Origin of the sequence: Pedobacter nototheniae (genome assembly GCF_004335085.1) — a bacterium.
In the GTDB taxonomy this organism is placed as follows: domain Bacteria; phylum Bacteroidota; class Bacteroidia; order Sphingobacteriales; family Sphingobacteriaceae; genus Pedobacter; species Pedobacter nototheniae.
In genome coordinates this window covers 1-57,671 of record NZ_RQRS01000033.1, presented here as the reverse complement: position 1 = coordinate 57,671, position 57,671 = coordinate 1, and the positions used below count along the sequence as shown (strand labels likewise).

Below are 57,671 nucleotides of genomic sequence, written 5' to 3'. Positions count from 1 at the left end.
GTAGCTTTAGCCTTAGCATCCATTGGTGGAACAGGGGTGCCCAGGTCTTTTAAAACACCTGTAACGGCGAGAGCTTCCGTCAGTTCAAAGCCAGCAAACTCTTTAGCATTTTTATTACTTGCCTTAGTCGCTGCAATCTGGCTCGTAGCCAGGGACAGTTCGGCCGGACCTATAACACCCATTCTAAAGGCTTTTTCGTTCGATGCAGTCGGGTCACCATTCCACTCCGCTTCTGAGGCGTTTGCTTCGGAAATACTGAATAGTGATGCTGCCAGAGAAAGTCCTGTTCCCATAGCAATTGTTCCCGTAATCGACTTTTTTACAAAGTCTCTACGCCCGGATTGTTCGTTGTCCATATTATTATTTTTAAAACGATAACACGGGCTAACCCCACTTGTTTCAGACAATTCCAAATACAACACTTCAAATAGCTCTTAATGAAAGAATGGGTTTCCATAGTTATACAGAATTTAAAATTTTAAAATAAAATAAGATAGAGCGTGCTGATCTCAAAAGCTGAAAAGCCGATCTTTCAATGAGCTTTTTACCAGAAAGCAGTTAATAAGGAAACTTCGAATTTTTTCTTGGCTGATTTGCAGGAATTGGCAAAAGTTGCGGATCATTTTAAAATTTAGAAGCTGTTGAATGGTCAGTTACCGAACTGTTCAATTGGTAAATTGGATTCAACAATTTATTTGACGCCGCTGTGCCAATATTCATTTATTTGTATCGGCATCAATGAACGGATTGTCATAAGAAAAATGCAATTCCCTTTGTTTTTTAACCGAAATGCCTACTTTAAAAGGTAAGAGGGTAATTGTTATTAATGCGCGATGAATTTTTATACTAGAAATGAAATGGCTTATCCTTGTGAACTCTGACGCCCCTAGTGGACTAGGTTAGCTTAGTGTCCAGTCTCAAAAATAACGTTAAAACACGATTCAGGATGAAGAAAAAACTGATATATATTCTTATTAAAAAACCTTTAGCAGGATTAACTTGAAATTGGTGGGTATTATTTCCCAAATGTAAGTATGCCACTTCGTAATTTTTTCATTCTATTTTTTTAAAGTTAAGGGCTACCAAATAGGCTATCACTACATTAAGGATTTTTTTCATATATCGCCTCTGCGTATTTTTGTTACAGTTTCAAAGACCACCTCAATAACCGGAGAAAAAACTGACCTATGTTAATAAATTGAAAGAGGATAGCGTGGTCATTCATTTATCTGGAGGAAAAACTGCCTGGACTGGGGGATTATTCGGAAGTCATGTACGAAAGTGCTTAAAAATCTGACAATTTGCTGATTGCATTTCCTGAATGTCCACCATTAATAGCTGTATTTATAACGCTCTGATAATTCCGCTGACGTAGTTTTGTATAAAATTATCGGGAAAGGGTTGCAAGGGGTTTTGCAATCGATCTCTATAATCAGTTCAAAACAAAAAGCAATGAGTACTCCTAAAAAATCAACAGCTGTAATATTTGTCCTATTTGGTGCCACTGGAGACCTGAACTCCCGTAAGATCCTGCCTGCCATTTACAATCTTTTTCTTAATGGATCCCTCTCCAAAACCTTTGCTATTCTGGCAACAGCGAACCAGAACGTGACTACAACGGAATATAAAAACCGCATGAAGGAAAACCTGAATAAGTTTTCAAGAACCGGTCCAGTACTTCAATACCAATGGGATGAATTCGCGGCAAATATTTCTTATCTCGAATCAGACGCAGATGATTTTGAGGCATACACAAAGATTAGGGAATATATACAAGGAAAGAACCGCCTTTGGAAAACATCTGCTGAAGTCCTATTCTACCTTGCAGTCTCGCCAACACTTTTTCCTGTAATTGCGACCAATATTGCCAATGCCCAGCTCGCATGCGATGTAGCCCACAGCCGTATCTTGATTGAAAAACCATTCGGACGTGATTTAAAAACGGCTGTCGAGCTCAATGGCCTTCTTTCAGATTTATTTCAAGAACGCCAGATTTATCGTATTGACCACTATCTGGGAAAACCAATGGCACAGAACATCATGAAATTTAGGTTTGAAAACAGTATAATGGAACCTGCCTGGAATAACACCTGTATTGAACGCATTGAGATTTCAGTGAGTGAGAAACTTGGCGTCGAGCAAAGAGGTGGGTATTACGATCACTCGGGGGCACTCAGGGATATGGTCCAAAATCATTTGCTCCAGCTTTTATGTCTCGTTGCTATGGAAGCCCCCAGTGCCTCAAGTGCGGATGGCATCCGAGACAGTAAGGTTGAAGTCCTAAAAGCGATCAGGAAGCTTGATGATACAAACCTGCAAAAATCAGTGACAAAGGGACAGTATACCGCGGGTACGGGCACGGACGCTGGGGTTAAGGGATACAGGGAGGAATATAATGTAAGCCCTTCTTCCAATACCGAAACTTTTGTCGCCCTGGAGTTTTTTATCGACAACCCACGTTGGCAGGACGTGCCTTTTTTGTTGACTACCGGCAAAAGGATGGATCAAGGCCTTTCCGCTATCACCGTCTATTTCTACAAAAACTTCAATGAAGTTTTCGGTTTTGGCTTTTCTTCACAGGAACGCTGTAGGCTCACCATCAATATCCAGCCAGATATGGACATTCGCCTGGATTGCGGAGATGGGCGACATGCCAACTATTTTCCCACTATTGAAATGGACGCAACCTTGAGTAAAGCGAACATGGGTCAGGTGCCCGAGGCTTACGAGAACTTGATCCTAGATGCCATCCAAGGAAATCAAAGTTTATTTATGAGGGCTGATCAGATTGAGCTGGCATGGAAAACCGTCATGCCAATTTTAGCATATTGGCAAGCTCAGGGTAATAGGGGTTTGATTGGCTATCCTGCCGGCACCTCAGCAGCTAAAATATTGGAAATGGCAAATCGCGAAAAATTGAAGTGTATCAGTGAATCCGATACGGGAGAGGAAGATATGCCATTAAAAATTCATCAGATTCTGGAATCCTGCTTTACGCAATATGACTGGCATATTTGCTAGCCACGCAATTAGGCTAGGTCAGAAGAGAAATAATGATTTTGCCTAGGTATTCGATATCAAAAGGTTTTTCCAGCAAGGCTTCTGCACCGCATTCCCTGTCTTTCGACAGGAAGAGGCCTGCTGTCATTAAAATAACAGGAATATGCTTCAGGCTGGCATTAGACTTTAGTTTTTGACAGGCTTTACTCCCATCTATACCGCGTAGATTAACATCCAAAATGACCAGGTCTGGCACCAGTTCACGAATGCGCATTTCCAGATCGACGGCACTATGATGGGTATAAACTTTAAAATCCTCCAGGATAAGCGGGATAATTTCCAGAAGACTCGGGTCATCGTCGATAAATAAAATCTTTTTGATGTCGTTTATTTTAGGGTTCAAATTGATGGCAGTGCGGGTTGTGGTGATTCCTATAGTTAAAAATTCTGTGAAAAAGGGACATTAAGTTTATCTCGCGAGCCTGATTCCCGAGAACTGCCATTGGTGGTGTGGATGGAAAAAATTCCGATAGCTCTCCCTGCTATGCCCCTCTGGAGTAGCAATGGACGCGCCCCGAAGAACCATTTGATTGACCATAAATTTTCCATTGTATTCCCCAATGGCACCAATTGCACGTTGGAAGCCTGGGTAGGGAAGATAAGCACTGCCAGTCCATTCCCACCTTGATCCCCAGGATATCTCCTTACTGGCAATTTCCCATTCCTCCTCGGTGGGCAACCGCATACCTTTCCAAGATGCATAGGCCGAAGCCTCGTAATAATTAACATGGCAGACCGGATCAGCAGGAACAAGTTCATTTAAGCCCTGAGCTGTGTAAACGTGCCATTTTCCGTTCACCAGATGCCAATAAAGTGGGGAGGTCGACGCATTGAGCTTAACCCATTCCCAACCCTCGGAGTGCCAGTGCCTGAAATCTGAATAAGCCCCGGATTTCATAAACTCAAGATATTCTGCGTTTGAAACAAGATCCTCCGCGATTTCAAATGTCTGGAGATAAACCTTATGCCGCCCCAGTTCATTGTCAAAACAAAACCCCTCGCCAGTATATCCGATCTCATAAACCCCTTCTGAAAATTCAATGAAGCGATCTGTTTTCGTTGGCCTCTCTTTGGTAAACAGGTCATCATATTTTGGGAAAAGAGGATTATGGCCAAGAATATATTTGATGTCAGTTGCTAAAAGTTCCTGGTGTTGTTGTTCATGCTGAAGCCCAAGTTCTATGAGATCTCGAAGCTCAGGTTCTAGCTTGCCTGTTTTTAACAGCACATTCATATGGTCATCCACGTTATTGCGGTACCGGTAAACTTCAGCTACCGATGGCCTGCTTAAGTTTCCTCGGTCTGTTCTCAGCACCCGTGCCCCAACGGTTTCATAATAACTGTTGAAGACAAAGTTGAAGCTTGGATCATATTCCTGATAACCTGAAACCTGTTCTTTCAGGATAAAGGTCTCAAAGAACCATGTCGTATGCCCTAAATGCCATTTAGGCGGGCTCACATCCGCTACAGGCTGTACGACAAAGTCCTCGGTTTCAAGTGAGGCACAGATCTGCAACGACTGTGTTCTGATTTGCTGGTATCGATCGATATTTCCGCTCATGCTTTTTTCCATAGGTTTAAATTTATGCTACCTGCCAAACAACGTCACTGAACCACTCCCTGGAATCGTTGATGAAATTCCTAACCACAAATCCTGATTGAATCGCGAGTTCATAAATTTCCGAAACCGTAAATTTTCTCGATACTTCCATGAAAATGACCTCGTTCTTCTCGAACCCGATAATGGCGCGGTCGAGTGTCACCTGCTGGGATTTGAGGCTTACCAAAAAACTTTTGTATTCCCCGCTTTGCGGATCATAAGTCTGATAGTGTTCGAAACCTTCAGGGTCAAAATCCGCGTAGAGTTCCCTGTTAATTCTTTTCAAAAGATTAAGATTAAAAGCGGCAGTAATCCCGCTGCCATCATTGTAGGCATCGAGAATTATCCTTGGATTTTTCCTGAGGTCAAATCCGATAAGCACCAGGTCACCAGGCGCAAGATTTTGTCTTAAGGTAGCACAAAACGCCCTTGCCTCTTCCAATCCCATGTTGCCAATGTTGGCACCAAGCATCATCACGACTTTCCGTCGGCTGGACTTTTTGACGGCAACTGTGAGCATGTCAAAATATTCTCCCTCCAAACCTTCGATACTTAAATTGGATATTTTTTCTTTTAAATCCCCCTCTAATACCTGAAGAATATTTGCAGAAATATCGATTGGATAAAAATTGAAATCTACCTGTTTTTCGGATAGGTGTTTGAGCAGATGTACGGATTTTGAGCCGTCTCCTGCACCTAGTTCAATCAAATCAAAGGACTCATCTCCAATTGCATTCGCCACCTCCAGGGTCTTATTCTGGAAAATATCCAGCTCGCACCTGGTCAGGTAATATTCAGGTATCTGCATAATCTCCTGAAATAGTGCATCACCAGTCTTGTCGTAAAGGTATTTTGATGAAAGGTGCTTTTCCTTCGCCGAAAGACCGAGTTTTACATCCATCAAAAATTGCTCAGAGGCAAGGCACCTGATCACCTCATTAAACAATAGGTCCTGTTCGCTATGATTCATTCTTATAAATTCTATTAAGTTACCACGACTATTTTTCCGCCGCCAGAATTGCTTTCCATGAATTGGTGTGCTTCAATGATTTCCCCGAGGTTGAAAACCTTTTTGATTGGTGGAGTAATCTTGCCCTGCTCAGCCTGCGAAATAAAATCCCGGAATATCGAATCCTCAACCCGAAATTGACCGCTATCGTAAACCGTTAAGCTCACTGTCGCCGGGATAAAGCCCATAGGATCAAAATCTTCTATAGACCATTGTTCTGAAAGCATTCCCGTCATGCATACCTTACCAAATGCTGCGCTGCAGGACAGCGAATCTTTTAGGGTTGGTGTACCTACAAGTTCCAATACCTTGTTTACCCTAGGTGTTTTACTGGCGTTGAGTTGCTCCAATAGATAACCATTGTCAATCAGTACCTCATCCGCCCCATTTTCTCTTAACAGTTGTTCTTTGGATTTATCCCTGCTCGTTGCGATTACCTTGAGTCCAGCCGATTTTGCCAGCTGGGCAGCAAGCAGCCCTACAGAAGATGTGCCGCCGCGAATCAGCAGGGTTTCGCCTGCCTCTATTCCAAGAGCAAGATATAGTGAACCATATGCGGTCTGGAACATTTCAGGCAAGGCACCAAGGATTTCCCATGGTAGAGAACTCTGGAATAAAGTCAGGATGTGTCTGGGTAATGCAGCGTATTCAGCGTAACTTCCATCAAATTGCCTCCCCATTCCGCCCATAAAAGCAGCTACTTTTTCGCCTGCCTTCAATAGGCCTAATGGGTCATATGCCACTTCTCCAATGCATTCAATACCCAGTACCCTGGGAAACACAACATCAGGAGAGAGACCTTTTCTGGTCATCAGTTCTGAGCGGTTCAGTCCAAATGCTTTTACACGGACCAATACCTGGTCATTTGCTGACGTTGGAATTTCCCTTTCCTCAATCCTGAAATTACCTGCCTCACCAGCACGATAAAGCACTGCTGCTTTCATATTAGTTTAGAGTAACATTGCTAAAGATGTAGCGGTCGATCTTCCACGAATCGCCAACTTTTTTAAATACAAAAAAATCCCTGCTTGTTTTATTGATCGCTAAGTCTGCACCAAGTCGTTTCTCCGATGTTTTTGCATTGGAAATTACCGTTGCAAGATCACCGTCAATATTGATGTCCAGAATCTCGAATGAAATCTGGAAAGCATTTGCCTGCAGGAACCGCTCTCCACTGGATTGCAGATCCTGCGCATCAATCGTTTTTAACCCTTCGGGCATAAACTTTCCGCCGTCTGTGAACAGACTCGGAAGTTCAGCAGCCTTCGCCGCATTCAGTGTAGCTGCAAATCCATTGAGGGCCTGCCTCAATGCCTGCGTTTGATCTTGGTTATTCATCATGATTGAATTTTAACTGTGTCTACAAGAACCGTGGATTAGTATCCTGGTTTCTTATATAGTCTGTCCAGATTAGGTTTGATTTTAGTGTCATAAACTTTTTCCATCCACTCTTCCTCAGGGATTTCAATGATATCAATTGAGATTGCAGCCTCGTTCTTTCCGGTAATGCTAACAATATCCTTGATGATCGCTTGCGTCAATTCCTGTTTTTGAGCTTCTGTAACGTCCGGATAGGTTTTAATGGTGATGTGTGGCATGTTTCTTAAATTAAGTGTTTACAAATAGCTGGATATGACCAACCTAATTTTCTTTTACAAATCTCCAGATTCTGTTGTTCTCATACCTATGAACCATGACAAGAAATAGTATTGAACTAGTTCAAGGGTAGGTATGAGGATTCTTGGGTATTTTCCAATTCTTGGCAAATCACGATGCAAACCAATCAAATGCCTAATTTCCTATATTTGCAAAATAATATAAGAATTTGTCGAGCTCAGCATTTACCCAATCAGAACATGCATATGGCATGTTGATCAATTTTTTTAATAGCATCTTTCCATTAGATAACGAAGCTGCGGAGGCTGCAAAGCAGGTATTCAGCCGGCGCACCTACAAAAGAAAAGGACTGTTGCTGCAAGAGGGTGATGTCTGCAGGTTTTACACTTTTGTTGTCTCAGGGTGTTTCAAGCTATATGCCGTTGACCACAATGGCATTGAACATAATCTTCAGTTTGCTGTGGAAAACCAATGGATTGCGGATTTTAATAGTTTTTATGAACAAAGTCCAAGTAAACTTTATATTGAGGCCGTAGAACCTGCTACCGTACTTCAGATCGAGCACGATGACTTGCTCCACCTTTATACGCATTATCCACGGTTTGACCGGAATTTCAGGATCGTCATTGAAAGAAAGTTCATTGAACTCCAGGAACGGGTCCTGCAGAGCATTAGCTATACCGCAGAACAAAGATATCAACTCTTCGAACAGGCTTACCCGGAACTTATCCAGCGCTTGCCAGGTACGCAGATTGCATCCTATTTAGGTATAACCTCAGAATTTTTAAGCAAAATCAAAAAGAAGATCGTTAAAGGATAGCCGCTTTTTGTGAGCCTATCGAACGGATACCCACTGAGGATTACTGTGCCCTGGTAACCTTTAGGTTTCTGAAATACCCCTCAGTGCCGATATCGACCCAAAGTCCCAGACCCCCACTTTGACCCGCACCCATCTTCATTTTATTGACGATAAGGCTCGGGTTTTTTGCACCATTAATATAGAGCATTGCATTTTCCCCCTCCACGATAATCTTCATCTTGATCCAGGTATCCGGTGCGATATCTGCATAGGTCTCAAATTCACCGGGGTTGGTCTTCCTGGAGTGGTTGAACTTGAAATCGGGATAAGAAAATATTGTACAGACCTGTTTCTTCGAAGCTGATTGCCCGAGCCGCATTGGTCGGACGCAGGTATATTCCCTCAAATTTTGAATCGTCCTTGTTGATATGAAAGGCGAGACCGATGAAGGCCCTCGCACTATCGGGTGCATCTGGCAGCAATCTCCCCATTACCTCCAGTTCAACCGTACCATCCCCGAAATTTAAATTATTGATTCTGGTATAGGTAGGCTCATCCACTTTTATCACCTCCGGAGACTTTACCACCCGTACCGCATTTGAACCCTGCTTTCCCTCAAAGGTTAGGTGCGTAAGATGTGGGATCAGATTTTTTTTGTCCAGTGTTATTTTCTGGGCTTTCACATTTGTAAAACCCAGCAGGGTGAGAATGATCAGACTAATGAGGTTGTTTTTCATAAGGGTAGGAATTAAATTTCAAATCTGGCTATTCCCTGCGGTACCCGCCAATGACATAGTTTAAATAAAATCATTAAACTAGTTCAATGGTGCATTATAATTTTATCCTGAATAGTAGCTATACAAGCGTGTTCAGATTTGATTCAATGTGCGTCCTTGCCATCTTTTGAAACTCCTCTGGCGTTTGACCTGTCTGTTTCTTAAAAAACCTGCTGAAGTATGGACGATCGCTGAATCCCAGTTCAAAGGCAATTTCCTTGATCGTCACCTCACTATGGATAATCTTTCTCTTCGCCTCCAGGATAATCCGGTCATGGATAATTTGTGTGCCCGTCTTATCAAGTTTTTCCTTTAAAATCTGGTTGAGCCTTTTCGAGCTGATGCCCAGCTTCCCTGCATAAAAATCGATATTGGTAACCGTATGAAAGTTGCTTTCCAACAACATCAAAAATTCGTAAACCCTTTTTTGATGGATGTCATGTCCGGTGAATTCGAGCTCCTTAACTGAAATCAGCTTTAACAACAGCACCTTGAGCAAGGCTTTCATCATTTCATAGTTGTTTCCCTTTTGGTACTCATTTTCCATGATGCTGTAAATATTGCCCAGTTCTTTCGCCGCATGTTCATCCAGTCTCAGACATGAAAATTCTCCCTGCACATTGAAGATCCTGAAAAGATCCAAAAGAAAATCCTTGTCTTCTTCTTCCAGCATCGAGCGCTTGAAAGAAATGAGCTCGCCATTTTTTCCGGCTTTATTGAGCTGATGTACCCTATATGGGGGGATAAGATACACCCAGTCTCCCTTGATCCGGTAAGTCGGGTCCGAGATTCCATGAAGCGGATCTTCGTTTTTCAACCATACAATCTCGAAGAAATCCTTTCTTCCCGGATCGTTTAAGTAGCTCGGCGGACAGTTGTTCAGGTTACGGATGTAAAGCACCGCCTTTTCGAGTCCAAGGGTAGTTTCAGTAATCATTTTACAAAGATATAGGCTTAGATTGATTCCGATTGGACTTATAGATAATTATGGTGGACAATTCGGAAATCCTGATTTTTAGTCCGTTGATTATGACTTTTTGCTTATATAATTTCCAGATAGTCCCACTGATTGGGCTATTTGTGTAAAGGGTAAACCAATCGGCTAGTCTACCTTTGACCAAGAGAAAAATGATATGAAAACAGAGATAAATGAAATCAAACACCTCGATTTTCAGCAGTTAACGTGGGAGTTACAAATGAATCTGGATCTGGTCCTGGAAGAAAACCTAAACCTTGCAAAAAAGATTGACACGGAAAACCTAATTCCATTGGTCAACTCAATCCAGCACTCGGAAAGGATTTTTTTGATCGCAGCGGGTAGATCTGGCTTTGCACTTAGAGGTGCTGCAATGAGGTTGATGCATCTTGGCTTAACCGTTTATTTTGTCGGCGACACCACCACGCCTGCCATAAAAAAAGATGACTTGCTGATCGTTGCCTCTGGATCTGGAACCACCGCTTCGATGGTGAGGGCAGCAGAAAAGGCAGTTTCGGTAGGTGCAAAAGTAGTCGCAATTACTACTGCGCCTGAATCAGAACTCGCAAAACTGGCTTTTCACACTGTGATCATTCCAGCTGCGGGAAAACAGGATTTTGAAGGTGGCAAATCAAAGCAGTATGCAGGTAGTTTGTTTGAGCAGTTTCTGTTTCTGTTAATGGATGTTGTTTTTCAGTCGCTTTGGAAAATGGACGGAACACCGGCAGAAGTGCTTTGGGAGCGACATGCAAACCTTGAATAATAATAAAGTAAATACAAATCATAAATAAATACAATCATGGCAAAATTACAAGTAGCAATAGATTTATTAACAACTGAAGAAGCGTTGGCATTGGCAGCAAAGGTTGCTCCATATGTAGATATCATCGAACTGGGAACCCCATTGATCAAAAACATGGGATCAACAGTAATAACCGCAATGAAAAATGCACATCCGGACAAACTGGTTTTTGCTGATCTAAAAACTGCTGATGCAGGTGAATTGGAAGCAGATATCGCATTCAAGGCAGGAGCAGATTTAGTAACGGTAATGGGCGCAGCTGGAAACGCAACAATCATCGGCGCAGTTAAAGCAGCTAAAGCTCATGGAAAGGGTGTTGTTGTTGACACTATTGGTTATCCTGACCGTGTAAAAAGAGCACAAGAGGTTATTGAGTTAGGTGTTGAATTTGTTGAACTTCATGCAGGACTTGATGAGCAATGGACCGCTGGTTATTCAATTCAGGTTTTGATTGACGAGGCTGCCAGAGCTGGTGTACCGGTTTCAATCGCAGGTGGTGTAAATATCGATAACGTAGCAGCAGTAATTAAAGCTGGAGCTCAGGTTGCGGTAGCTGGAGCAGCAATATATGGTGCTGAAGATCCAGCAGCGGCAGCAAAAGCACTTCGTGAGGCAATCGATGCCGCATAAGGTTTATTATAAGCAATTAAAGAGCTCCATGGAGCTCTTTTTTTTTGGCCAGTTTTAAAATCATTAGGGTTTATTTTAAAGTGATTCGCCTTACTAATACGATTTACCCTTAAACTAGTTTAAGGGTATTTCTTAACCTTGGTCAAATGGGTAGCTACCAATCAATTCTCATCTTTGCTTTCAGTCAAAGGTTGGCCACAAAGGATAGAAATGGTTACCCAGGAGCCTCTGAAAAATATAACTAAAATGATGACAGTGAATAGTAAAAGACTTTTAACGCTTATTTTTGTGACAGTTGCCTTTGGTTTTCACGCCTTTTCTCAAGGAGGGGAACCTTTAAGGGCTTTCATGCAAGCGAAACCCTCGCAAAAAAATGCCGTTCAATATGGTAACAATCCAAAAACCGGCCGGTTTATCCAGTCTGATGACGCCAGGATCTATTATGAAGTGTATGGAAAGGGAAAACCACTGGTTATACTACACAAACAGCTGTTGCGATTCTTAAGAAAAAAGGAATGGAAGTAACTGAAAAACAAGCCAAAGAAATCTTGGATTTACTATATATATTAGCTATTTTGGAAGTGGAACAAGCAATGAACAAGCCATGACAGCAGATTTATACATCAGAGTAAGTACCGAAGAACAAGCCGATAAAGGATATTCTCAACGCAATCAGGAAGAAGTTTTGCAGCGCTATTGCGTAGCAAAAGGAATTAAGGTAAGAAAGGTCATTTTTGAAGATCACTCTGCGAAAACATTTTTAAGGCCGGCCTGGCAAAAGCTGCTCGCGGAGCTGAAGAAAAAAAGAGGACAGGTTGATCTAATTCTTTTTACAAAATGGGATAGGTTTTCAAGAAATGCTGGAGATGCATACATGATGATCAAGATTCTATCAGACATGGAGATAGAGCCTCAGGCGATAGAACAACCTTTGGATATTTCTATTCCGGAAAATAAGATGATGCTGGCTTTTTATCTTGCAGCGCCAGAGGTCGAAAATGATAGAAGGGCTTTAAATACCTTCTTTGGAATGAGGCGCGCAAGAAAAGAAGGACGCTTTATGGGATCTGCACCAATTGGTTACATCAATAAAATTACTGAAGGTGGCAAAAAATATATAAGCCCAGTTGAGCCACAGGCATCAATTATGAGATGGGCATATGAAGAACTTGCAACTGGTAAGTGGTTTATCGATCAGATTTGGAAAGCAGCTCACGAAAAGGGACTTAAGTGTGGGCGCAAAAATTTTTGGCAGATAATCCGTAACCCAGTCTACTGTGGACAGATCCAAGTTTCTAAGTATAAAGAAGAAGAAGCGCACATTGTACCAGGTCAACATGAGCCAATTGTATCTGAAAGTGTTTTCTATACTGTAATGGAAATTCTGGACGGAAGGAAAAAACAAACGAAAAATAAACATTTAGCTCCCGATGAATTGCCTTTAAGAGGTTTTCTGTTATGTCCAAAATGCGGTTACAAATTAACTGGCAGTGCTTCAAAAGGCTACTCAAAATATTATTATTACTACCACTGTTTCTCTGCCTGCAAGGTGAGGTATGGCGCAAATAAAGTAAATGATGCATTTGTAAAGGAACTGGAGAAACATTCTTTAGATCCCAAAGTAAATGAACTTTATAAAATGGTTCTCTCGCAGGTGTATAACTCGATTTCTGGTGGTGAAAAAGATGAAACAGTAACTATCAAGAGTAAAATAGAGGAACTTAATCAAAAGGTGGTTCGTGCAAGGGACAAGATGTTACAAGATGTGATTCTGGACTTTGAATACCGTAAAATCAAAATTGATTGCGAGAGAAGCATCACAATTCTTGAGGGAAAACTTCTCGAGATCTCCCGTGGAAATCTAAATTTAGGTCCAATAATTGCAAAAGCGACTGGAATGCTTACAAACTTGCCTAAAACCTATTTAAACGCAGATTCTGAAGGAAAAAGACGCTTAATCAGTTCGATCTATCCCGAAAATTGGACTTTTGACGGAGAGTTACATCGAACTGTTCGGCTCAATGAAGCAATCCGCGTTCTAGATAGTTTAAAGGGGGTTTTTGAGGGCAAAAAAAAAGGCAAATCAAAGGATAATTTTGATTTGCCTACTATGGTAGGGTCAATCCGCGGAAGTTCGACCCTTTTTGAACATTGTGAAGCAGTAGTGAATTTTGAAAAAGTGGTGAAGCACAAGATTGAGGGGCAGTATAGGAAAAAGAGAAATATTCAACCGAAATAATCATTATTGGATAAACCGGAGTAAATTGACCCCGTCTTACCGGAAAAATATTTGTTGCAAGTTTTTTATTGTCAGTACATACCAAATTGGCAATGAGGGGTCAAATGGATTGGTTTATCTAATAGAGATCCATCGAACTAAAATTGATATTTTAGCATGGATCTATTGAGTATACTGTAGCTTCGGCTTATAAGTTTTCGATTCTTACAAAAGTGTTAAGCGACGGTTAATTTCAATAAAAGGTTAAAAATAACAAGTAAAGACCATATCATTTGAGAAAAATCCTCCATTGTATTCTTATTCTGATAAAGGACTTTGACATGAACAAGTTTAACTGAGTATATCTTTCTGTTTCGAATAGAGACCTGTCAAAATCCAAATGCATAAATTGTATTCATGACCTTCATTAATTTCAAATAGAAACAATTTCTTTTAAGATGGTAAGTTGATGGCTGTTTTTGTAAAAAACTTCAACTTGTCTTTAGATTTGATGTTTATATTGCTTGATGGAATAATAAAAGAAAACATGGAACAGATAATAGAAAGGGCAGTGATTTACGTTAAGAGATTGTTTATGGATCAGTTATCTGACAAGATGTACTTTCATGACCTTCAGCATACCCTTCAAGCCATTAGGATTGCCAGAGAGATTGGAGACCATAGTGGGTTAAGCGAGGTCGAGCTTCTCAAACTAGACCTTGCTGCGTTGTTTCATGATACAGGTTATACACAAAAATATATAGGACATGAAGAACAAAGTATGCGGATTGCAACTGATTTTTTGCGAAATGAAACTGTAGAGCAAGAGATCATTGATGAGATTTGCCGTTGTATTGCTGACACCAGGTTTCCTCAATTCCCAACGGAAAAACTCGGAAAGATCTTGTGCGACGCTGATCTGTATCATTTTTCTCTAGAGGATTATCTTCTTTATTCAGAAAAACTTAGAAAGGAATGGGAAGTGATGTTAAACCTGTTTTATGACACAGCGCAATGGAATTCCTTAAATCTTAAGCTCGTCATCTCCCACGAATATTTTGAGCCCTATTCCAGGTCTGCATTTCAGCCGGGAAAACAGGTTAACATTAAAAGACTTTCAAGTAATTGATTATTTTAAAAGTCATTTCGGTCTTTTTTTGGGAGAACTTCAAGATGTCTTCAGTATCTTAAACCATATTTGTTTTTATGAAGATTCTAATCATTGAAGATGAACTTGGGCTACAGCGTAGCATAGCACAGTATCTGCTCTCCCAGGCATATCTATGTAGTCAGGCTTCAACTTATAGCGAAGCACTTGGCCGCTTGATGTCGTATGATTATGACTGCATTTTGCTAGATCTTACCCTTCCAGATGGAGAAGGACTTCAGATACTGAACTATCTTAAACGGATGAACAGGACAGAAGGGGTGATTATCATTTCAGCAAGAAATTCCATTGATCAAAAAATAGAAGGACTTAGCCTTGGAGCTGATGATTACCTGATCAAGCCATTTCACCTCTCGGAGCTCAATGCCAGGATACTGGCAGTTGTTCGCCGCAAAAGTGCTCACGGCGAAAGGCATATTGAATTTAATGAAATCAGGATAGACCTGGATGCTAAAGAGGTACTTGTAAATGGTAAAGCAGTATACATGACCAAAAAAGAATTTGATCTTTTGCTGTATTTTGTTTCCAATAAAGGCAAGGTAATTTCCAAATCTGCTGCGGTTGAGCACATCTGGGGTGATGATTCAGATATGGCCGACAGTTTTGATTTCATTTATACCCATATCAAGAATATCAGAAAAAAACTTACTGACGCAGGCAGCAGGGATTATTTTCAGTCAGTATATGGCATAGGTTATAAATTCACGGAAGTATGAAGCTATTTACCAGATACAACAGGATACTGATGATCATCAGTCTTTTTGGACTGCTGCTGATCGGATTTCTTTTTTACCGGATGCTCATTTATTATCTTGATCAGCAGATTGACCATGATCTGGTGGAAGAGGTCATGGAGGTAAAAGAGTATTCGGCAGAGGGCAATTTTTATCAGCCGCATGAATTTGAGGACCTTGTTGTTCAGTATAAAAAAATAAAGAAGGCCAGCCCTTCCAGTAGCTACGCGGATACCCTATTCTATAATCCGCTTAAGCACCGGAAGGAAACCGCAAGGTACCTTAAAACCGAACTCGAACTGGTTGGGCAACCTTACCAGGTTCTGGTCATCGCTTCAAAATTTGAACGGCAGGAGCAGATCAGGAACATCTGCCTAATCATCCTCCTTCCGGTGACGATGCTTTTTGGCCTGGTGTTATTGGTGAACAGGATTTTGCTCAGGAAAATCTGGACGCCTTTTGAGCAGCTCTTAAAGAATATTACGGCGTTCAACATCAACCATGATCGGCCATACGAGCCTGTTGAGATGCCCGTTGCAGAATTCAGGCAATTGAACCGGATGTTGTTAGAACTTTCGGGCAAGGTGAAGTCTGATTATAACGAGATTAAGCTTTTTACTGAAAATGCTTCCCACGAAATGATGACGCCTCTTGCGGTAATCAATTCTAAGCTCGATAATATGCTACAGTCAAATGTTCTGGGTAAGGAAGATGGCGAAACCCTGGTTGAATTATATAAGGCCACCTCGCGACTAACCAAGCTGAACCAATCACTGCTACTCCTGGTTAAGATTGATAATAATTTATTGCAGGATGAGGAAAAGGTTAACCTGAAATTGCTTATCGAAGAAAAGCAGGTATACTTCCAGGAACTGATCACCGAGCGGAATATTACTGTTGAAACCACATTGACCGATGTAACGATTTCTGCAAGCCGAAGCTTACTTGAAATACTGATTAACAATCTTTTCAGCAACGTGATCAGGCATAACTATGACGGAGGTAAGATTGAGGTGAGGTTGGATGCAGACCAAATCGCATTTGCAAACACAGGCCACAATAAAGCGCTCGATCCCGGAAAAATATTCGACCGTTTTTATAAGGATAATGCATCAGAAGGCACCGGTCTGGGGCTTGCCATATTAAAGCAGATCTGCAACCGTCAACATTACCAGCTTGATTATTCCTACCATCAAGACCTGCATACTTTTAGCATAACTTTCAACCCTCAATAAAATCATATGGCCATTATCGAACCTACCAACCAAGAAATAGGAGTGAACAGAAAAGGAAAGAAATATGCTTCGTCGACACGTTTCTGGCACTGGGTAAATTTTATTATGATCTCAGGATCCCTGCTCACTGTGCTGATCAACGCTACACTTTTTGACCGTGCGCAGCGCAGCTTTGTGAAAAATGAATTGATCAATGCCGGTGCATCAATAAGTGATAAGCAGGCCGGTGCAGTTACGCATGGCCTGGAAGATCAGGTATGGGGCATACACATCTATTTTGGCTATGTCTTAGCCGCGCTTTTTCTGTTCAGATTAGTTGCAGAGTTTTTTATGCCGCCCTCGCAAAAACTCTTTCCCAAGCTCAAAAAAGCTTACCGGGCTTATTTTATTTTAAAAAAAGAGCGAGAGGCAGCAAAGCACGAACTGGTGGTGAAAGGACTTTATATCATTTTTTATCTCCTGCTTTTGATTATGGTGGTTACAGGCCTCCTGCTCACTTTTGAAGATTATACCGGCATCCCGCAAAACATTAACCACAGCATAAAGGAATTCCATGGGTTCTGTATGTACCTGATTCTGGCTTTTATTGTCATTCACCTTGCAGGGGTATTCCTAGCCGAGCGTAAAGATGGAAAGGGAATTGTTTCGGATATGATCAACGGGGGAGAGAGTTGAAAATGATGAAAATAATTAGGATCTAGGCCATGCTAAAAAGAACTGCTGTACTTCTGTTGTGCTGTTATCTTTTTTCATCTACAGCGCTTTCCCAGTTTCTAAAGGTGCCCGAGCTGATCGGGCATTACCTTGAGCATAAAGAGCAGCAAAAGGATTTATCCCTTTGGAGATTTTTTTATATCCATTACTTTAACGGAGATGTGCGTGATGCAGACTATGATAAGGATATGAAATTGCCCTTTAAGACCTGTGTTCCGTTGAACCATGGGGAATCCTTTGTTCGCCTGGAAGCCGGTCAGATAGTCGTTCCAATCGATCCGGGCATTGAATTGCGACACCTCAAATTATTCTTTTATCAATTTCCCGAAACCCCTACACCCGGAGGCGACATTTGGCAACCACCAAAGTGCTGCCTGAGCACTTATGCGCTATCGATCTGATAAGCATAAGAACAAATTTTATTAATTTTTAAACGTTTATTAAAGATTTTATGCTCAACAGGATAATAGAATTTTCGGTGCGCAATAAGCTCATCATCGGGCTGTTTATTTTTGCGCTCATCGGATATGGATTTTACGAGATCAAAAAACTGCCCATAGACGCAGTTCCCGACATTACCAATAACCAGGTTCAGGTAATCACCATTGCACCCTCTTTCGGTGCGACCGACATCGAAAGACTGGTCACCTTTCCCATCGAACAGGCCAACAGCAATATACCGGGTATGCTCGAGATCAGGAGCTTTTCGAGGTTTGGCCTTTCCCTGGTTACCATTGTTTTTAACGATGATACCGATATTTACTGGGCAAGGCAACAGGTTGCAGAACGTCTGCAACAGGTTCAGACGCAAATTCCGCAGGGAATAGGAAGCCCTGAGCTTGGGCCGGTATCTACCGGTCTGGGGGAAATTTATCAATACGTGGTCCGGCCGGAAAAAGGTTATGAACATAAGTATAAAGAAACCGAGCTCAGGACCATTCAGGACTGGATCGTAAGAAGACAGTTACTTGGCGTCAAAGGGGTAGCAGAGGTAAGCAGCTTCGGTGGCAAGCTTAAGCAATATGAAATTGCCATTAACCCCAACAAGCTTGCATCTTTCGGAATTACCATCAATGATGTGTTCAGTGCGATTGACCGGAATAACCAGAATACCGGCGGTGCTTATATCGAAAAAGGTCCCTCGGTACTCTTCATCCGTACCGAAGGACTGGTATCTACGGTAGAAGATATTGGAAATATCGCCATTAAAACGCCGCAGAACAGACCGCTGTTTATCCGCGATGTAGCTGAGGTCAAGCTTGGCTACGCCACTCGTTACGGTGCAATGTGCTACAACGACCAGGGCGAAGTATCGGGCGCAGTGGTAATGATGCTCAAAGGCGCAAACAGCAGCGAGGTGATCAAAAATGTAAAGGACAGGATTGCCCAGATCCAGAAGACCTTGCCGAAAGGGGTTGTAATCGAACCATTTTTGGATAGAACAAAGATGGTGAATAATGCCATCGGTACGGTAGAGAAAAACCTGATGGAAGGTGCACTGATTGTTGTATTTGTACTCGTTCTTTTTCTGGGTAATTTCAGGGCAGGGCTGATTGTGGCTTCCATTATTCCCCTGGCCATGCTTTTTGCGGTGATTATGATGAATACCTTCGGGGTAAGCGGAAACCTGATGAGCCTTGGCGCACTGGATTTCGGACTGATCGTTGATGGCGCGGTAATTATCGTTGAAGCGGTGATGCACCAGCTTTCCCATCACAAGAAGTTTGCGACGCTCGATAAAATATCACCGCAGGAAATGGACGGACAGGTGGAGCAATCTGCAGGTAAGATGATGAACAGTGCAGTATTCGGGCAGATTATCATTCTCATCGTTTACCTTCCGATTTTTACCTTGCAGGGGATTGAGGGAAAAATGTTCAAGCCAATGGCGCAGACAGTTGCCTTTGCGTTGCTGGGTGCCTTTATCCTCTCGCTCACTTACATACCCATGATGAGTGCGCTGTTTTTGAGCAAAAAAATCAAGCACAAAGCCAATTTTTCTGACCGTATGATGTCCAGACTGGAAAATGCTTACCATAAAATGCTATCGAAAGTTATGGCATTTCCAAAAATGGTATTACTCACTGTATTTTCATTATTTGTACTGGCTGCGATTACCCTCACATTTCTTGGGGGCGAATTTATTCCGGCACTGGAAGAAGGCGATTTTGCTGTAGATACCAGGGTACTCACCGGAAGCAGTATTTCCACGACGATAGAAAGTACACAAAAGGCGGCGCATATCTTGAAGACCCAGTTTCCGGAAGTAGAAAAAGTGGTCACCAAGATTGGAAGCGGCGAGGTGCCGACTGATCCCATGCCAATGGAGGCCAGTGATATGATGGTGATATTGAAGGATAAAAAAGACTGGACCTCGGCAAAAACATTTAATGAGCTTTCTGAAAAAATGGGCAAGGCGCTGGAAGCAGTGCCCGGCATTACCGCAGGATTTCAGTATCCGGTACAAATGCGATTTAATGAGCTGATGACCGGAGCCAGGCAGGATGTGGTTTGCAAGATTTTCGGGGAGAACCTGGATACCCTAGCGATATTTGCCAAACAACTGGGTTCGGTGATTTCTTCTGTAAACGGCGCCCGGGATCTCTTCATTGAACCGGTCACCGGAATGCCGCAGGTGGTGATTTCTTACAACAGGGCATTAATCGCTCAATATAACCTGGATATTACGGACGTGAACCGGATCGTGAATACCGCATTTGCCGGCCAGAGTGCAGGTCTTATTTTTGAAGGGGAGAAGCGTTTTCAACTTGTCGTTCGGCTTGATGGGGAGCAGCGCAAAAACTTAGGAGACATTCAAAATCTTTTAATACCAACGCCTGCAGGGACGCAGATACCCTTATCTCAACTTGCAAGCGTCGAAATCAAAAACGGCCCCAACCAGATTCAGCGTGAGGATGCCAAAAGGAGATTGGTTGTCGGTTTCAATGTAAGGGGAAGAGATGTGCAGACCATTGTTAATGAACTGCAGGAAAAGGTGAATGCCAAGATCAAATTTCCCCCGGGCTATTACGTCACTTATGGTGGTGCATTTGAGAATTTGAATGCGGCCAAGAAAAGGCTGATGGTTGCAGTGCCCGTATCCTTGGTACTGATATTTATCCTGCTGTTTTTTGCTTTCGGCTCGGTTAAACAGGGGCTGCTTATCTATTCAGCCATTCCGCTGTCTGCAATAGGCGGGATCTTCTTTCTGGCGCTTCGTGGAATGCCTTTCAGTATCAGTGCAGGGGTTGGCTTTATCGCGCTGTTTGGTGTGGCTGTACTCAATGGAATTGTGCTTATTGCGGAATTTAACAGACTTAAAAAAGAGGGCATGACGAATTTAAGAGAAATAGTACTTAAGGGAACCAGTTTGAGATTAAGACCGGTCATGATGACCGCTTTTGTGGCATCCTTAGGTTTTCTGCCGATGGCCCTGAGCAATGGAGCAGGTGCCGAAGTGCAGCGTCCTTTGGCAACAGTTGTGATAGGAGGCCTTATGGTTGCAACTTTTTTAACACTTTTTGTATTACCGGTGCTTTATATTTTGTTTGAAAAAGGAATTGGATTTTCTTTTGGTCGTAAAAGGCTTACCATAGTTGGTATTGTACTTTCCATTGGTATAGGTAAGGTAAATGCCCAGCAGCCTATCACGCTTTCAGCAGCTATAGATACCGCCATGAAAAATAGTTTGACGGTTAAAAACCAGGCACTACTTATCAAATACCGGCAGCAACTCGTCAAAACATCTGGCGCCAGGCCCATGGCCAATCTAACAGGAGAGATTGGACAGCTAAACAGTGCTTTTACCGATAACCGGATCGGAATTTCCCAGTCTTTCAGTTTCCCGTCCGTATATGCAAAACAGCGAAATCTGCTTACTTTGGAAGCCGAGCAGGCAACCTTGAGCGCTACCCTAAAAGCAGCCGAGCTTCGCAGGACAATAGCAGAAGTGTTTGATCATTTTTTATATTTAAAAGAAAAGGAAAAACTCATCCTGAAAAGCGATTCGCTTTACAGCCGGTTTTTGGATAAGGCAAAAATCCGTTTTAAGGTTGGAGAAAGCAATATCATGGAAAAGGCTACAGCCGAAACCCAGAAAGCAGCAGTGGCTTTTCAGTTAAGCCAGCTCCGCCAGGAAATGGAAACGGTATTGCTGCATTTCGGGGTGTTACTCAATAGTGAAAATAGGTTTTATCCTGAGGGCAAAATAGAAAAGAAAAAATTGCCTGAAAATGTGGCGGCTTTTGAAGTGGATAAAAATTATACCTTGAAGATCTATGAGCAGCAAAAGCTCATCAGTAAGGCACTCACCAAGGTAGAACAGTCGAAACTGCTACCGGAAATCAGCCTCGGCTACTTTAATACCTCCATGAAGGGAACCGGCGCTGATGACCGTTACTATAATGGTAACAAACGTTTCCAGGCCGCGCAGTTAGGGATCGGTATCCCGATTTTTAGTGCTGCCCAGAAAGCCAGGATATCGGCAGCCAGAATTAATGAGGACATTGCCATTTCCGGTCTCGAGCAGCAAAGACAGCAACTGAACCTACAGTTAATGACCCTCAGAAAGCAATACCAATATGGGCTGGAAAATGTAGAGCAGTATGAAAAAACGGTACTCAAAAATGCGGACCTCATTATAACCACAGCCAATAAGCAGTTTGTAAATGGTGAAATCAATTATCTCGAATGGGGGATGCTGATCAACCAGTCTGTTACGATACGAAGCAATTACCTTGACCTTGTTAAAAGCCTGAATCAGGCAGTCATTCAGTTTAATTACTTAAACGCAGGAACAGAATGAAAAAATCCCGTATCTCACCTGAGCAACATTCAGTGAACACAGACTCAGCACTGTCATCACCAATAAAAATTAACCAAGGCCATCGTGAGTTTCACGCCAATAAAATGGATTGGATCAAAACTCAGGATCGCTTCATCGCCAATAAAAAATAAACCCTATAAGGATGAAAAATATAATTCCAATCTTCGTCATATTGCTTTTTACAGCCTGCAGCCAAAAGAAAGCAGCACCTGAAAAGGCAGCAGATCACACCGATCAAACTGATGTAGTCGCACTGACTTCACCCCAGTTAAAAAATGCGGGAATCAAAACCGGTCAGATAGAAAACCAAGATATTGCGGAAGTGATCAGGGTAAACGGGAGCATAGATGTGCCGCCCCAGAATATGGTTTCTATAAGTATGCCACTTGGTGGCTATCTGCGTTCTACCAAGCTTTTGCCGGGTATGCGCGTGGTCAAGGGGGAGGCCATCGCAGAAATGGAAGATCAGCAGTATATCCAGATGCAGCAGGATTACCTGACGATAAAGGCTAAACTCGAATTTGCCCAGCGGGAGTACCTTCGTCAGAAAGAACTGAACCAGAGCCAGGCCAGCAGCAACAAGGTGTTTCAACAGGCAGAGGCAGACTATAAAACCCTGCGCATCAGTTTGGGTGCACTGGATGAAAAACTGGGCCTGATCAATATCAATGCCCCCAGGCTTACCGAGCGGAATATTTCCAGAAGAATAAATTTATATTCTCCCATTACCGGCTTTGTATCGAAGGTGAACGTGAATATCGGTAAATATGTAAACCCTTCTGATGTGCTTTTTGAGCTGGTGAACCCGGCCGATATACACCTTAACCTTAAGGTTTTTGAAAAGGATCTGCCAAAGCTGGTCATTGGCCAAAAACTCAAAGCCTACAGCAACAATAATCCCGGGAAAAAGTATGATTGCGAGATTATTTTGATCAGCAAAGATCTATCGGCAGACCACCTGGCGGAGGTTCACTGCCATTTTGAAAACTATGATAAGGCGCTGATCCCTGGTATGTATATGAATGCAGATATCCGGGCCACCAATAATAACTCATCCACGCTCCCCGATGAGGCGCTGGTTGATTTCGAAGGCAATCAATACATCTTTGTGGCAATCGCCCCTGATAAGTTCAAAATGACTCCAGTCGAAAGCGGTAAAAGCGAGTCAGCAAGGACCGAAATCAAAGATGCGGAGACCTTAAAAGGAAAACCGATTGTGATCAGGGGCGCTTACACACTGCTCATGAAACTTAAAAATAAAGCTGATGAATAATCCACATGATGAAAAGCATTTAAAAAGCTCAGCATTCATTTCCGATATTGTTATCGGGATGAGTGATGGGCTCACCGTTCCATTTGCACTTGCCGCCGGCCTGAGCGCCGCGGTAAGCAGCAATTCCATTATCATTACCGCCGGCATTGCCGAGATCATTGCAGGTTGCATCGCCATGGGGCTGGGTGGTTACCTGGCCGGTAAAACAGAGCAAGAGCATTATGAAAGTGAGCTAAAAAGGGAATACCTTGAGGTAGAAAATGTGCCCGAAAAGGAAAAAGAAGAGGTAAAGGAAATCTTTGCCGAATATGGGCTGGACGAAAAGGCACAGGACCTCATCGTAGATCAGTTGAGTAGGAATAAAGACCACTGGGTAGATTTTATGATGAAGTTTGAACTTGGCCTGGAGAGACCGGATATCAACAGGGCACGCAACAGTGCCCTTACCATCGGGTTTTCTTACTGTGTGGGCGGTATGCTGCCCTTGTCAGCTTATTTTTTTACTTCAATGCCGCAGGATGGGCTGATCCTCTCCGCTATACTGACCACCATCTGTCTTTTTGTATTTGGCTATTTTAAAAGCCGTGTAACCGGCCAACCGCCAATAAAGGGTGCTTTTAAAGTGACAGCGATAGGTCTGATTGCTGCCGCGGCAGCATTCCTGATCGCAAGACTAATTACTTAAGTCGTCTCATTTGGTAAAAATATGATTAACAAATATTTAACAAATTTTAATTCAAAACTTCAGGATGTCTTCAGACTTTGTCTATAGTTTTGTTACAAGTTATTGTTTTTTTAAAACTCATTCATCAATCAGTAGCTGAAGCACGCGGAAACCTAAAGCCTTTTTATAGATAGAATTTTTACACAGATTTTATTCACTACATCCCGTCGATACCAAAAGGTTATCCATCGGGACATTGCCCGAATATTTCATTGCATTACGCATTTTAACTATAAAAAGAATATGGACAGGAAAGATTTTCTTAACAGCATCGGGATGAGTGCAGCGGCCTTCGCAATTATAAACTGTATCGGTTGCAAAAAAACCGATGGCAACAGCACTACGGATACAACCGGGCCAACTGGCGTAAACTTTACGCTCGATTTAAGCCTCGCTGCCAATGCAGCTCTACTAAGCAATGGTGGATCTTTGGTATCAAATGGTGTTATTGTCGCTAAAACAAAAACAGGGGCTTATATTGCTGTACAGCGATCGTGCACACATGAAAGCTATACCTTGACTTACCAATCGGCAAACAGCCGCTTTTACTGCCCCAACCATGGCGCAACCTTTTCTGAAAACGGCGCAGTAACCAATGGACCAGCATCACGCGCCTTAACCGTTTATAATACCCAGCTTACCGGGACTACTTTAAAAGTTTATTCTTAAGATTATGAAACTACTTTTTGTTGCCCTATTGGGGCTATTGACCATTCCGGCATCATGGATGGTAAACTTTACAGAAGCGCAGAAACAGGCTAAGACCACACATAAACAGATCCTCATCAATTTTTCCGGATCCGATTGGTGCGGTCCCTGCATCCGCCTGCGCAAAGAGATTTTAGAATCCGAAAGTTTTGAACAATATGCTGCTGCCAATCTTTTACTCGTAAGGGCAGATTTTCCAAGGCAGAAGAAAAACCAGCTTCCTAAGGAACAAATTAAACTTAACGAATCACTGGCCGAGTTGTACAATAAGGACGGTAAGTTTCCATACACGGTTCTGGTTGATGAAAATGGAAAGGTGCTCAAAAGCTGGGACGGATTTCCTGATGAAAGTCCGCAGGCTTTTGTTTCCGAAATCGATAAACTAAAAAAATAAAGCTCAGAATGGCTAAAGCTGTTTCTGTAAACCGGATACTAAAACTCATGGGAAACCGGTTTGAGTTTACTGTGATCGCTGAGCACGAGCAGGAGGGCAATGTGGCCATAGATGCCGCAATAGATGAAGTGCGAAGGATAGAATACCTGCTCACCACTTTCAGCGATCTCAGCCAAACCAGTCTGATAAACGAACATGCCGGTTTAAGTCCGGTAAAAGTAGACGAGGAAGTGATCAGTCTTATTGAGCGGTCTGTCAGGATATCAGAAATTACAGATGGGGCTTTTGATATTACTTACGGATCGATAGATAAAAGGCTCTGGAACTTTGATCCGGGTATGACCAGTCTTCCTGATGAAGCAACCGCGCTGGAGTCTGTTGGACTCATCGATTACAGAAATATGGTGCTGAATAAGGAGGAATCGACTGTGTTTTTAAAAAATAAAGGCATGCGTATCGGTTTTGGCGGAATAGGGAAAGGCTATGCAGCCGATAAGGCAAAATTGGTGCTACAAAAACTGAGCATCAAAAGCGGGATTGTGAATGCGGCAGGAGATCTGATTACCTGGGGGACTCAAAGTACCGGTCATCCATGGACCGTGGGTATTGCGGACCCCGAACAGACCGATAGACCGTTTTCTGCACTAAAGATCAGTGACATTGCCATTGCCACTTCGGGCAGTTACGAAAAATTTGTGACGATCAATGGCAAACGCTATTCCCATACCATAGATCCCAAAACCGGACTGCCGGTAAGCGGTGTAAAAAGTGTGAGCATCATCTGCCCAAGTGCCGAGCTTGCTGATGCCCTGGCTACGCCGGTTGTGGTAATGGGCGTAAAAATAGGGCTGGAGCTGATTAACCAGATTAAACAAGTGGCCTGTATCGTTATCGATGATAATGATCGGATGTATACCTCAAACAATATTAATGTGATATAAATATGAAAATTTCCAGAACAGTTGTCCTTTCCTTGCTTGCCGTAACTCTACTAAGCAGTATGCTAACTGCCTGCAGCAGCGTAAAACCTTATCAAAAAAACAAGATTAATGATGCCGACATGATCCTTTCAGCCCGAAAGGCCCAGAAATTTGAACAGAGTTTTCAGCTTTACCGCGAGGGCGCCTCAGGTGCAAATGGTGGCAAGAGTGGTGGCGGTTGTGGCTGTAACTAATTAGGATCAGAAAATGAAAAAAATATATCTTCATGTGCTTTTTATGTACTTCGGTATATTGAGCACTTATGCGCAAACCAGGCCTGAACCTGCAAAAGCAGACAGCAGTAAGTACCAGTCGAGAAAACTTAAAATCGATGAGATTAACCTGGTTTCGGCATATTACCACCAAAATGGAAATAATTCTGCCGTTACAGGGGGGATAGGCACAGAGAAACTGAGCGATTTTGCCAACACCATCGACCTGCAGATGTCCAAATTCAATAAGAGGGGCAGAAAAAATACTTTTCTTTTTGAGCTTGGAGTAGATCATTATACTTCGGCATCTTCAGATAAAATCGATATGAATACCATTTCTTCAGCATCTTCAGCAGATACCCGTATTTATCCTTCCTTAAAATGGACACACTCCAATGAAGAAACCGGGAATTCCTTTGGTTTCACAGGATCCTATTCAACAGAGTTCGATTACCAGTCAATGGGAGCAGCTTTCGATCTGACCCGATTATCAAAAGATAAAAATACCCAGTTCGACTTTAAGCTCCAGGCATTTTTGGATCAGTGGACGGTCATCTTGCCAGTAGAACTGCGAACGGGTAATACCGGGAGGGGCGGGGAACAATATGATACTGCGCCAAGAAATTCATTCAGTGCATCCTTTTCGCTCTCGCAGGTAATTTCGCAGAAATTTCAGGCTTCATTGATCCTGGAACCATCCTATCAGAAAGGCTTGCTCGCCACCAGATACCAGCGTGATTATTTTACCGATGGTTCGCTGCGTTCAGAAACTCTGCCCGATAAGCGTTACAAACTTCCTATCGGATTACGCATGAACTACTTTTTGGATGACCGTTTTGTGATCCGGACTTTTTACCGTTATTATATGGATAACTGGGGAATAAGGGCGCATACTGCAGAGCTTGAAATACCGATAAAGATCAATTCATTCTTTTCTATAAGCCCTTTTTATCGTTATAACAATCAGGTGGGAACCAAATACTTTGCACCTTATGGCCAGCATTCGCCATCCGAACAATATTTTACCAGCGATTATGACCTATCGACACTTACCAGTGATTTTTATGGCGCAGGTATTCGCTTTGCGCCCCCTAAGGGTGTTTTTGGCTGGCAAAGACTGAATATGCTCGAGTTGAGGTATGGCCACTACTCGCGTTCAACAAGCCTGGTTTCCGATATCGTTTCATTGAACCTCAAGTTTAAATAAGGCTCGTTAAAACAATAACGCACACATATAATTCTGATGATGATAAACCTAAAAAGATTTGTCCTGGGACGCTATTGCTCTTTGCTACGGCACATATTCTGCAGGGCAGGCAGCAGGAAAAGACTCCTGATGAACTTGTTTTTACCGAAATCAAAGGTTTTCCAGAGGGTTCCGCCGCAACAATTAAAAGCCCTGTTTCGAAAGATTGCGCAAAATCAGGTGCTATATTGCAAACAAAAGTACCTGTGGCACAGAAAGCGGAGCTCAGAACCATCTGGGGAATTTTTTTGGCCAGTTTTGTCGGTGGCACGGCGGCCCTATTGATGCCGTGCGTCTTTCCAATACTTCCCTTAGCCGTTAGTTTTTTTACAAAAGGTGCAGAAAAGGAAAGGGCTTTTTGGAAGGCATCGCTTTACGGGTTTTTCATAATCTTGATTTATGTGGTATTAGGACTGCTGGTTACCATTATATTTGGTGCTGATGCGCTGTAGTTGTACTTGCATTTACCGTGATTCTCATCTCGGGCATGTGGGGTGTACCCTTAAAAAGTGTATCTGCGTTTCTCCCTACCCAAGGTACACAGTATTTCGACCTTTATACCGCGGGGCTACTAGCAGTTAAATCTGCGCCGGTAAGCTTAGGAAATGGACCGCCCAAAGATGGCATTAAATTCCATGCCCCACTCAGACTTGATGCCTATTTTGGATATAAGGAAGGTATTAGGCAGGCAAAGCAAATTAATAAACCGGTATTTATTATCCGTTCTTCTTTTCGCCGTTTTGCAATACCCTGTAGGGCGCTGCAGCGTTCGCTCCTGAAATTCTGATGGATTCTACAGCTTCAAGGCTGTAGAGAGACCTTCAAATTAATAAAGCCGGATCAGTGCGATAAGGTTTATATTGCCTGTAGTCCCGATGGGTTACCGTTTTTTAGCTTTCCACAACAAACTGGAGCTCAAACAGCTTGATATCAGTCCAAAAGATGAACTTCAGGAAGATCATCCCCGTTTTGCCGCGCACGTCGATGACTATGAGCAGTTTGCACCGGCGCATAAGTATTTTGACTTTCTTTATTTCAGGTGATCATTTTAACTGACCGCACCATCTGAGTTTTTGGTATTCATAATTATTAGCAGATAAAAAGCAGACCTTTAAAATTTATAACTGTAACCTAATCTAAAAATCTGTGTTTCATAATAATCTGTGCTCGTTAAACGAAATCCATTTCCATTGATATCCCTTTTAATTTTTAGTGTATTAAAAATATCGTTACCATTTAAAAATAGCTCACCTTTTCCATTTTGGATCTGTTTTTTTATGCCTAAATCAGCAGAAAATCTCGAGCCAATTTTTCCTTGTGGAATTAAATCGGGAGCGAGGTAGGTAGCCGAAAGTTGGATGTCTGTGTTCTTATCCAGTTTTAATTGCGCATTCCACTTCAGGTTTCCAGATAATATAGATTCTTTTCGAATGCTATAAGTTGTTGGTACTGGATATTGGTTTTGGACCGTAAAAGCATTGATGGTATTTTGGTAAATGGTACTGCTAATGCTCATAGATATCCATGGTGTTAATTCCTGCTGAATTAATAATTCGCCTCCGGTATTGTAGCTTCTTCCGGCATTTTGGAAAATGTTATAAACAATGGTATTACCGGGGACAATTGTCGCTATTCTGGTAATTGTTCCATTTACAATTTTATGAAATCCGGAGAGATAGAAATAACCTTTTTCCCAATTGTTTTTATAGCCCAGTTCCATCATGTGGGTAAACTGAGGTCTTAAAGTAGGGTTGCCAACCTTTAAAAGCTCAGGCTCATCATACTTTGGAAATATTCTGATGTCTACCTCATTTGGCCTATCAACCCTTTGACTGTAAAATGCAGATAACCTATTGCGCTCGTTAATTTTGTAAGCAAGTCTTAAGTTCGGAAATGGTCTAAAATACTCATAACCGTCACTTTTATACGTATTATGGTTCGGATTTACCTTGTAATCTACCTTAACGTATTCAACGCGTAAACCCGCCTCAAGCTCAATGTTTTTATCTTCGTAAACGTAGTTTCCATATACGGCAGGAATTTGTTCACTATAATCTGCCCAACCGCCAGCGTTTACATCAATGGGCGAATTTATGCCAGGGAAAAACTGCATATCCGTTGGGATAAAGCGGTTTCTATATTTTAAGCCAGCCTCAATGCGGCCTTGTTTTAACGGGCGTATATAATCGATGTTTAAATCGGCAACATGCTCATCAGACAAAAGCTTAAATGAATCCTCTCCAGTAAAGGTTGGCATAATGTTTTTGAAAAAATACTTTTCATCTTCCCTATGCCAGGTATAATTGAAACCAGCACTTAAAGTATGTCCGGGTTGGACAAATTTATGTTGATAGTTTGCAGAGCCCGTTGCGGTATATTTTACTTCATCTTCAACAAATTGCCATAATCGATTTCTCACAGAATAATCGCTATTGAAATATGGAATATCGCCTAAATCGCCGATTTTTTCACGGTTGAAAAAGCCAGATATGATAAAGCTATTGTGGTCATTTGGGTTATAATCAAAACCCGATTTTACTGTGGTAAAAGTGGTGGTTCTGTTGCGTTTTACCTGTTGGTTTAATATTGTTCCATCGGTGTAAATGCGTTGCGAAAACTCGTTTTTGTTTAAGGTTTGCGTGTATAAATAATCGGCCTGAACAAAAGTGTTAAGCTTATCTTTTCTATAATTAAGCGATAATGATGGATTAATTTTCGGTGTTGACTGATATTGAGGGCTAATTCCCGGCAGGTTTTCTTTTCTCAACCAAATTGCACCAAGACCAGTTGTTAAACCAACCTTACCATTAAAACCCTCTTGTTTATTTTTTTTATAAATGATGTTTAAAATTCCGGCATTACCGTTTGCATCGTATTTTGAGGACGGATTGTTGATGATTTCAATTCTTTCAATGGCTGATGCAGGAATATTATCCAATCCTGTTTGACTACCGAAACCAGTAATAGCATTTTGTTTTCCATCGATTAATACCGCAATTTTATCGTTACCACGGAGTTGCACTTTTCCATCCTGAATGCTAATGCCCGGGAGATTTTGCATCGCTTGCAAAACAGAACCGCCTAACTGGCTCGTGTTTTTGCTTAAATCGAAGGTTTTTTTATCCAGTTTTGACGAAAGCCCATCATTGCTTGTGCCTTGTACCGTTACGGTTTGCAGATTTTGAGCATCTTCGGTAAGTTCGATAATACCCAAATCAATAAAGGGGCTTAAACTGCCAACGGTGATTTCCTTTTGAAAAGGCATATAACCCACAATGCTCACCTGAAGGTGATAGTTGCCAGGATTAACATCCTTCATTACAAAACGTCCCTGGTCATCGGAAATGGTTCCGCCAGAAAATTTATCATCTCCAACTTTTTTAAGAATGATATTGGCATAAGGTAAAGTGAGTTTGTTTTTGGCCTCTTTAACCTGGCCTGATATGCTGGTTTTTTTTTCCTGTGCGCAAACATCGTCGGCCAGCAAGAATATAGAAAGGCAGAAAAGCCTTAAAATGTGCTTGTAATTTTTCATCAGAATTTAGTTTTAAAATCCATGAAAATACAGATGAAGTTATCTGATATTTTCATGGATTAAGTTTTCCGATTGCAATCTAAAACCAAAATCTGTAGAAATTCTGAACCTATGGTTTTGCTGTTAAATAGTGAAATCATATAGAAAATTGATTAAATGAAAAGGGCAACCATTTGTATGCCCCTTAAGGTATTCATCTGAATGTGCGTCACCCAGAATTTATTTGAAGGCAAAGAATAGATTCTGAGGTAATTTCATTAACAATTGTTTTAGCTAAATTCTATTTATTTTCCATTTCCACCAACATCTGGGAGCTGTGGTGCATTATCTTCTTTAGATTCTTTTTTGAATTGAAGCTTTCCAAATTTATATGATAAACTTAATCCAAATGACTGAACAGGTACAAGTCTAATATTGGTTTGGTCGAAATTCGGGCCAAAACTGGTTTGAATTTGAGTTATGTAACGGTTAAAAGGGTTTGCCGCAGTTAAGCCTATGCTTGCATTTTTATTCAAGAATTGTTTTCTGATGGCCAAGCTATAGTTGAATACCGAGGGTCTGGTACTCCTAAAGTTTCTTTGCGAAGAATTATAGTTACCAAATACTTCTGCTATTAAATTTCCACCAAATTGATAACTGGCGTTTAAGTTCACTCTGTAGGCAAATGCACTTACGCTAGTAAGTCCCGGAGCAACATTGTTCCTGTTTCCTGCCTGAATGTTTGTGCGTAAATTAAGTTTTTCGGTTACCGGAACTGATGCAAAAAGGCTGGCTCCAATACTAGTTTGCGAACCAAGATTCATTCGCTGGCTTAAAGCAACGGCCGAATAGTCTACACCATTTATGGTTAATACATCGTAGTAAGTAGTAAGTTGTTGCATATCGTTGGTATTGCGACGGTAATACCCTGCAAAATAAATATTAGCACCTTTTTCGAAAGTTTTGCTATAACCCAACTCAACATTATTGCCGATCTCAGGTCTTAAAAGTGGGTTCCCTGTACTAATATTGTGCGGATCGCTGATGTTATAAAACGGGTTTAAATCTCCGTAATCTGGTCGTTCAATGCGGTATGTGTATGATAGCTTTATCGATTGGCTGTCATCAAGTTTATGTTGCAAGGTAAATGATGGTGCAAAAGTGTTATAGCCAGGAATTGCAGCACCAGAGAAATCAGCTACCTTTCCGGTTCTCTCATATCTCAAGCCAGCTTTTCCTGTAATGAAATCTTTAAAAAGTGAAAAAGATGCAGAAAGATAAGCGGCATATACATTTCGCTTATAATTAAAGCCGTAAGTTTGGTTAGCATTATTAATGTAAGAACTATTTGCCAATAAAGTATCGGTTACAACACTATTGTTAAGATTATCGATAAGCACTTTTGCACCACTTTCTATGGTTAACTTTTTGTTTACAGGCAAGGTATAATTCACCGAAATCTCGGTTTCCTTCTCTTTACCCGGGTTGGTGCTGTTTAATCCGGTATTTTGCAGATTGTGGTTTCCATAACTCGAAATTTGCGAAGCATTTACCAGGTTATTTCCAAAACTTGCATTATATAGAAAGTCTAATTCATGGCCTTCTTTTTTGAAACTCTTTTTATAGCTTAAACTTACATCAGTAGAGTTGGCACTGAAATTACTGGCCGAATTTCGAAGACTTCTTGTATCTGATATGGTATTTCCTGATGCCGCTATAAGATATTGCTGAATCTGACTGGTTGTTCCACTTGAATTATTGTTAAAATGATTGTATCCCAAAGTAGCGGTAAGTTCATCTTTTGGCGTAATGCTCCAGTTAAGATTTAATCCAGTTTGATAACTTGCTCTTTTCTGCGGACTGCTTCCATTCTGAAAGAAATTATTTATAGTGTCTCTGGCTACATTATATGAAACCCTGTTAGAAGAACTTTCAGTAACCGTATTAAATTGTTGATTGCCACTGAAAAATACACCGACACCGAAATTACCTTTTTTAACATTTAGGTTTACCGAACCGTTTTGAAGTCTGGTACCTATCGAATAATTGGCACTTCCGTTAATACCCTGAAATTTATTGTCTTTTAGTACAATGTTAATGATACCTCCTGTTCCGTTAGCATCGTATTTTGCGCCTGGGCTGGTAATTACTTCAACGCTTTTAATCTGACTTGCCGGGATAGATTGCAAGGCATCGGCCAGGCTTGCTCCAAAAATACTCGATGGCTTTCCGTTGATTAGAAAACGAACACTTCCGCTGCCCTGAAGTTCAACATTTCCGTCTATGTCAACACTCACCATAGGAACTTTTTTCAATACATCAAGCGCTACGCCATTTTGTGCGGTAAGGTCGTTGGCGGTATTGTAAATGGTTTTATCTATCTTATTTTCGATAATCGGGGTTTTTGCTGTAATGGTGACACTTTGTAAGTTAGCATCTTTTGATGCCAATAAAATGGTTCCAAGCCCAATAACAGGATTTTGAGCTGAAACGGTTACCGGATCGAATACTTTTTGGGTGTAACCTATAAAATCGATGGTTACCCTGTAAGTTCCGGAAGTAAGGCCGCTAACTGAAAAATTCCCATTTGGGTCGGAACTAATGCCATTAATTGGGGTTTTAGAGCCTGATTGATATACTGTGATGGTTGCAAAATCTACTGGTGTTCTTGTGGTTGCATCTATAACAATTCCTGTTATTTTTGATTTACCGGGGCTACTTTGGGCAAATGAATTGGTGAAAAAACTGAAAATGAGAATGATTGATAAAACGTGTCGCATGTAACTTGGTTAAATAATTGTTAATGCAAATATCTCCTGAGATTCTGTTGCAAAACTGAAGAACACGGTTCTATCACGGTTATTCTAGATTGTAATGGAATAATTACAGTTTATCTTCATAGAGCCAAATTATTGGTAATGATTATTACTTCAATATTATAAAAGTATAACAATGCTTCCACCCACAATCATCAATCCGCCGATGAGCGTTTTAGGTTCAATTGGTTCTTTTAGTATTAAAAAAGCCAATCCCATTGCTATTGCAACACTTAATTTATCAATTGGAGCTACTTTTGAAACAGCACCTGTTTCCAGTGCCTTGAAATAAAAAATCCATGATAAGCCTGTTGCGACGCCAGAAAGCCCAAGGAAAATAAGGTTGTTTTTGCTCAATGTTTTGAGTTCTGAAATTTCACCAGTCGCAAGAACAATTCCCCAGGCAATGAACAAAATCACAAAGGTGCGAATCGCCGTAGCCAGATTTCCATTTACACCTTTTATACCAATTTTGGCAAGAATTGCTGTAGCTGCAGCAAAAAAAGCTGATAGAATTGCATAGTATCTCCACATAATACGTTAATTAAATTTATACAAAAATATTTTACAATTCTGTAGATAATCTGTTTGACAGAAATAAATAAAGAATACTTTTATTAAAGCAATACAATTACAAAGAGCAGACATTTTCCAGTTTCTTAAGGCATAGTCTACAGATTTACTCCAGATTTCAGTTTTACTATTGTATTAGATTTAGGATGCAATATGAACATAACTGAGGAAATCTTACTGACAAGGGTTGAGCGTTTTGTAGAAGACCGTTTAAAAAGCCGGCTTTCTAATAAAATGTATTTTCATAATTTTGAGCATACTTTACTGGTGGTTGAAGGTGTACAACTTATTGGAAGGGCGGTTGGTCTTAATGATGATGAATGCTTTTTGCTCATTCTGGCAGCATTTCTGCATGATGTTGGCTATACAGAGAAATACGTAGGCCACGAAGAAGAAAGCGCTAACATTGCAGCCGAATTTTTAACTGAAAATGGACTGGAGCCTGAAAAGATAGAAGTCGTTAAAGGATGTATAAAAGCTACTAAATTTCCGCAACAGCCTGAAAATAAATTGCAAATGGTGATCTGTGATGCTGATTTTTATCATTTTGCACTCCGCGATTATCAAGATTACGCGGATAGACTTAAGGCAGAGTGGGAAACAAATCTAAACCTTTTTTATACCAACCTTGAATGGGATACACTAAATTTCAACATGCTTTCTGCGCATGAATATTTTACACCTTATGGAAAAGAGGTTCTTCAGGAAAAAAAGAAATTTAATTTAGAAAGTCTTAAAAACCGCATAAGTTAGCTTCAAAATATTGTCTGTATTTAGATAAAGAAAGTAAATTACACTATGAAAATATTGGTTATTGAAGATGAACAAGCACTTTATGAAAGCATTTTAGCCTATTTTACTGGTGAAGGAAATGTTTGCGAGCATGCTGCTGATTTTGAAACTGCAACTGAAAAAATTGAATTATATACTTACGATTGTATTCTTTTGGACCTAGGGTTGCCTGGAGGAGAAGGCCTTGAACTGCTCTCCAGATTAAAGAAAATGAATAAGAAAGATGGTGTGCTTATTATCTCTGCGAGGCACTCGCTCGATGACAGACTTTCTGGTTTGGACTTAGGAGCAGATGATTATTTAGTAAAACCATTTCATCTCTCAGAATTAAAAGCCAGAGTGAGCGCTATCATAAGGCGCAAAAATTTTGATGGTGATAACATTATCCAGTTTAATGAAATTAAAGTAGATGTTTCTGCGATGAAGATTACGGTAAACGACACGCCGGTGACGCTTACCAAAAAGGAGTTCGATTTGCTGGTATATTTCTTATCAAATAAAAACAAGGTGGTCACTAAAAATGCAATGGCCGAGCACCTTTGGGGCGATGAAATGGATCTTTCTGATGATTTCGACTTCATTTATACACACGTTAAAAATTTGAAGAAGAAACTTGCCGAGGCAGGAGCAAAAGATTACGTTAAATCTGTTTATGGCATTGGCTACAAATTTACCTCGATATGAAGTTATCTACCCGATACAACAGGGTGAATATGCTCACCTCGCTAATCATTTTAATTATAACAGGTGTAATCTATTACTTTTTTATACACCTTATCTTAACCAATAAACTCGATAAGGATTTAGCAGTTGAGGAAAATGAGATCCGACAATACACACATACATATCAAAAATTGCCATTACCGGCTAGCTATCTCGACCAGCAGATTTCTTATGCCGAGTCGCCAGGTAACGCAAACGATATCCGCGAATTTAGCTACACCACCTATTTAAATACAAAGGAAAATGAGGAAGAGCCCGGAAGAAGTTTGGTGACTACAGTGAATTTAAAAGGTAAAAATATATTGGTTACCATTACAAAATCGAGAGTAGAATCAGAAGATTTGGTGAGGGTGATTCTGTTGATAACCTTAGGGGTGACCATGATTTTACTTGGGACACTTTTTTTAATCAACCGATTTGTATTGAGCAGGCTTTGGCAACCATTTTACAACACACTCAAAAGAATGAAGACATTTGAGGTAACAAAAATGGAGGCAATAAAAGAGGAGCCTACCAAAATAGACGAATTTATTGAGCTTAATCAATCGGTAAATGATATGGCCGAACGGGTGAAACAAGATTATCGGGAACTTAAAAGCTTTACTGATAATGCCTCGCATGAAATGATGACACCACTGGCGGTAATTAATTCTAAGCTTGACTCTTTACTTCAAACTGAAACCTTCACCGAACAGCAAGGCGCATTACTGGAAGATATTTATCAGGCAACGGGCAGGCTTTCGCGCCTGCACCAATCCCTACTGTTATTAGCTAAAATCGAGAACAACTTAATTCCGGATACCCAGGAGATTGATCTAAAAGGTCTGGTAGAATCAAAAGTAAGACAGTTTCAGGAGCTTTTTGAAAGAGATGGATTAACTGTTGAAGTTAAACTAACGGAAAAAACATTAACAATGAGCCGTTATCTGGCAGACATATTGTTAAACAACCTGTTTAGCAATGCAGTAAGGCACAATGTACAAAGTGGCAAATTTATAATCGAACTTTCCAAATCCGCATTAGTGGTCTCTAATACCGGGAAAGATTTTGATGCGAAAGATAGGCTCTTCGACCGGTTTTCTAAATCTAGTGAATCGGAAGGGATGGGACTTGGTCTGGCCATTGCCAAACAAGTTTGTAACCTATATGGATATGAGATTTCGTACAAACAGATAAACAAATTGCATATTTTTTCAGTTTTTTTCGATACTGAATATTAACTACAGAATTCCTACATAATTGCTTTATAGTTTTGATGAAAAAATAAAAACTATGAAAAAGATTTTTGGAATTTTTTTATTGATGGGCGGTATGGTTACCGCTACATTCGCACAGAAGGTTGCAGCAGCAAAAGTGCCGGCTGCAGTTAAAACTGCTTTCACAAAAAGTCATCCCGGTGTTAAAGTAAATTGGGAGATGGAAAAACAAAACTATGAGGCTGGCTTTACCTTTAATGGAAAGGAAACTTCGGAAGTTTATTCAGTAGCCGGTGCCTTGCTGGAAACAGAAGTTTCTATTAAGGCAAGTGAGTTTCCGGCAGCTGTTATGGCTAAGCTAAAAGGTATGAAAGTTGCTGAGGCAGCAAAAATTACCAAAGCTGATGGAACCGTAAATTACGAGGCTGAAGTAAAGGGAAAAGATTTATTGTTTGATGCAAGCGGTCATCCTGTAAAACCTTAGTAATGGCTAAGTATTTTTATATAATGTTGCTGTCTATGGCAGCAACATTATCTTCATTTGCGCAAAATGTAGATTCTTTGAAAACCACTTCCGCTCCAGATTCTTTGAGAAGATGGTATTCAGGGAATTCGATTCCGAAAAAGAAATTTAAGGTAGCAACTTTCATTCCCCCAGTTGTTCTAGCTGGTTATGGCTTTGCTGCTGTTTACGATAACGGTGCTTTAAAACAGCTCGATGTTAGTACAAAGGGCGAATTACAGGAAGACCATCCATTATTTGCTGCACACGTTGATGATTATTTACAGTTTGCGCCAGCCGCCGCTGTATTCGCATTAAACCTTTCCGGTATCAAAGGGAAACATAATCTTTTTGATGCATCGATGCTTTATGTAACTTCTGCAGCTATTATGGGTGTTTCTACACATTTTGTCAAACAAGGTATAGGGCGTATGCGGCCTGATCTTTCGGGTACAAATTCCTTTCCTTCGGGCCATACCGCTTCTGCATTTATGGCTGCGGAATTTTTGCATCAGGAATATAAAGATGTGAACCCATGGATTGGTTATGCAGGATATTTTGTGGCCACTGCCACCGGAGCATTAAGAATGTACAATAATAAACACTGGTTTAGTGATGTTGTTGCCGGTGCCGGATTCGGTATCGCATCTACTAAGATTGCTTACCTCGTTTATCCTTACATGAAACAGATCTTCAATAAAAAGAAGGATAGCAAATTTACCTTAATGCCCTTTTACCAACCCGGGGCATCGGGCTTAATGCTTTCCGGAAGATTTTAGATGCCCCAGTTTCCCGACTATTACTTATAGGTTTTACTTCATCGTAATTTAATATTTATCATGAATTTCATAAATAGAATCCAAGGTTCCTTTATTGGGAAAGTACCATTCTATATGTTGGTAGCCATCGTCTTCATCAGGCTTATTTCTATTTGGATAATGGGCCCTATGCCACAGGATGCTTATTATTTTTTCTATTCTCAGCATCCAAGCCTTTCCTATTTCGACCACCCACCTGCTATTGCTTATCTGTTATGGCTTTTCACAACTGTTTTAGGCAAAAACGTTTTTGCCATCAAACTGGCCGATTCTGTTTTGACGGCTTTAACCTGTATTGCAGTATATAAACTGGCCATACGGCTTTTTCCAAAATTTGAGGCCGAAAAGATCATAGTGCTTTTTTTGAGTACATTAATGGTGAGCATCCTTTCTTTGGTTTCAACACCGGACACGCCCCTGTTATTTTTCTGGAGCCTTTCGCTTATAGCACTTTATGAGGCCATTTTCAATCAAAAGAAAAAATACTGGCTCCTGGCCGGGGTTTTAATGGGCCTTGCTTTCGATAGTAAATACACCGCGGTTTTTCTTCCAGCCGGAATGATACTTTTTTTATTGTTATCAGATTCTAACAGAAAGTACCTTTTAACTTTTTGGCCATGGTTAACATGCTTAATAATGGTTGCAGTTTCCTCACCTGTCATTATCTGGAATATAGAAAATCACTTTGCATCTTTTGCTTTTCAGGGTAGCCAACGTATGCACGAGGCGGCCGCATTTACCTTAAAACCAAAATTTATTTTAGGTCTTCTTGGGCATCAGCTAGCCCTTTTAATCCCCGTGCTTTTTATTTCGATTATCGTTTCCGTGGTTCAGCTTATTAGAAGTTATGCTTCGAAATGGAGTGAAATGTCTACTACCGGCGTTTTTCTACTCTGTTTCTTTCTTCCCATATTTTTAACTTTTTTACTGCTCTCGCCAATCTATTGGATTAAGATAAACTGGATGATGCCGGCATACATCACCGGAACTATTTTGGCAGGAAGTTTAATCAACAGAAAATGGATTAACTTGCAGGTGATTATTTCGTTCATTGTGCACCTAGGTTTGCTGGTTGAAGTTTTATTTTATCCTGTTCAAATTAGGTCAGATGATACCTGGGTAGGATGGAAGTCGCTTTCAAAAAAAACAAATGCCATTAAAAGTGAATATCAGGTAGATTTTGTTTTTTCTGCTGATAGCTATAAAACTGCTGGAGAATTAAATCTTTACAACGATTCCTTTATTTATGGACAAAACATAATTGGCCAGAATGCCTTGCAGTTTGATTTTATAGGGACTGATTTGTCCTTGTTAAACGGAAAGAGTGCTATTTTTATTGACTCTGACCCCAGATTTAAAAACAGCGAAAAAGATACAGTTCCAAATAATTTGTTGAAATCCTATTTCAGTTCTGTTACGCAATTAAAACCTATTTTCATCTATAATGGCGCTCGTCCGGTACGTAAATTCTATGTTTACTTATGCAAGGGCTACATATATCAAGCTAAAAAGGCAACTACAGAATTGCTCCAAGATTAGCTGTTAATTTAGCTTACATCAAGACACTTCTTGCCTTGTTTAGCCGAAATAAATTTTTAGAAAATGAAGCCTGATTATAAATATTTTCTTCTTTTGGTGCTTGTGTGTTCCGCCCTTTTAGGGAGGGCACAAGTGATAACAAAAAATCTTGATTTTTTTCTCAACCAGGCAAAAATTACAAGTCCCGTACTTAAGGATTTAGAAAACCAGCGTAAATCTGCGGGTATCGATAGCCTTATTGTTCGGGCAATAGCAAAGCCCCAGATTAGAGGAACTTCAACCGGATTGTACGCACCCATTATTCAAGGATATGGTTACGATGGTGTCATCACCAACGGACAATCATTAGACGCCTTACTCAATGTGAATTACGATTTATTGAATAAGAAACGTATTAATAACCAACTGCAAGGGGTAAAACTACTAAGCGATTCCATTAGGTATGCAAGTCAAGTGTCGACATTCGACTTAAATCGTTCCATTGCCGACCAATATATTTTAGCTTTTGCCAGTCAAGACCAGGTTGGTTTTAACAGTGAGGTTGTTGCTTTACTTAGAAAAGAAGAAGCTTTGCTTAAAACTTTAACCAGAAGTAATATTTACAAGCAATCAGAATATTTAACGTTTTTGGTTACACTGCAGCAGCAGGAATTAAGCTTACAACAAGCTGCCTTGCAGCATAAAAATGATTTGGCAACCCTAAATTATTTATCCGGAATTACCGATACCACGTTAGTCCGGTTAGAGGAGCCGAAACTTAAATCGGATAAGCTGCTTGCCGAAACGAGTTTTTTCAAAAGGAAATTTGAATTGGATAGTTTGAAGAACGAAAATCAAAGGAGTTCCATCAGCCTGAATTATAAACCAAAACTTGGCGTATATGCAAATGGCGGTTATAGTTCATCACTAACGCTTCAGCCTTATAAAAATTTTGGAGCCAGCGTGGGGTTTACATTTTCTTTTCCTATTTATGATGGTCATCAAAAAAAAATGCAGTTCAACAAACTCAGTCTGGCCTCTGAAACCATATCAAATTATAGAGCGTTTTTTGTTCGGCAACAAGCGCAACAGCTTAACTTAATACGTCAGCAAATTGACCAAACCGATGCGCTTTTTGGAAAAATTAACGACCAAATCAGGTTTAGTAAAGGTCTGATTGATGTGGATAGTAAACTGATGCATACAGGCGATTTACGTGTGGCTGATTTTGTAATCGCCATTAACAATTATCTTTCTGCACAAAACCTGCTCAGACAAACCACCATTAACCGCTTAAAACTGATTAATCAATACAATTACTGGAACCGATAATGAACATATATTTAAAATTGATTTATGGCAGCCTGGCTGTTACAATCATGTTTTCTTCTTGTAGCAGTTCAGCACCTGAAGCTGCAGCAGATACGCCATCTCCGGTTACACCCGTACAAATCACGCATGTGGGCGACAGTTCACTGACTGAATATGTTGAGCTTTCGGCCGTATCTGCTTATTTGGAAAAGAGTTTTGTGAAGGCAAATATCAACGGTTATATCGAAAAGGCAAATGCCGGGACCGGCCAAAAAGTGGGCACTGGACAAAATCTCTTTACGCTGATTACCAAAGAGGCAAGGTCTATAGGCAATACCGTAAACAAACTCGATCCTGGGTTTAGGTTTTCAGGGATTTCAAATATTCGGGCGGAGCAGAGCGGGATCATTGTTCAGGTTAATCATCAAAAAGGCGATTATGTGCAGGATGGTGAGGCTTTGGCAACCATCAGCAACCGCAATAGTTTGGTGTTTTTGTTAGACCTGCCCTACGAGCTTAACCAAATCATTAAGCAAAACGGAAACCTGAATGTATTGTTACCCGATGGAACTTCGTTGGCAGGAGCCGTTTCCGGAACAATGCCTGCTGTTGACTCATTGGCCCAAACCCAGCGATATATTATAAAAGTTCCATCAGGGAAAGATATTCCTGAAGGGTTAATTGCAAAGGTAAGACTGAGCAAACTCAGCCACCCGAATGCACAGGTGTTACCAAAATCTGCAGTATTGGCTAACGAAACGGAAGATGAGTTTTGGGTAATGAAACTCATTAACGATTCTACGGCTATAAAAGTAAATGTGAAGAAAGGCATCGAAAACAGCGGTACAACTGAAGTGTTGAGTCCTAAGTTTTCTAAAACGGATAGAATTATCACATCGGGTAACTATGGGATTGCCGATACGGCTAAAGTTAAAATTCAGAAATAGCCATGAAGAACTTTTTTATTTCTCATAGAAACCCCATTCTGGCCGTCCTAGTCATTATTCTGGTTGGCGGAGTTTATTCTTTTCAGCAGTTAAAGACTGGGCTTTTTCCTGAAATCACTTTTCCGAAGATTAAAATCATTGCCGATGCTGAACTGCAACCAGTTGATAAAATGGTCGTTACGGTAACCCGTCCATTGGAAAATGCGGTAAAACAAGTGCCAAATCTGCAATTGGTTCGGAGCAAAACGAGTCGCGGAAGTTGCGAGCTTTCGGCATTTATGAATCCGGGGGCAGATATCAATTTAAGCCAGCAACAAATCGAATCGCAGATTGCCAAAATCAGTGCAACATTGCCGGCAGGGGTTAACATCTCGGTTGAGAAAATGAACCCCTCGATTTTACCTGTTAGCGGCTATAGTCTGGAAAGTCATAATTATTCACCGGTAGAGCTGAAAAAGATTGCCACTTATACCGTAAAACCCTTTCTTTCGCAAGTTACGGGTGTGTCTGAAATTCGGGTAATTGGTGGAAAAAGTAAAGAATTCTGGTTTGAGCTTGACGTTGCCAAAATGCAGACGCTTGGTATATCGCCCGACCAGATTAGCACTGTACTTTCACAAACCAACTTTATAAAATCGAACGGTTATTTAGCCGACCACAATTATTTATATCTTTCGGTTACCGATGCGACGGTAAAAACCAAAACTGACCTCGAAGACCTTGTCCTCACCAGAAAGGGAAACCGTACCGTAAAAGTTAGCGATATTTCCAAAGTTAGCATACAGCAAAGTGTAGAGTACACCAGGATAAATGCAAACGGTAAGGATGGTATTTTAATTGCCGTTATTAAACAGCCTAATGCAAACCTTGTAGACCTTTCGAGCCAAATGGCCACAAAGGTTAGTCAGCTTAAAAAGATCCTTCCGGCAGGTGTTACCATTAAACCTTATTATGTACAGGCCGATTTTGTAAACGAATCGGTAAAAAGTGTTCGCGATAGTTTATGGATTGGACTAGCCCTAGCCATCATTGTGGCCATTATTTTCCTGCGTTCGCTCAAAGCCAGCGCAACGATATTAATTACCATTCCGGTTACGCTTTGCTTAACGGTAATTGTACTTTATTCTATCGGTTACTCCTTAAATATCATGACTTTGGGCGCAATTGCAGCGGCGATCGGATTGATTATTGATGATGCCATTGTGGTGGTAGAACAAATCCACCGTACACATGAGGAACATCCTGAGGAACCGACCCGAACCCTATTGAGCAAAGCTATTGATTATCTTTTCCCTGCGATGTTGGGTTCATCAATTAGTACCATTGTAATCTTTGTGCCTTTCGTACTCATGACAGGAGTTGCAGGATCCTATTTTCAGGTAATGACCAACACGATGATTATCACCCTGGTTTGCTCCTTTTTTGTAACCTGGATCGGTTTGCCCGTAATTTATCTGTTGCTCACAAAAGATTCACACAACAATGCATCAGGTAAGCAAGCTGTTGTACATGAAGTTAAGCCACAAAACTGGGTGCGTTATTTTATTCAGCGACCGTACATCAGTTTTGTTTTTATGTTGATTTTAATTGCCTCGATAGCAATCGTTTTTCCTCGTTTACAAACGGGGTTTTTGCCCGAAATGGATGAGGGGAGTATTGTTTTGGATTATGCATCTCCTCCGGGTACATCGCTTGAAGAAACCGACAGGATGTTGAAAGAGGTAGAGAAAGAAATTGTTAAAATTCCTGATGTGCAGGCATATTCGAGAAGAACGGGCACGCAAATGGGCTTTTTCATCACCGAACCCAATACGGGTGATTACCTTATCCAACTTAAAACCAACAGAACGAAAAGTACCGATGAAGTGATTTCTGATATCAGAGCGCATATCGAAAGTACACAGCCTGCATTAGTGGTTGATTTTGGCCAGGTAATTGGCGATATGCTCGGCGATTTAATGAGTTCGACTCAGCCAATCGAGATTAAAATTTTTGGTAACGACCAGCAAAAGTTGCAGGGCTTATCAAAGCAGGTAGCGGATCTGGTTTCAAGGGTAAGCGGAACGGCCGATGTGTTTGACGGGATTGTGTTGTCGGGGCCAACGGTGAATGTTCAGCCTAATTTTGCTATGCTTGCTCAATATGGTGTAACGCCTGCGTCGTTTCAGTTGCAGGTTCAAACGGGCATGCAAGGAAATGTTATCGGCGATTTGTATGATAAACAACAGCTTTCGCCCATCCGGATGGTTTATCCGGGCAGTAGAAAATTTAGTATTTCAGATATCTCGAGGATGAAGATTTTTTTACCTAATGGAACAGCTATTCCAATTCAGAATTTGGCTAAAGTTGAACTTAAATCGGGTAGTGCCGAAGTTGAGCGAGAAAACCTGCAGACTATTGGGGTAATTACTGCCAGGTTAGATAACCGCGATTTGGGGAGTGTGATGACGGATATTCAATCGGCCATCAGATCAAAAGTAAACCTGCCCTCAGGCTATCACATCGAATATGGTGGTGCCTACAAAGAGCAACAGCAGTCCTTTTCTGAATTGCTGACCATTCTTATTGCATCAAGTTTGCTGGTGTTTAGCGTAATTTTATTCCTTTTCAAGGATTTCAGAATAGCGTTTTTAATTCTCTTGATTTCTGTTTTGGGAATCTCAGGTAGTTATTTAGCATTGTTTATAACTGGTACGCCGCTAAACGTGGGCAGTTACACAGGGCTTATTATGATCGTAGGTATTATCGGTGAGAATGCAATTTTTACTTTCTTACAGTTCAAGGAATCGTTGCATGATAAAGACGTAGATGATGCAATTACTTTTGCCATTTCAACCAGATTACGGCCTAAATTAATGACTGCATTAGGAGCAATTATTGCATTGATGCCATTAGCATTGGGTATTGGTGCAGGAGCACAGCTTCACCAACCATTGGCCATTGCCGTAATCGGTGGGTTTATTGTTGCATTGCCTTTGCTATTGGTGGCATTACCAAGTCTTATTCGTAAATTTTATTCAAAAAAGGCTACGCATGCAAATGGCTAATACTGAATTACAATTTTTACGAAGACCGTTTTTGAAGTACCTTTTTTGGATTTGGCTTACAGGTTTTATTGCATTAACTGTTTTCGTTGTAGTGCTGCCACCAACAATTCTTGATAAATGGTTTTCATTAGAAATTCAGGAACATGGAAATGCTTTTTTTGATGCCTTTATGACTGCTGTAAGTAGTTTTGGCAACTTTAAATACAGTATTCCAATTGTAGCTGTCGTGTCATTGTTATTTTTGCTTTTCAAATTCAAGCGAGAGGCTTTATTTGTTTTTTTTACAATGATTTCAGGCCTGCTTAGTTCAGTTGTAAAGTATTTGATCAACAGACCAAGGCCTGCCAAAAATCTTGTCAGGATTATCGAGATAACAAGACAACAAAGTTTTCCGAGCGGACACGTCCTTTTTTATACTGTTTTCTTTGGGTTTCTGGTTTTTTTGATGTTTAAATTGAAGACAATACCATTGATCATCAGGTTGATTGTTGCTACATTTTGTGTAACCATCATCATATTGGTCTCGATATCCAGGGTTTACCTCGGCGCACACTGGCTTACTGATGTTGTTGCTGGTTATCTACTTGGCTATTGCTGTTTGTATCTTCTTATTAATTTCTACCTCAATCGTTATCAATTATTTTGAATTAGCTTAAAAACCCAAATTGCTACAGAATCAGGCCGTTACTTAGTATATCAATCGTTTAAAATTCAACTCAAAAAATAAAATGAAGCCGCAATGATTTTCAAAATCACACAGTGGAATGATCAAATCATGGTAGCTCCATCACAAAACAAATTTAAAAAGATGAAAAAGAAAATTTTAACTCTCGCTTTATTGGTTGCAACAGGCCTATCGGTAAGCGCACAAAAGAAAACAGGCATTCATTTGCTGGCTTCACACAGCATTGGGAGCAGTGGAGGATGGGACTACCTGACTGTCGACCAAAAGAACAATAACCTCTTTGTTTCTCACGGAACCCAAGTAAATGTTTTGAGCAAAGTTTCGGGCGATTCGGTTGGTGTAATCCACAACACACCGGGCGTACACGGAATTGCCATTGCAAGTGCTTTAGGCAAAGGGTATACCACGAACGGTAAATTGGGGACTTGTACTGTTTTTGATTTAAGAAACCTAACGGTCATGGCGCAAATTAATGTTGGACAAAACCCTGATGCTACTTTTTTTGATGACTATTCACAAAAAGTATTTGTTTTTAACGGCAAAAGCCACGATGCTACAGTCATCGTTCCACAAACAGATAAAGTAGTTGCAACCATTCCATTGGGTGGAAAGCCAGAGGCTGGTGTTTCTGACGGAAAAGGAAAGATTTATGTAAACATTGAGGATACGAGCGAAATTGTTTGCTTTGATAGCAAAACATTCAAAGTATTATCTCGCTATAAACTCGTTGGTGGCGAAGAGCCTTCAGGATTGGCAATAGACCGAGCTAATTCGAGGTTATTTACGGTTTGTTCAAACAAGGTGATGCTTGTTTTAGATGCTAAAACAGGCAAACACATTGCTAAGTTACCAATTGGCGATGGCGCTGACGGTGTGGTTTTCGATGCAACAACAAAATTAGCTTACAGCTCAAACGGCGAAGGAACCATCACAGTAGTGAGAGAAGTTTCAGCTGATAAATTCGTGGTAGAAGAAACCATAAAATCTGAGTCTGGAGCTAGGACAATAGCCCTTGATGCCGTTACACATCACATTTTTCTTCCAACAGCAAATTTTGAGAAAAGCACTGTTGAGGGACAACGCCCAAAAATGATTCCGGGAACTTTCAAAGTTCTGGAATTTGGGAAATAGATAATAATAAAGCGTAAGGCTGTCCTATGCTTTTCTGCCATTTTTCAAATTAATCATTCTTAAAAAGTATTTTTATCATGTCGACGGTATTTGAAGACCAAGAGATTTTAAATGAGATTTCGATACAAAATCGACACGTCTTTGATAAACTCTATAGGCAATATTATAAAAAGCTTTTTACCATTTCCTATAAATATCTGCGCCGGGAAGAAATGGCAGAAGAAGTGGTTCATGATGTATTTATTAAAATCTGGAATCTTGCTGGAAAGATAAAATTATCCTATTCTCTTTCTGGATATTTATCTCGAGCTGTGGTAAACGCTTCGCTAAATTTGCTGAAACGGGATCGTATAACTACCGTTCATATTGAATTATCTGAATGCGATGATATAGAAAATGAAACGGAATTAAATGATGCAGAAATTCTTGAAAATCAACTTTTGGCCCTCGAAAAAGCTATTCTCCGGCTTCCAGGTCAATGCCAAAAGGTATTGTTAATGAGTAAGTTCGATAAGTTAAAGCAACAGGAAATAGCAGAACGACTAGGGATTTCCATAAAAACAGTTAAAAATCATCTCACCTATGGATATAAAAAATTGAGGGAAAATCTAGAACATGCGATTATCATCGTGTTTTTCATCACTATTCTTTATAGGTCTTTTTTATATTAATGTTGTCTAGCTTATAATATGGAGAATTTCGACCCAAATACTAACGAATCAATTTATCTGCAACTTATATTGGATGAGCAGGATGGCAATATCTCAGTGAACGATGCTCAAAAGCTTTCAGACTGGCGAAAGTTAACAACTGAAAATGAAGAGTTTTACCAGCTGGTTTTAAGCGATTTTACAAATCTCGACCTACTGGATACATACCGCAAGCTAGATACAGAAAGTTCGTTATCGGTTTTACATTCCAAAATGGGATTGTCTGATTTTCCACCCGTTAAAAAAACTAAAATTCTTTCGCTTAAAGTTTCAAGATGGGCAGCTGCAGCGGCTATTTTGGTTGTCGGATTGATGATCACGATTTATTTTTCTGCTCCCCGCATGGTTACTTTAACATCAAATAATAATGAGGCCATTCATTTCACACTTCCTGACGGTTCGAAAATCACACTAAATGCCGATAGTAAGATTACCTATTATAGTGCAGATTTTAATCATTCAAGAAAATTAGAACTGGTTAAGGGTGAATGCTTTTTAGAGGTTGTTCACAATGGAAAATACCCTTTTAGCATAGAGCATCACAATATTGTTGTGAAAGATATTGGTACCAGTTTTAACATTGGTTCTACCGCTGGTTATTTAACCGTATCGGTTAATGAGGGTGAGGTAAGCATTAACAAGAACGATGCGAATTTTGTAATGGTAAATTTAAAAGCTGGTGAACTGGCAAACTATAATTTCAGCCAGGATAAAATTGCAAAAGGTATTATCCAGGATCCAAATTATAAGGCGTACGCAGACCATCATCTCATTTTTAACAATGCAACCCTGGCCGAGGTTGCAAAGTCACTGGCGTTGGCCTATCATCAAAAAGTTGTTATTGAAGATAGCTTGCTTAAGAACCGTCGCTTTACAGCGGAATTTAAAAAGAAATCTTTAAATGATATTATCACTGTGGTGTGCAAGGCGCTTCAACTAGAGCAGACAACTAAAGGACAGACAATTTATCTAAAGAAAAAGTAATGGGCAACACTGGTATAATTGATAACCTTTGAGTAGGAGACAACATTTCATACTTGGTTTTTTAGCCTGGTTGGGTATTTTTTTGTGCTCAGGTCCATATTGTTTTGCCCAAAATGCTGCCTTAGAGAGAAAAGTTTCTATCTCCTTCAAAAATACAGATCTTAGAACAGCACTAGAAAAATTCCAAAAACAAAGTGGGGTCTCAATTGCCTTTGAGCCTGAGATTATTCCCCAAAAAGCAATTCAGGACAAAATTTTTAACAGCGAGCGCGTTCGGAATATTCTTTCATTTTTACTAAAAGATAGTGGTTTGGAGTTCGAAATGCTCGCAGGTTCAGTTGTAATTAACAAACAGGCTACTGTGCCTTTTACCCTAAACGGGATTGTTTTTGATGAAGAAACTGGAGAGAACTTAATCGGTGCCTTATTAGAAATTGGTAACGAAAAACAATTTTCGAACCAGTATGGATATTTTTCAATCTCATTACCGCAGGGGAACTATCCGCTCATAGTTAATTTTATTGGATACAAGCAAGATAACCAGTTGATTAAGCACACAAAAGACAGATATTTAAGCATTGGACTAAAAAAGAACGTTTATGAGTTGGCTCAGGTAAGCATCAGTGGCAAAAACCCTTCCGAAGATTCTTTGGAGATGGTGAAGTCCATTATCAAACCATCCATACGGAATATTATGAAAATCCCTTATTTCGCTGGAGAAATTGATGCAATGAAAGCCCTACAAATGGAACAGGGGGTTAAAAATGCATCTGAAGGCAGTTCGGCAATTTCGGTTAGGGGGGGAGGCTATGACCAGAATTTGATATTGATTGATGAAGCACCGATATATAATGCCTCTCATTTATTTGGTCTGGTTTCTACCCTCAATATCGATGCCTTAAAAAATGTGGAGCTTTATCCAGATTATATGCCGTCTCGTTATGGTGGCAGAATTTCTTCAGTAGTAGATACCAAATTGGCAGAGGGCAGTTTAACAGATTACCACATTAAAGGGGGGCTTAGTCTGCTATCTGCAGGATTAGCGACAGAGGGACCGATTGTAAAAAACAAAAGTTCATTTCTTTTTGCGGCCCGCAGAAGTCTGGTCGATTTGCTCAACTACGATTTTCGTTACTTTAATGTAAATGCAAATTATTACGACATAAACCTTAAGACCAATTTTATATTAAGCACTAAAGACCGTATTTACCTCTCATTTTATCATGGTTTCGACCATCTTTTTTCAGAGGATAATTTCGCCAACGATTGGACCAATACTACGGTAACTTTTAGGCTAAATCATGTGTACACGCCAAAATTGTTTATGAACTTTTCGGCCATTTATAGTAATTACCGAAGTTCGTTAAGTCTAAATAACAAATCCACCGATAATAACGAATGGCTCACGGGGATTAGAGATGTTACCCTCAAGGCAGATTTTTCTTATTACCACAGTTCAAAAAACCATATTCAGTTTGGTGTTTCTGGTACCAGACATCATTTAAAACCCGGCGAAACCTTGGTGGATGACAAAAGCACAAGCTTAAACAGAGTGTCATCGCTAGAATATGCACTTTACTTTGACAATGATATTGAAATTTTGAGTTATTTACATTTAAGGTACGGAATTCGTGCAGGGATATATAATGAATCCAGCCAGATAGAGCAGAATATTTATGGCCCCTCTTGGTCTCATTACAGCCTTGAGCCCCGAGCTCAACTTATTTTCGAGTTAAAGAAAGACCGTCTACTTAAATTTTCCTACAACCGTACCATCCAACATCTTCAGGTGTTGCAAAACAATGAACAGGCCTATTCGGCAATGGATACCTATATTTCTTCGGGCCCCCTGGTTCCGCCACAACGCGCCGATTTTTTTTCGGCTACCTTTAGTTATCTTAAGAATCCAAAGCGTGTTTATAATTTCTCTGGATATTTTCGCAGGTCGTTCAATCAGTTGGATCTTTTAGATCATGCAAAGATTATTCTTAATCCCGATTACAAACAATTTATCCGCTTCGGAATTGCAAATAGTTATGGTATCGAACTGTCTACACATCAGAAAATCGCAGGTTTTACGGCCAATTTAAATTACAGTTATTCGCGTGTTTTTAAAAAGATTGATGGTATAAACGATGGGCAACGCTATGCCGCGAACTATGATATTCCCAATGATTTAAAGCTGTCGCTCAGCTATCCCCTTAGTAATAGGCTGGTGCTTTCATCATTATTTTCTTACCGAACAGGGCGAACCATAACATTACCGGTTGGCTATTATACTTACAATAGTTCAAAAGTCCCTATTTACCAGGGAAGAAACAATGCCAGATTTCCAGATTTTAACAGACTGGATATTGTTTTTCAGCTTAATCCTAAAATACCGAAAAAGGACAATCAAAAAAGAGCGTATGAAGCGACCTGGAACTTTGGGATTTATAATGTTTATAACCGAAGAAATCCAATGTTTTACCGTTTGGCAACCATCGAACCCGATAAAAACCTCGGCTTTGAAGAATCGTTTTCAGGCATTATGCCATCATTATCTTATAATTTCAGATTTTAAACATGAAAAGACTGACCACTATTTTTTTTCTTCTTGTAGTTTGCCTTTCATGTAAAAAAGAACTGGTTGATAAGGTAGTTCTTCCCGCGCCGACCAATATTGCGCCATTGGTTGTTGAAGGTGGTGTAAATACGTTGTCTGCAGCTCAATATATTTACTTAACAAAACCATCTTACAATTTGCAAAATCCCATTAGCCCAATTAACGATGCGAAGGTTTACATCAACGGTACAATGCTCAAAATATCAAATGTACCAGGAGTTTATAGTGGAATTCTTCCAGATAATAAACTTTACGGCACAACATACCACCTCCAGGTGCTTTACAATGGTTCTACTTATGACGCCCTAGATACCTTACAAAAAGTTAATGCTTTTAGCAATGCAGCACTTAACTTGAAATCGATAAACGATGAGGGAAAATTAATTCTATCTATACCAAAACATGTTTTTGATGGAATATCAGGCATGCAATTATTTTACAAATTCCCTGGTGGAAAAGACTGGAATCCATCCTTATTTAGCGAAACACAACCCTTTTGTTATATTCACAATTACGCACCGCCTTACGGGCTTTCGCCAGTGTTGGAGCAGCGAACAGATTTTACCCTCCTTTCTACAGATAAAATCGATATCTATCAGTTTTCGCTTTCCAAATCCTATGGGCAATATCTATATAACCTTTTTCAGGAAACGGATTGGAAAAGCCTTTTCTCGGCCAATCCGGGAGTTGTAAAAGGTAATGTTTCTGGGGGAGCGCTTGGATATTTTTATTGTACAGATGTATCTGCAGAATCGACCACCGTTGCAGAGCTGATCAAATAAGTCGGTCATCAATTTCTTTTCGGTATGCCGTTCCGGCAACTTTTAGAATCCTCTTATAAAATGATTAATTAATATTGGAGTGTCTGTGTCAAGCCTGTAGAAATACTTTCAGGCAAAAGTCTTCTACAAGTTCAGACGCACAAATAAAATTTCGATAGAAATTTAAGCAGTTTTTCATTTTTCTTATAGGACTATTTGCAAATGCTCCTGTCTTGATAATAAAAACAAAGACCATGGAAAATACAGGGAAAGAATCTCTACTCGGAAAAATGAATGATATAGTGCCATGGCTATTGCTCGTGGCTCCCTTTCAGCGTTCTTCGGTTGGCATGCAGGCCAAGCCATTAAAACTTGATGAATTTATCGAACCATCAGCTCCAGATGGAGATAATTCTATATCCGAAAGCAAATAAAAAGTTAACAGATTTATTAATAGTTAAGAGATATGACTGCCAAGCCAGACCATTCAACAACGCTTCAACTCTTTTTTTTCGCGACAACCATTATTGTACTTTGGAATTCAGAAATACTGTTTAGAAAAGAATCCATAAAAACCAAATGGTGCCATACTGTTCTAAATCTTCATTTTTTGGCAACAGCAACACTTATTCAATTGCCCTTAACCCTGGCCGTTATCAAGGTTAGCGAATTAACCGCAGAACATGGCTGGGGCTTGCTAAATAAAATTCCAATTGGCGATAGCTTTCTAATCAGGTTCGTTGTAGGATTTATACTAATGGATTTTTTCGAATATGTGTATCACCTTACAATGCATAAAACAGCTTTTTTGTGGAATTTTCATCTTATCCACCACAGCGATACCGAGCTTGATGTTTCTACAACTGTTCGCGAGCACCCAGGCGAAACCTTTGTACGGGTAAGTTTTATGGTGTTAACGGTATACCTGTCGGGAGTACCCATTGCTATTTTGCTAATAAGGCAGTTTATTCAAAGTTTTTCCAACCTAATGGCGCATACTTCTATTTCTTATCCGCCGAAATTGGAGCGTATTCTTCGCTGGATATTTATCACCCCTGGTCTGCATAAGGTGCACCACCATGACACACTTCCGTACACCGATTCCAACTATGGCGATATTCTTTGCATTTGGGATAGGTTGTTTGGAACATACATGGAACTGGAAGAGTCGAAAATAAATTTCGGAGTAGATACTGCACCATCATCAGAAATGAAAACTTTTTCCAAGCTATTTTCCTATCCTTTTCTCAAAAAAGATAAAGAACAGCAAACAACCGGTATTGATGAACCTTTAACCCAAAAAGTTTATGCTGACATTAGGTAAAATCGTTTTGGTTGGCTACTTAACTGTTTTTGGATTACAAGTATGCCCACCGAAAATCGCAAGCCATCATAAGAAATCAGATCTCATTCTTGGTGATTGGATTTCGGTACAGAAAAATGTGATGGTTAATATTGCCAAAGAAAATGGCAGATTCAAGGCTACTGTCACTTGGTTCAGTGATAAAGACGACCCGTCCAGACCAATGGAAACTAGAAGGGATATCCATAATCCAGATCCAGCCTTGAGGCACAGAAAACTTTTGGGCATGGAAATTTTAAAGGGCTTGAATTACAACGGAGATTCAGACCGATGGGAGGATGGTATCATTTACGATCCACTCAGTGGCAGAGACTGGAGCTCTGTAGTAAGCCTTGAAGAAAACGGTTTGCTGAAGGTGAAAGGCTTTTGGCATTTCGAGTTCTTAAGCAAGTCAATCTCTTTCAAGCGAGTTGTAAACAATAAATAATTCCTCTTTTTTCCATTGGAACAGAAATCTTAACCCACTATCATGAACAAAATGAAAAAGATTGTATTTTTAGTTTTATCATTCTTAACAGCTCCCTCGTTGCTTTTCGGCCAGCAAAAGGATAGTGCGCAAGTAAAGTTGGATTCCAATAAACTGGCTGAAAACCATATAGATCCTAAAATCGTTCGGCTGCCGACAGTTATAAAAGGACAGGTGCTTGATGCCTCAAACATGCAACCTTTAACCAATGTTACCATCAGTTTTGCAGGAGGCCAGGCAAGCACAAAAACAGATGAAGATGGGCGCTATAACATTATGACTACTTCTAAAGCTTTGCAGTTAAAGTTTTCTTGCGTGGGATTTAAAACGGTGCTGAAACTGATTGTTGCCGGAAAAACACAAATATTGAATGTACAGTTGAAGGGGAGCAATATGCAATTGGACGAAGTTTCTGTACACGTTACAGGAAAAACGCATTACAAAAACCGTGATAATCCTGCGGTTTCCCTTATTCAACAGGTAATCAACCACAAAGAAATGAACAGAATGCAAGCCGCCGATTATGTTCAATATCATCAGTATGAAAGAATTGGTTTTTCACTGTTCGACCTTTCCGGTAAATTTCTTTCCTCTAAATTATTTTCGAAATATAAGTTCCTGCTCGATTCTTCCATGGTAATAAACGACAGCGTAAAAACTGCCTTACCTGTCTATATGGCCGAAAAGTATGAAGATATTTATTCAAGAGGACATCCCTCAAAAAATATTGACATTTTAAAAGCCCATAAAGAATTAAATTATAATACGCTTGTTGATACCGCTGCGCTTGATATTTACCTGAATCGGTTATACGGCAACCCGGATATTTATGCCAATAATATTTTTATCCTTACCAATCAGTTTTTAAGTCCAATTGCCGACCATGCCCCCGATTTCTATAAATTTTTTATTACCGATACCGTAAGTAATCGAAATGAACGTCTTATTGAAATCAGTTTTACGCCCAGAAATCTGGGTGATTTGCTTTTCGAGGGAAAATTGTACATCACTATGGATGGCCGTTATGCCGTAAAATCCGATATCCTAAGTTTGAACAAACACATCAATATCAATTTTGTAAGAAGAATGGATGTTAGACAGGATTTTACGCAATATCCTGACGGTCGATTTTACCTGGTCAAAAGTGATATGCAATCTGATTTTGGCCTGATGAAAGCTAAAGGGACCAAGATTTTTGGAAACAGAACGGTATTCTTTACAGATTACAAAATAAATGAGCCACTGGCCTTTAGTTTTTATAATGGAGATAGCCATCAGGTTGATTTAATTACAGAAAAACCTACAGACAATCTGTGGACAAATCTCCGAGCTGATACTTTAACGAAAGCGCAGGCTATGATTTATAAGAATATCGATAGTTTACAGAAAATGCCATCCTACAAACGGACAGCCTGGCTGGCGAAATTTATTACGGGCGGTTATGCCGACCTTGGCCCAGTTCAGCTTGGCCCAAATGGCAGTTTTTACGCTTTTAATGATTTAGAGGGGAGTAGGGCAAGTATTGGTGGGCGAACAACTAAAACCTTTAATCCGAATATTTATCTAGAGGGTTTTACGGCTTATGGTTTCAAAGATAAAAAGCCTAAATATTATCTGGCTGGAACGTATGCCTTTAATGCAACTCCTCCATGGGGTTATCCGAGCAACTACATTAAGGTTAGTTATCAGGATGATACCGATATTCCCGGTCAAAATTTTTTGGTTGATAAGTTCCAAAGCTTGTTAGGTTCTTTTTCCCGAGGTAAAAGTGATCAGTGGCTTTATAATCGCATTGTTAAGGCAAATTATGTACGGGATTTTAAGAACCACTTTTCTTTTAACGTTGGGGCTAAATATTGGATGCAAAGTCCTGCCGATAATCTAGTGTTTCAAACTGGAAATGGAACAATGCTTAATAAACTCACGGTTTCAGAAATCAATCTTGCGCTTAGGTATGCACCACACGAACAAATTTTTTTAGGCACCCAACAACGACACCCGATTAAGAGTAAATACCCCATATTTACGCTTCAAAGTGCCTATGGTTTAAAGGGATTTGCAGGTGGTGAATACCGTTACCTCTCGTTAGGTAGTACCCTTTATAAGCGATTTTATTTATCTCAACTAGGCTACTCGGATATTACACTTCTTGGTGGTACGACTTTAGGTCAACTGCCTTTTCCTTTATTGTCTATTTTACCAGCTAACCAAACTTATCTTTATGATAGAAATGCCTACAACAATATGAATTTTCTGGAGTTTGTTGCCGACCATTATGTCGGCCTAAACTTAACACATGCATTTGGAGGGTTCCTGCTCAATAAAGTTCCCTTAATTAAAAAATTAAAATTGAGGGAATTTGTGTCTGCCAAAGTGATTTATGGCGGTTTGCGAGACGAGAACAATCCAACTTTACATCCAGAACTGCTACGTTTTCCCAGAACACTGGCTGGAAATCCCTTAACATTCCCTTTGGGAAAAACCCCTTATGCAGAGTTAGGTGTTGGTGTTGGAAATATCTTTAAAATACTCCGCTTAGATCTCATTAAACGGTTTGGTTATCTTGATCACGGAGGTGTAAGCTCACTAGGTCTTCGCTTTACCATTGGTACTGAACTTTAATAAACATCCCGCTCCTAGTACCAGACTTCAATATTTCTACAAAATTGCAATCTAGTTTCGTTGAAAAATATCTGATCGTTTTTGGGAGCTGGATATTAACAATTGATTAGCATCTTAAAATTTAGGTTTTGGAAATTCTACGTCAAATTTTTGATTTAATTTTGCATATCGATAAGCAATATTGCAACCCTTGTAAACGACTATCAATCTCTGTCTAATTTATTTTGCCACAGCTTTGTTACCTATTATTTTGTTGCTTTTTTAGATTTATACGGATTTTAGCAGCTTACATTTAGGTTGTTAATTTGAAGTGTTTGAAAATTAGGCAGGTTCCAAATTGCTCTATAATCGGAGTTGTTTTGCTATACCTTATTATCTCTTTGGGCAACATCTTTTTTTTATCCAACCTATCCCTTTTGGAATCAGCCAGAGGAATAAAATCAGCTGGCCAGCACAATGGCAGCTTTTCTCCGCTTGGAAAGGATTCAAAAATTACAAGACAATTTAAGTGTATCCTTGATGAACGGAAGAAAACCGTGCTTCCAATTCTGCAAGCGGTTCTTATCGGGATCATTTTGTTTTTGGGGCTTTCGCTTTTAGCCTCCAACCTCAACAGGTATTTTCTTGAGATCAGATACAGGATTGCCGGATCAGTCCCAATTTATATTTCCAACCAGGTCTTTCGGATCTGAGATTTATCTTCAATTTTCTTGACAGGTCCTTCATATGATGAAGTGAAGACGGCCGGTTAATCGCCGTGGGGTCTGTTCAATAAACTGTGTCATTGATTAAATCTGTCCTCAAAAAATATAGCAATTTGTGCTTGCATAATTTTCCATCCAGTCACAGGATTTATCCATCCATTTCTATGATTAATAAATACAAGA

At 40.3% G+C, this 57,671-nt stretch carries 54 protein-coding genes (1 of these 54 running past the window's edge); 41 read left to right on the top strand and 13 right to left on the bottom strand.

Annotated features, from left to right (window positions below; genetic code table 11):
* On the bottom strand, positions 1–356 hold the 5' portion of the coding sequence (locus EHC72_RS21300; protein ID WP_131539745.1) for a DUF4142 domain-containing protein. It extends 232 nt beyond the left edge of the window; the window shows 356 of its 588 coding nt (coding positions 1–356); it begins with the start codon at positions 354–356; the stop codon falls past the left edge of the window.
* A gap of 1,096 nt (positions 357–1,452) precedes the next feature.
* Here EHC72_RS21300 and zwf point away from each other — a divergent pair.
* Entirely contained in the window at positions 1,453–3,021 is a 1,569-nt protein-coding gene (gene zwf / locus EHC72_RS21295; protein ID WP_131539744.1) for a glucose-6-phosphate dehydrogenase, read from the top strand.
* 13 nt (positions 3,022–3,034) lie between these two features.
* Here zwf and EHC72_RS21290 read toward each other — a convergent pair whose 3' ends face one another.
* The 6 genes from EHC72_RS21290 to EHC72_RS21265 all read right to left on the bottom strand — a co-directional run bounded on the left by EHC72_RS21290 (position 3,035) and on the right by EHC72_RS21265 (position 7,267).
* Positions 3,035–3,403: a response regulator gene (locus tag EHC72_RS21290; protein ID WP_165585912.1), complete on the bottom strand. Its 369-nt coding sequence runs from the start codon at positions 3,401–3,403 to the stop codon at positions 3,035–3,037.
* A 66-nt stretch (positions 3,404–3,469) separates the two neighbouring features.
* Positions 3,470–4,633 carry an ergothioneine biosynthesis protein EgtB gene (egtB, locus tag EHC72_RS21285; protein WP_131539742.1) on the bottom strand — a complete coding sequence of 388 codons (1,164 nt, stop codon included), beginning with the start codon at positions 4,631–4,633 and terminating at the stop codon, positions 3,470–3,472.
* Positions 4,634–4,643: 10 nt separating this feature from the next.
* Positions 4,644–5,630: an L-histidine N(alpha)-methyltransferase gene (locus EHC72_RS21280; RefSeq protein ID WP_131539741.1), complete on the bottom strand. Its 987-nt coding sequence runs from the start codon at positions 5,628–5,630 to the stop codon at positions 4,644–4,646.
* A 14-nt stretch (positions 5,631–5,644) separates the two neighbouring features.
* Positions 5,645–6,613 carry a zinc-binding dehydrogenase gene (locus EHC72_RS21275; RefSeq protein ID WP_131539740.1) on the bottom strand — a complete coding sequence of 323 codons (969 nt, stop codon included), beginning with the start codon at positions 6,611–6,613 and terminating at the stop codon, positions 5,645–5,647.
* 1 nt (position 6,614) lies between these two features.
* Entirely contained in the window at positions 6,615–7,010 is a 396-nt protein-coding gene (locus EHC72_RS21270) for a nuclear transport factor 2 family protein (protein WP_131539739.1), read from the bottom strand.
* A gap of 35 nt (positions 7,011–7,045) precedes the next feature.
* Positions 7,046–7,267 carry a tautomerase family protein gene (locus tag EHC72_RS21265; RefSeq protein ID WP_131539738.1) on the bottom strand — a complete coding sequence of 74 codons (222 nt, stop codon included), beginning with the start codon at positions 7,265–7,267 and terminating at the stop codon, positions 7,046–7,048.
* A 227-nt stretch (positions 7,268–7,494) separates the two neighbouring features.
* Between EHC72_RS21265 and EHC72_RS21260 the strand changes: the two genes are divergently transcribed.
* On the top strand, positions 7,495–8,106 hold the full coding sequence (locus EHC72_RS21260) for a Crp/Fnr family transcriptional regulator (RefSeq protein WP_246029477.1): 612 nt from the start codon (positions 7,495–7,497) through the stop codon (positions 8,104–8,106).
* A 40-nt stretch (positions 8,107–8,146) separates the two neighbouring features.
* Here EHC72_RS21260 and EHC72_RS23335 read toward each other — a convergent pair whose 3' ends face one another.
* From EHC72_RS23335 to EHC72_RS21250, 3 genes are all read right to left on the bottom strand, one after another.
* Complete coding sequence (locus EHC72_RS23335; RefSeq protein ID WP_394346896.1) at positions 8,147–8,323, bottom strand: hypothetical protein; 177 nt, start codon at positions 8,321–8,323, stop codon at positions 8,147–8,149.
* Positions 8,324–8,366: 43 nt separating this feature from the next.
* Positions 8,367–8,822, bottom strand: coding sequence for a hypothetical protein (locus EHC72_RS21255; RefSeq protein ID WP_246029476.1), 456 nt, complete (start codon positions 8,820–8,822; stop codon positions 8,367–8,369).
* Positions 8,823–8,940: 118 nt separating this feature from the next.
* Entirely contained in the window at positions 8,941–9,798 is an 858-nt protein-coding gene (locus EHC72_RS21250) for a helix-turn-helix domain-containing protein (RefSeq protein ID WP_131539737.1), read from the bottom strand.
* A 196-nt stretch (positions 9,799–9,994) separates the two neighbouring features.
* Between EHC72_RS21250 and hxlB the strand changes: the two genes are divergently transcribed.
* From hxlB to EHC72_RS21155, 20 genes are all read left to right on the top strand, one after another.
* The gene (hxlB, locus tag EHC72_RS21245) at positions 9,995–10,600 is read left to right on the top strand and encodes a 6-phospho-3-hexuloisomerase (protein WP_131539736.1); all 606 of its coding nucleotides are present in this window, start codon (positions 9,995–9,997) and stop codon (positions 10,598–10,600) included.
* Between the two features lie 36 nt (positions 10,601–10,636).
* Positions 10,637–11,269, top strand: a complete 633-nt coding sequence (hxlA, locus tag EHC72_RS21240) for a 3-hexulose-6-phosphate synthase (RefSeq protein ID WP_131539735.1) — start codon at positions 10,637–10,639, stop codon at positions 11,267–11,269.
* Positions 11,270–11,407: 138 nt separating this feature from the next.
* The gene (locus tag EHC72_RS21235; protein WP_131539734.1) at positions 11,408–11,794 is read left to right on the top strand and encodes a hypothetical protein; all 387 of its coding nucleotides are present in this window, start codon (positions 11,408–11,410) and stop codon (positions 11,792–11,794) included.
* 79 nt (positions 11,795–11,873) lie between these two features.
* On the top strand, positions 11,874–13,508 hold the full coding sequence (locus EHC72_RS21230) for a recombinase family protein (protein ID WP_131539733.1): 1,635 nt from the start codon (positions 11,874–11,876) through the stop codon (positions 13,506–13,508).
* A gap of 448 nt (positions 13,509–13,956) precedes the next feature.
* Complete coding sequence (locus tag EHC72_RS21225; protein WP_131539732.1) at positions 13,957–14,616, top strand: HD domain-containing protein; 660 nt, start codon at positions 13,957–13,959, stop codon at positions 14,614–14,616.
* Between the two features lie 77 nt (positions 14,617–14,693).
* Positions 14,694–15,371: a response regulator transcription factor gene (locus tag EHC72_RS21220; RefSeq protein WP_131539731.1), complete on the top strand. Its 678-nt coding sequence runs from the start codon at positions 14,694–14,696 to the stop codon at positions 15,369–15,371.
* Entirely contained in the window at positions 15,368–16,624 is a 1,257-nt protein-coding gene (locus EHC72_RS21215; protein ID WP_211660344.1) for a sensor histidine kinase, read from the top strand. Before EHC72_RS21220 ends, EHC72_RS21215 begins: the two co-directional genes overlap by 4 nt.
* Positions 16,625–16,630: 6 nt before the next feature.
* Entirely contained in the window at positions 16,631–17,299 is a 669-nt protein-coding gene (locus EHC72_RS21210; RefSeq protein ID WP_131539730.1) for a cytochrome b/b6 domain-containing protein, read from the top strand.
* Between the two features lie 29 nt (positions 17,300–17,328).
* Positions 17,329–17,739: a hypothetical protein gene (locus tag EHC72_RS21205; protein WP_131539729.1), complete on the top strand. Its 411-nt coding sequence runs from the start codon at positions 17,329–17,331 to the stop codon at positions 17,737–17,739.
* Between the two features lie 50 nt (positions 17,740–17,789).
* Positions 17,790–22,142 carry a CusA/CzcA family heavy metal efflux RND transporter gene (locus EHC72_RS21200; protein WP_131539728.1) on the top strand — a complete coding sequence of 1,451 codons (4,353 nt, stop codon included), beginning with the start codon at positions 17,790–17,792 and terminating at the stop codon, positions 22,140–22,142.
* Positions 22,139–22,294, top strand: coding sequence for a hypothetical protein (locus EHC72_RS22825; protein WP_165585910.1), 156 nt, complete (start codon positions 22,139–22,141; stop codon positions 22,292–22,294). The genes EHC72_RS21200 and EHC72_RS22825 overlap by 4 nt, the downstream gene beginning before the upstream one ends.
* A gap of 11 nt (positions 22,295–22,305) precedes the next feature.
* Positions 22,306–23,436 carry an efflux RND transporter periplasmic adaptor subunit gene (locus tag EHC72_RS21195; RefSeq protein WP_131539727.1) on the top strand — a complete coding sequence of 377 codons (1,131 nt, stop codon included), beginning with the start codon at positions 22,306–22,308 and terminating at the stop codon, positions 23,434–23,436.
* Positions 23,429–24,121: a VIT1/CCC1 transporter family protein gene (locus EHC72_RS21190; RefSeq protein ID WP_131539726.1), complete on the top strand. Its 693-nt coding sequence runs from the start codon at positions 23,429–23,431 to the stop codon at positions 24,119–24,121. The genes EHC72_RS21195 and EHC72_RS21190 overlap by 8 nt, the downstream gene beginning before the upstream one ends.
* Positions 24,122–24,403: 282 nt before the next feature.
* The gene (locus tag EHC72_RS21185; protein WP_131539725.1) at positions 24,404–24,829 is read left to right on the top strand and encodes a QcrA and Rieske domain-containing protein; all 426 of its coding nucleotides are present in this window, start codon (positions 24,404–24,406) and stop codon (positions 24,827–24,829) included.
* Positions 24,830–24,833: 4 nt separating this feature from the next.
* Complete coding sequence (locus EHC72_RS21180; protein ID WP_131539724.1) at positions 24,834–25,262, top strand: thioredoxin family protein; 429 nt, start codon at positions 24,834–24,836, stop codon at positions 25,260–25,262.
* Positions 25,263–25,270: 8 nt separating this feature from the next.
* Positions 25,271–26,203: an FAD:protein FMN transferase gene (locus EHC72_RS21175; RefSeq protein ID WP_131539723.1), complete on the top strand. Its 933-nt coding sequence runs from the start codon at positions 25,271–25,273 to the stop codon at positions 26,201–26,203.
* A gap of 2 nt (positions 26,204–26,205) precedes the next feature.
* A complete protein-coding gene (locus EHC72_RS21170) occupies positions 26,206–26,436 on the top strand; it encodes a DUF4266 domain-containing protein (RefSeq protein ID WP_131539722.1) in 231 nt (76 codons plus the stop codon).
* Positions 26,437–26,449: 13 nt separating this feature from the next.
* A complete protein-coding gene (locus EHC72_RS21165) occupies positions 26,450–27,661 on the top strand; it encodes a DUF3570 domain-containing protein (RefSeq protein ID WP_131539721.1) in 1,212 nt (403 codons plus the stop codon).
* A 74-nt stretch (positions 27,662–27,735) separates the two neighbouring features.
* Positions 27,736–28,152, top strand: a complete 417-nt coding sequence (locus tag EHC72_RS21160) for a hypothetical protein (protein WP_131539720.1) — start codon at positions 27,736–27,738, stop codon at positions 28,150–28,152.
* A gap of 17 nt (positions 28,153–28,169) precedes the next feature.
* Positions 28,170–28,487: a hypothetical protein gene (locus EHC72_RS21155; RefSeq protein ID WP_131539719.1), complete on the top strand. Its 318-nt coding sequence runs from the start codon at positions 28,170–28,172 to the stop codon at positions 28,485–28,487.
* 324 nt (positions 28,488–28,811) lie between these two features.
* On the opposite strand, the gene EHC72_RS21150 is transcribed toward EHC72_RS21155, so the two are convergent.
* From EHC72_RS21150 to EHC72_RS21140, 3 genes are all read right to left on the bottom strand, one after another.
* The gene (locus tag EHC72_RS21150; RefSeq protein ID WP_131539718.1) at positions 28,812–31,235 is read right to left on the bottom strand and encodes an outer membrane beta-barrel family protein; all 2,424 of its coding nucleotides are present in this window, start codon (positions 31,233–31,235) and stop codon (positions 28,812–28,814) included.
* A gap of 284 nt (positions 31,236–31,519) precedes the next feature.
* Positions 31,520–33,994, bottom strand: a complete 2,475-nt coding sequence (locus tag EHC72_RS21145) for a TonB-dependent receptor domain-containing protein (protein ID WP_131539717.1) — start codon at positions 33,992–33,994, stop codon at positions 31,520–31,522.
* Positions 33,995–34,150: 156 nt separating this feature from the next.
* The gene (locus EHC72_RS21140; RefSeq protein ID WP_131539716.1) at positions 34,151–34,564 is read right to left on the bottom strand and encodes an EamA family transporter; all 414 of its coding nucleotides are present in this window, start codon (positions 34,562–34,564) and stop codon (positions 34,151–34,153) included.
* A gap of 192 nt (positions 34,565–34,756) precedes the next feature.
* Between EHC72_RS21140 and EHC72_RS21135 the strand changes: the two genes are divergently transcribed.
* From EHC72_RS21135 to EHC72_RS21045, 19 genes are all read left to right on the top strand, one after another.
* Complete coding sequence (locus EHC72_RS21135; protein ID WP_131539715.1) at positions 34,757–35,356, top strand: HD domain-containing protein; 600 nt, start codon at positions 34,757–34,759, stop codon at positions 35,354–35,356.
* A gap of 45 nt (positions 35,357–35,401) precedes the next feature.
* Positions 35,402–36,079, top strand: a complete 678-nt coding sequence (locus EHC72_RS21130) for a response regulator transcription factor (protein ID WP_131539714.1) — start codon at positions 35,402–35,404, stop codon at positions 36,077–36,079.
* Complete coding sequence (locus EHC72_RS21125; protein WP_131539713.1) at positions 36,076–37,338, top strand: sensor histidine kinase; 1,263 nt, start codon at positions 36,076–36,078, stop codon at positions 37,336–37,338. The genes EHC72_RS21130 and EHC72_RS21125 overlap by 4 nt, the downstream gene beginning before the upstream one ends.
* A 52-nt stretch (positions 37,339–37,390) precedes the next feature.
* A complete protein-coding gene (locus EHC72_RS21120; RefSeq protein WP_131539712.1) occupies positions 37,391–37,798 on the top strand; it encodes a hypothetical protein in 408 nt (135 codons plus the stop codon).
* A 35-nt stretch (positions 37,799–37,833) separates the two neighbouring features.
* Positions 37,834–38,595 carry a phosphatase PAP2 family protein gene (locus EHC72_RS21115; protein WP_246029475.1) on the top strand — a complete coding sequence of 254 codons (762 nt, stop codon included), beginning with the start codon at positions 37,834–37,836 and terminating at the stop codon, positions 38,593–38,595.
* A gap of 60 nt (positions 38,596–38,655) precedes the next feature.
* Positions 38,656–40,173, top strand: a complete 1,518-nt coding sequence (locus EHC72_RS21110) for an ArnT family glycosyltransferase (RefSeq protein ID WP_131539710.1) — start codon at positions 38,656–38,658, stop codon at positions 40,171–40,173.
* Between the two features lie 63 nt (positions 40,174–40,236).
* Entirely contained in the window at positions 40,237–41,484 is a 1,248-nt protein-coding gene (locus EHC72_RS21105) for a TolC family protein (RefSeq protein WP_131539709.1), read from the top strand.
* On the top strand, positions 41,484–42,410 hold the full coding sequence (locus EHC72_RS21100; protein WP_131539708.1) for an HlyD family efflux transporter periplasmic adaptor subunit: 927 nt from the start codon (positions 41,484–41,486) through the stop codon (positions 42,408–42,410). The genes EHC72_RS21105 and EHC72_RS21100 overlap by 1 nt, the downstream gene beginning before the upstream one ends.
* A 2-nt stretch (positions 42,411–42,412) precedes the next feature.
* Positions 42,413–45,457, top strand: a complete 3,045-nt coding sequence (locus EHC72_RS21095) for an efflux RND transporter permease subunit (RefSeq protein WP_131539707.1) — start codon at positions 42,413–42,415, stop codon at positions 45,455–45,457.
* Complete coding sequence (locus tag EHC72_RS21090) at positions 45,450–46,103, top strand: phosphatase PAP2 family protein (RefSeq protein ID WP_165585909.1); 654 nt, start codon at positions 45,450–45,452, stop codon at positions 46,101–46,103. The genes EHC72_RS21095 and EHC72_RS21090 overlap by 8 nt, the downstream gene beginning before the upstream one ends.
* Positions 46,104–46,265: 162 nt before the next feature.
* Positions 46,266–47,273, top strand: coding sequence for a YncE family protein (locus EHC72_RS21085; RefSeq protein ID WP_131539705.1), 1,008 nt, complete (start codon positions 46,266–46,268; stop codon positions 47,271–47,273).
* 77 nt (positions 47,274–47,350) lie between these two features.
* Positions 47,351–47,944, top strand: a complete 594-nt coding sequence (locus EHC72_RS21080; RefSeq protein WP_131539704.1) for an RNA polymerase sigma factor — start codon at positions 47,351–47,353, stop codon at positions 47,942–47,944.
* An 18-nt stretch (positions 47,945–47,962) separates the two neighbouring features.
* The gene (locus EHC72_RS21075; RefSeq protein WP_131539703.1) at positions 47,963–48,967 is read left to right on the top strand and encodes a FecR family protein; all 1,005 of its coding nucleotides are present in this window, start codon (positions 47,963–47,965) and stop codon (positions 48,965–48,967) included.
* 28 nt (positions 48,968–48,995) lie between these two features.
* Positions 48,996–51,530: a TonB-dependent receptor gene (locus EHC72_RS21070; RefSeq protein WP_131539702.1), complete on the top strand. Its 2,535-nt coding sequence runs from the start codon at positions 48,996–48,998 to the stop codon at positions 51,528–51,530.
* Positions 51,531–51,532: 2 nt separating this feature from the next.
* Positions 51,533–52,354: a DUF4249 domain-containing protein gene (locus tag EHC72_RS21065; RefSeq protein ID WP_131539701.1), complete on the top strand. Its 822-nt coding sequence runs from the start codon at positions 51,533–51,535 to the stop codon at positions 52,352–52,354.
* 233 nt (positions 52,355–52,587) lie between these two features.
* Positions 52,588–52,767, top strand: coding sequence for a hypothetical protein (locus tag EHC72_RS21060; protein WP_131539700.1), 180 nt, complete (start codon positions 52,588–52,590; stop codon positions 52,765–52,767).
* Positions 52,768–52,799: 32 nt separating this feature from the next.
* On the top strand, positions 52,800–53,657 hold the full coding sequence (locus EHC72_RS21055) for a sterol desaturase family protein (protein ID WP_131539699.1): 858 nt from the start codon (positions 52,800–52,802) through the stop codon (positions 53,655–53,657).
* A complete protein-coding gene (locus EHC72_RS21050) occupies positions 53,641–54,123 on the top strand; it encodes a DUF2147 domain-containing protein (protein ID WP_131539698.1) in 483 nt (160 codons plus the stop codon). Before EHC72_RS21055 ends, EHC72_RS21050 begins: the two co-directional genes overlap by 17 nt.
* A 51-nt stretch (positions 54,124–54,174) precedes the next feature.
* Positions 54,175–56,784, top strand: a complete 2,610-nt coding sequence (locus tag EHC72_RS21045; protein WP_165585908.1) for a DUF5686 and carboxypeptidase-like regulatory domain-containing protein — start codon at positions 54,175–54,177, stop codon at positions 56,782–56,784.
* Positions 56,785–57,671: the final 887 nt, after the last annotated feature.

Coding starts and splice junctions, on each gene's coding strand:
- zwf (WP_131539744.1), top strand. CDS start 1,453: ATGAGTACTCCTAAAAAATCAACAGCTGTAATATTTGTCCTATTTGGT.
- egtB (WP_131539742.1), bottom strand. CDS start 4,633: ATGGAAAAAAGCATGAGCGGAAATATCGATCGATACCAGCAAATCAGA.
- EHC72_RS21280 (WP_131539741.1), bottom strand. CDS start 5,630: ATGAATCATAGCGAACAGGACCTATTGTTTAATGAGGTGATCAGGTGC.
- EHC72_RS21275 (WP_131539740.1), bottom strand. CDS start 6,613: ATGAAAGCAGCAGTGCTTTATCGTGCTGGTGAGGCAGGTAATTTCAGG.
- EHC72_RS21270 (WP_131539739.1), bottom strand. CDS start 7,010: ATGATGAATAACCAAGATCAAACGCAGGCATTGAGGCAGGCCCTCAAT.
- EHC72_RS21265 (WP_131539738.1), bottom strand. CDS start 7,267: ATGCCACACATCACCATTAAAACCTATCCGGACGTTACAGAAGCTCAA.
- EHC72_RS23335 (WP_394346896.1), bottom strand. CDS start 8,323: ATGAAGATTATCGTGGAGGGGGAAAATGCAATGCTCTATATTAATGGT.
- EHC72_RS21255 (WP_246029476.1), bottom strand. CDS start 8,822: ATGAAAAACAACCTCATTAGTCTGATCATTCTCACCCTGCTGGGTTTT.
- EHC72_RS21250 (WP_131539737.1), bottom strand. CDS start 9,798: ATGATTACTGAAACTACCCTTGGACTCGAAAAGGCGGTGCTTTACATC.
- hxlB (WP_131539736.1), top strand. CDS start 9,995: ATGAAAACAGAGATAAATGAAATCAAACACCTCGATTTTCAGCAGTTA.
- hxlA (WP_131539735.1), top strand. CDS start 10,637: ATGGCAAAATTACAAGTAGCAATAGATTTATTAACAACTGAAGAAGCG.
- EHC72_RS21230 (WP_131539733.1), top strand. CDS start 11,874: ATGACAGCAGATTTATACATCAGAGTAAGTACCGAAGAACAAGCCGAT.
- EHC72_RS21225 (WP_131539732.1), top strand. CDS start 13,957: ATGGCTGTTTTTGTAAAAAACTTCAACTTGTCTTTAGATTTGATGTTT.
- EHC72_RS21220 (WP_131539731.1), top strand. CDS start 14,694: ATGAAGATTCTAATCATTGAAGATGAACTTGGGCTACAGCGTAGCATA.
- EHC72_RS21215 (WP_211660344.1), top strand. CDS start 15,368: ATGAAGCTATTTACCAGATACAACAGGATACTGATGATCATCAGTCTT.
- EHC72_RS21210 (WP_131539730.1), top strand. CDS start 16,631: ATGGCCATTATCGAACCTACCAACCAAGAAATAGGAGTGAACAGAAAA.
- EHC72_RS21205 (WP_131539729.1), top strand. CDS start 17,329: ATGCTAAAAAGAACTGCTGTACTTCTGTTGTGCTGTTATCTTTTTTCA.
- EHC72_RS21200 (WP_131539728.1), top strand. CDS start 17,790: ATGCTCAACAGGATAATAGAATTTTCGGTGCGCAATAAGCTCATCATC.
- EHC72_RS22825 (WP_165585910.1), top strand. CDS start 22,139: ATGAAAAAATCCCGTATCTCACCTGAGCAACATTCAGTGAACACAGAC.
- EHC72_RS21195 (WP_131539727.1), top strand. CDS start 22,306: ATGAAAAATATAATTCCAATCTTCGTCATATTGCTTTTTACAGCCTGC.
- EHC72_RS21190 (WP_131539726.1), top strand. CDS start 23,429: ATGAATAATCCACATGATGAAAAGCATTTAAAAAGCTCAGCATTCATT.
- EHC72_RS21185 (WP_131539725.1), top strand. CDS start 24,404: ATGGACAGGAAAGATTTTCTTAACAGCATCGGGATGAGTGCAGCGGCC.
- EHC72_RS21180 (WP_131539724.1), top strand. CDS start 24,834: ATGAAACTACTTTTTGTTGCCCTATTGGGGCTATTGACCATTCCGGCA.
- EHC72_RS21175 (WP_131539723.1), top strand. CDS start 25,271: ATGGCTAAAGCTGTTTCTGTAAACCGGATACTAAAACTCATGGGAAAC.
- EHC72_RS21170 (WP_131539722.1), top strand. CDS start 26,206: ATGAAAATTTCCAGAACAGTTGTCCTTTCCTTGCTTGCCGTAACTCTA.
- EHC72_RS21165 (WP_131539721.1), top strand. CDS start 26,450: ATGAAAAAAATATATCTTCATGTGCTTTTTATGTACTTCGGTATATTG.
- EHC72_RS21150 (WP_131539718.1), bottom strand. CDS start 31,235: ATGAAAAATTACAAGCACATTTTAAGGCTTTTCTGCCTTTCTATATTC.
- EHC72_RS21145 (WP_131539717.1), bottom strand. CDS start 33,994: ATGCGACACGTTTTATCAATCATTCTCATTTTCAGTTTTTTCACCAAT.
- EHC72_RS21140 (WP_131539716.1), bottom strand. CDS start 34,564: ATGTGGAGATACTATGCAATTCTATCAGCTTTTTTTGCTGCAGCTACA.
- EHC72_RS21135 (WP_131539715.1), top strand. CDS start 34,757: ATGAACATAACTGAGGAAATCTTACTGACAAGGGTTGAGCGTTTTGTA.
- EHC72_RS21130 (WP_131539714.1), top strand. CDS start 35,402: ATGAAAATATTGGTTATTGAAGATGAACAAGCACTTTATGAAAGCATT.
- EHC72_RS21125 (WP_131539713.1), top strand. CDS start 36,076: ATGAAGTTATCTACCCGATACAACAGGGTGAATATGCTCACCTCGCTA.
- EHC72_RS21120 (WP_131539712.1), top strand. CDS start 37,391: ATGAAAAAGATTTTTGGAATTTTTTTATTGATGGGCGGTATGGTTACC.
- EHC72_RS21115 (WP_246029475.1), top strand. CDS start 37,834: ATGGCAGCAACATTATCTTCATTTGCGCAAAATGTAGATTCTTTGAAA.
- EHC72_RS21110 (WP_131539710.1), top strand. CDS start 38,656: ATGAATTTCATAAATAGAATCCAAGGTTCCTTTATTGGGAAAGTACCA.
- EHC72_RS21105 (WP_131539709.1), top strand. CDS start 40,237: ATGAAGCCTGATTATAAATATTTTCTTCTTTTGGTGCTTGTGTGTTCC.
- EHC72_RS21100 (WP_131539708.1), top strand. CDS start 41,484: ATGAACATATATTTAAAATTGATTTATGGCAGCCTGGCTGTTACAATC.
- EHC72_RS21095 (WP_131539707.1), top strand. CDS start 42,413: ATGAAGAACTTTTTTATTTCTCATAGAAACCCCATTCTGGCCGTCCTA.
- EHC72_RS21090 (WP_165585909.1), top strand. CDS start 45,450: ATGGCTAATACTGAATTACAATTTTTACGAAGACCGTTTTTGAAGTAC.
- EHC72_RS21085 (WP_131539705.1), top strand. CDS start 46,266: ATGAAAAAGAAAATTTTAACTCTCGCTTTATTGGTTGCAACAGGCCTA.
- EHC72_RS21080 (WP_131539704.1), top strand. CDS start 47,351: ATGTCGACGGTATTTGAAGACCAAGAGATTTTAAATGAGATTTCGATA.
- EHC72_RS21075 (WP_131539703.1), top strand. CDS start 47,963: ATGGAGAATTTCGACCCAAATACTAACGAATCAATTTATCTGCAACTT.
- EHC72_RS21065 (WP_131539701.1), top strand. CDS start 51,533: ATGAAAAGACTGACCACTATTTTTTTTCTTCTTGTAGTTTGCCTTTCA.
- EHC72_RS21060 (WP_131539700.1), top strand. CDS start 52,588: ATGGAAAATACAGGGAAAGAATCTCTACTCGGAAAAATGAATGATATA.
- EHC72_RS21055 (WP_131539699.1), top strand. CDS start 52,800: ATGACTGCCAAGCCAGACCATTCAACAACGCTTCAACTCTTTTTTTTC.
- EHC72_RS21050 (WP_131539698.1), top strand. CDS start 53,641: ATGCTGACATTAGGTAAAATCGTTTTGGTTGGCTACTTAACTGTTTTT.
- EHC72_RS21045 (WP_165585908.1), top strand. CDS start 54,175: ATGAAAAAGATTGTATTTTTAGTTTTATCATTCTTAACAGCTCCCTCG.